The sequence below is a fragment of the Geodermatophilus africanus genome, from assembly GCF_900107105.1.
Lineage (GTDB): Bacteria > Actinomycetota > Actinomycetes > Mycobacteriales > Geodermatophilaceae > Geodermatophilus > Geodermatophilus africanus.
In genome coordinates, this window is record NZ_FNOT01000016.1 from 56,237 (window position 1) to 113,907 (window position 57,671).

The following is a 57,671-nucleotide window of genomic DNA, read 5'->3' on the forward strand; positions in this document are numbered from 1 at the left end:
CCTCCTCGACCGACCCGGTGATGGCCGCCGACGGGAGCAACGCCTCCATCACGTCAGGCGTCACCAGACCCTCGTCAAGGTCGTTGAGTCCGTCCATGTGGCGGCGATGGATCGCGAGGTGGCGCTGACGCTCCGGCACGGCGTCCAGCCGGTTGCGCCACTCCTGGCCGTGCGGAATGGCGTCGTACGGCTGGTGCCGTTCGTAGGACACGTGGTGGTAGAGCGCCGGCAACCAGCCCATGGTGTCGAGGACGCGCTGATCGCGCAGGCTCTCCCCGTCGCGTAGCGCGAGCGCGTAGGCGTGCACGGTGATCCACGGGAACGCGAGCTTCTGGTCATCGAGCGACTCGAACTGCGAGCACATGCCGTCGCCCCGCGCGGCGGCGACTGCCAGGCCCTTCGGCCCCTCGGCCGCGACGAGGATCGGCACCTCGATCGGCCGGGCGGCGACATAGCCCTCGCTGTGCAGCAGTTCGAGCAGATGCCCCTGCCACTCGACCTGGTCGCCCCGCAGCAGGGCTCGCAGAGCGGCGAGGTACTCGTCGACATCCTTCCACTTCATCGGGGTCGGATCGCCGAGAGCGTAGCGGGCCGAGAAGCCAGATCCAGCGGCGACCGCGACCCGCCCGGGGGCGAGGTGCTCGAGGTGGGCGATGGCACTGGCCGTCACGACCGGGTGCCGCAGGCTCGGGATGATCATGCTGCCGAGCCCGATCCGCTTCGTCCGCTCGGCAGCCACGCCGAGCGTCATCCAGATGTCGCCGTAGATCGCCGGCGAGTCGAAGAGCCAGACCCGGTGGAAGCCGAGCTCCTCTGCCAGCTCGATCAGCTCGGGCGTCGCCTGCGACGGCGCCAGCGCTACCGACACCGCCATGGGCTCGCTTGCGGTTCTCATTTCGACTCCTCTACCAATCAGACGTTTGGTAGAACGTATGGCAAGCGTCACACCGAGTCAATGCCAGCCATGATCGCGACCGGCTTTGACTCAACAGTCCGTCGGTAGACCGCCTAGGTCGCGAACGGAGCACACTTTGTGCAGCGTGCCGCCATCTCTCCATCGAGAGGCCGCACCCGCCATGCGTTCCGGCACTGCGACCGCCACCGCCACCGTGGACGACGTACGCCGCCTCACGGCGGAGTGGCGGCAACTGGCCACCGAGCTGGCCCGGGGCTTTCACCGGGCATGAGCGCATAGGCGTCTGCGGCTTCACGAAGGGTGCTCCTGACCTGCGAGGATCCGGTTTGTCTAGGACCTGATCAGCGCGAGAGCGGGAGCACCCTTCTGGTGAAGCAGCGTATCGGTCGGTACCCGTCCCTGGCAGTCGACGGGCAGGGGTCGAGTGTCGTGCCGAACGCCGGCGCGGTGCTGCTGTTGCGGACCGCGCAGACCGTCGGTCTGGCCGCGTCGCTGTCCGACGCGCTCGGGCCGTGGCGGCGGCCGACCGCGGTGCACGATCCGGGCAAGGTGCTGCTGGATCTCGCGGTCAGCCTGGCCGTCGGCGGGGACTGTCTGGCCGACCTGGCGCAGCTGCGTGCCCACCCCGGAGGTCTTCGGCCCGGTCGCCTTCGATCCCACGGTGTCTCGGCTGGTCGACCGCCTGGCCGCCGACGCCCCGGCCGCGCTGGCCGCGATCGCCTCGGCCCGGGCGACCGCGCGGGCGGCCGCGTGGTCACTGGCCGGCGAGCACGCCCCGACCACGACGCCGGCGCCGCGTCACCGTCGGCCATCGACGTGGACGCCACCCTGGTCACCGCGCACTCGGAGAAGGAGTCCGCGGCACCGACGTTCAAGCGCGGGTTCGGCTTCCATCCGCTGTGGGCCTTCGTCGACCACGGCGAGCAGGGCACCGGGGAGCCGCTGGCGTTCCTGCTGCGGCCGGGCAACGCCGGCTCGAACACCGTGGCCAACCACAAGACGGTCATCCGCGCCGCGCTGGCCCAGCTCCCCGGCGGACACGCCCGCGGCAAGAAGGTGCCCATCCGCATCGACGGCGCCGGCGGCACCCACGAGTTGCTGGCCTGGCTGACCCGGCGCCGGCTGTCCTACTCGGTCGGCTTCTCCCTGCCCGGCGACCTGGCCTCGATCCAGAAGAAGCTGGCCAGCATCCCGGCCGACGCCTGGACGCCGGCCTACGACGCCGACCGCCAGGCCCGCCCCGGCGCCTTCGTCGCCGAGGTCACCGACCTGTTCGAACTCTCGGGCTGGCCGGCGGGCATGCGGCTGATGGTGCGCAAGGAACGCCCGCACCCCGGTGCCCAACTGCGGATCACCGACGTCGAGGGCATGCGGATCACCGCCTTCGTCACCAACACCGCACGCGGGCAACTGGCCGAGCTCGAGCTGCGGCACCGCCGCCGCGCCCGCGCCGAGGACCGCATCCGCGCCGCCAAGGACACCGGCCTGACCAACCTGCCGCTGCACCACTTCGCCCAGAACCAGATCTGGTGTGCCATCGTCGCGCTCGCCGCCGACCTGCTCGCCTGGATGTAGACCCTCGCCCTCACCGAGCACGACGCCCGCCGGTGGGAGCCCAAGCGGCTACGCCTGCGGCTGCTCAGCATTCCGGCCCGCCACGCCCGCACCGGCCGCCGCCGGCTGCTGCACCTGGCCGCCACCGCGCCGTTCACCGCGCTCGCGCTGCAAGCCCTCGACGCCCTCGCGCAGCTGACCGGGCCACTGCTGGCCGACACGGGCTGAACCCGAGCCCGTCCCGTCCCGACGACCCCAGGAACGACCGGTGAGTAGAACCGGCGCCCACCCGAGCGACCTCGGCCGATCCGTCACACCCCGATGTGATCACGCGGGATCAGAACCCCGACAACCATCAAAATGATCATGACCATGAAAGATCCTGGCTGACTCGCCACGCCAGGAGGACGGCCTGCGCAACCGAGCCGGCCGTCCGGAGAGCAAAGGTCACGGTCGTCTCGTTGCAGTCTTCGTGATCCCGGTCTCTGTGTGGTGTTGACGCGCGTCACATCCGCAGCTACGTTATCAAACGATCGTTTGGCAGATTGGACTCCACGAAGGGATCACTCATGGCTGAGGCACTCAAGGCGCGTGACGTCGACGCGGTGGTCATCGGGGGTGGCTTCTCCGGGCTCTACGCGACGAAGCGCCTCGTCGACATCGGCCTGGAGGTCCGCTCCTTCGACGCGGCCGACGATGTGGGTGGTGTCTGGACCTGGAACCGTTATCCCGGCGCGCGGACCGACTCGCTGCACGAGGCCTACCAGTTCTCGTTCGACCGCGAGTTCGCGACCTCCTGGGCCTACAGCAACATCCATCCCACGCAGCCCGAGGTGCTGGCCTACCTGAACCGGTTCGCCGACCACTTTGGCCTCCGTAAGCACTACACCCTCAGCACCCGGGTCGAGTCCGCCGTCTTCGACGAGGCGTCCGCGCGGTGGGTCATCACGACCGACGGCGGCGAGACCGTGACGGCCAAGTACTTCGTCACCGGCATGGGCCTGGTGTCGGCGCCGATCCTGCCGAACGTCCCCGGGGTGGAGTCCTTTCGTGGCGAGGTGCACCACACGTCGCGGTGGCCACAGCACGAGGTCGACTTCAGCGGCAAGCGGGTGGCGGTCATCGGCACAGGCTCGAGCGGCGTGCAGATCATCTCCGCCATCGCCGGCGACGTATCCGAGCTGACCATCTTCCAGCGGACGCCGAACTGGGTCCCACCCACCGGCCACCGGCCAGTGACCGCCGAGGAGCGCACCGGGATCGTCGCGAATTACGACGAGATTTGGCGCCGCGTCCGGCAGCACCCGGCGGGATGGCCCTGGGAGGCCGCTGGCCGGCTGGCTTTGGAGACTGACCCGGCCGAGCGGGAGGCCATCTTCGAGGAGGCGTGGCGCCGCGGCGGCTTTTCGATGCTCTATGAGACGTTCGACGACCTGTTCACCGACAAGGCCGCCAACGACGTCATCTGCGAGTGGATGGCGAGCAAGATCGCCTCCATCGTGCACGACCCGGCCACCGCTGCGAAGCTCACGCCGTCGCACCCCTATGGGGCCAAGCGGCCGCCTGCCGCCGACGGCTACCTGGAGGCCTTCAACCAGGAGCACGTACGGCTGGTGGACATCCGCGAGACGCCGATCACCCACTTCACCGAGCGGGGGATCGCGACGTCCGACGGTGAGTACGAGGTCGACATCATCGTCATGGCGACCGGTTTCGACGCCATCACCGGCGCATTCACCCGCATGGACATCCGTGGCATCGGTGGAAAGAGCCTCAACGAGCACTGGCAAGACGGTCCCAAGACCTACCTGGGCGTCGCCGTGTCCGGGTTCCCCAACATGTTCATGGTGGCCGGCCCCCAGAGCCCCTTCGCCAACCTGCCGCCGGGCGCCCAAGAGCAGGGCAACTGGATCGCCGACCTCATCGTGCACATGCGGCAGCAGGGCATCGAGCTCGTCCAGACGACCGTCGAGTCCGAAGAGGAGTGGACCAAGCACCTGACCGAGGTCGCCGAGGCGCTGGTCACCCGATACGGGCTGGAGGCGAACTCGTGGTTCGCGGGGGCCAACATCGAGGGCAAGCCGCGGGCGTTCAATGTCTACTTCGGCGGCGCCAACGTGCACGCCGACCTCTGCGACGCCGAGGCCGCCGATGGCTACCCACACTTCGAGAAGGTGTCCTCCATGGCGACGATCTCCTAATCGCTCACGCGGCGTCGGGCGGTCCGCCGTAGGTCCTGCGGCGGTCCGCCCGTCCCGCAACTGACGGGTCGGTCGACAGAAGGGCGGCACTGCGGTGGCAATTAACAAGGTCGTGGAGTCGGCCGAGCAGGCGATTTCCGGCATCGACGACGGGGCCACTTTGATGGTCAGCGGCTTCGGCCCTCCCGGGCAGCCGGAGGCGGTGCTCGAGGCGGTGCTCGCGAAGGGCGTCACCGACCTCACGATCATCAACAACAACGCCGGCGCTGGCGGGGTGGCGATTTCACGACTGTTCGCGGCCAAGCGGGTACGCAAGGTCGTGTGCTCGTTCCCCAAAGCGATCGGGTCCACGATCTTCGACGAGCTGTACCTGGCGGGTGAGATCGAGCTGGAACTGGTGCCGCAGGGCACGCTGGCCGAGCGCATTCGCGCCGCCGGCGCCGGCATTACCGGCTTCTTCACGCCCACCGGCTACGGGACCGAGCTCGCCGAGGGCAAGGAGGTGCGCGTCATCGACGGCGTGCCGTCGGTGTTCGAGCGGCCGCTGTTCGCCGACTTCGCGCTCGTCCGCGGCCACCGGGGCGACCGATACGGCAACCTCGTCTTCCGCAAGACCGGCCGGAACTTCGGTCCCATCATGGCGGCAGCCGCCGAGGTGACCATCGCCGAGGTGGGCGGTGTCCTCCCGCAGTTGGATCCGGAGGTGATCGCCACCCCGGGGATCTATGTCGACCGGGTCGTGGTCGGGGCCGACACCGGCGCGGACACCCTGCCCGCCACCGGAACGGAGGCCTGACCGTGGGCTGGACCAGGAACCAGATCGCCGCCCGCGTGGCCCAGGACATCCCGGACGGCGCCTACGTCAACCTCGGCATCGGCATGCCCACCCTCGTCGCCGACCACGTGCCACCGGGCAAGGAGTTCGTGCTGCACACCGAGAACGGCATGCTCGGCATGGGACCGGCGGCGCTCGACGGCGAGATCGACGTCGACCTCATCAACGCCGGCAAGATCTACGTGACCGAGAACCCAGGCGCGTCGTACTTTCACCACGCCGACTCGTTTGCCATGATCCGCGGCCGGCACCTGAGCCACTGCGTCATCGGCGCCTACCAGGTCGCCCAGAACGGTGACCTGGCCAACTGGCGGACCACGTCGCCCACCACCATCCCCGGCGTGGGCGGCGCGATGGACCTCGCCGTGGGCGCGCAGCACGTCTTCGTAGCCATGGAGCTGTTCACCCGCTCCGGGGAGTGCAAGCTCGTCAAGGCCTGCACCTACCCGCTGACGGCGACCCAGTGCGTGGAGCGGGTCTACACCGACCTTGGTGTCTTTGAACCCGGTCCGGATGGCGTGGCGGTCGTCGAACTCCACGCGAGCGCCACCCTCGACGATCTGCGTCACCGCAGCGGCCTGGACCTGATCGACGCCCTCCCCAAGAGCTGAGAACCCGCGGGGACGCTGCACCGCCTCGCGCCACAACGAACTGATCGAGACGTCGGATGTCCCGTCGTCCCGCCGAGCCAAGGAGACAGAACATGACAGAGACCGGTGATCAGCAGGCGCAGCTGGACCGCGCCGTCCAGATGTTCGTGGAAGCCACCCCACCGGTCGGCGCCCCGATCGAGGAGTGGCGTGCCGGGTTCGAGGCCATGGCCGCGCAGTTCGAGATCGCGGCCGACGCCGACATCCAGGAGATCGACGCCGCCGGTGTCCCCGGTAAGACCGTGCGTGCTCCCGGGGCTCGGGAGGACCGGGTGATCCTCCACTTCCACAGCGGCGGGTACGTCCAAGGTTCGTCGCTGTCCTACCGCAACTTCGCCTACCGCCTGTCGGCCGCGACGGGGGCCACCGTCGTCGTGCCCGACTACCGCCTGGCGCCCGAGCACCCCTTCCCTGCGCCGGTCGAGGACGCCCAGACCGTCTACGCGTGGGCGCTTAAGACGTGGGAGCCGGCCCAGATCGTGATCAGCGGTGACTCCGCGGGTGGCGGGCTGGCGATGGCGACACTGCTGGCCCTGCGCGACTCGGGGCAGCCGATGCCCGCTGCCGCGTTCGCCATCTCCCCACTGCTGGACCTGGCCGGCGAGAGCCCGTCGATGCAGTCGAACGACGGCAAGGACCCGCTCATCGACCAGAACATGGTGGTCGAGATGGGCAAGGTGTACATCGGCGACATCGACCCCCACGAGCACCCGTACTGCTCGGCGCTCTGGGGCAAGCACCACGACCTGCCCCCGCTGCTGCTGCTGGCCAGCAACTCCGAGGTGCTCCGTGACGACTCCGTTCGCCTCGCGGAGAGCGTCAAGGCAGCGGGTGGCTCGGCCGAGCTCTCGCTCCCCGACGGCATGGTGCACATCTGGACCCTGTTCCCGTTCCTCGAGCAGGCGGCCGCCAGCCTCGAGGTCATCGGCGGCTTCGTGAAGCGTCACCTCGGCTGATGGCCGTTCCCGCCGGCCGCGCTTCCGGGCAGCGGTTCACCGGGCTCAGCATCCTGGTCACCGGCGCCGCGGGGGAGATCGGCTCCGCCGTCGCCGGTGCACTGGTTGCCGAGGGGGCCCGGGTGACGCTGGCCGATCTCGACGCGACGGTGCTCACCCAGCTGGCCGACGAGTTGGGGTCGGCCGCCCACGCAGTGCCCACCGACGTGACCGTCGAGGAGGACGTCGAGCGCGCGGTCGCCGAGGCGGTCGCCTTCGCCGGTGGGCTTCACGGCGTCTTCAACAACGCCGGCATCGAGGGCCCGGTCGGGCCGATCACGGAGCTGGACCTGGACCGCTTCGCCCAAGTGCTGCGCATCAACGTCCTGGGCGCCGCGGCGGTCCTCAAGCACAGCCTCCCGCGACTGGACGCGGGGGGAGCCGTCGTGCAGACCGGCAGCACGGCCTCCGTGGCCGGTTCGGCGCACATGGCCCCCTATGTGGCCTCGAAGCACGCGCTCCTCGGCCTGACCAGGGTCGCCTCCCGGGAGGTGGCGGCCCGTGGCGTACGCGTGACCGCGGTGCTCCCCGGTCCCGTGCACGGGCGGATGATGCAGCGCATCGAGAGCGGCCGCTCGGGCTCGGGAACGGCGACGGCGACCACGCCCACCGCGCTCGACGGAGGTCGCTACGCCACAGTGGCGGAGGTGGTGTCCGCGGTGCTGTTCCTGCTTAGCGGGGAGGCCGGTTTCGTGGCCGGGACGGGGCTCCTCATGGACGGCGGGAGGCTGGCATGACGAGGACGTCGGCGGCCGGCGGTGGCGGCTCGGCGTCCCTCGCGGGCGAGGTCGCGTTCGTCACCGGAGCGGGATCCGGCATCGGCCGTTCGTGCGCCGTGGCGCTCGCTGCCCGCGGGGCAACCGTGATGGTGACGGACATCTCCGAGGCTGCCGCCCGGGAGGTGGCGGCCGTGACCGGCCAGCCCGACAACTTCCGTCGGCTGGACGTCTCCGACCCGCGCGGTGTCGAGGCCGCCGTGGCCGACACCGTCGATCGGCTCGGCCCGTTGACGGTCGCCGTCAACAACGCAGGTGTCGGGGTGCCCACGCCCTACCGCACGGCCGAGGTGTCCGACGAGGAGTGGCGACGGGTGCTGTCGGTGAACCTCGACGGCGTCTTCCACTGCGTACGCGCCGAGGTGGAGGCGATGCTGCGCAACCCCGAGCGAGGGCGAAGGGGTCGCGGATCGATCGTCAACATGGGGTCGGTCGGCTCGCTGGTCGGGCTCGCCGGCGCGGTGACCTACACGTCGGCCAAGCACGCCGTGCTTGGGCTGACCAAGGCGACGGCCGCCGAGTACGCCCGCGACGGCATCCGCGTCAACCTGGTCACGCCAGGCTATGTCGACACGGCGATCTCGCCGCGCACCGACGAGGAGAAGGCAGCGCTCGGCGCCCGGCATCCCATGGGGCGGCTGGCCGCCCCGGAGGAGATCGCCGGAGCGGTGTGCTTCCTGGCATCTGCCGATGCCTCGTTCGTGACCGGCGCCCACTACTCGGTGGACGGCGGGTTCACTTCGGTATGACCGCCGGCGCGGTGGCGACCGCCGAGCGGGTCAGCGCGACCAGGGCTTCGCTGATCTCCAGGACCCCGAAGGCCTTCCCTGATCGACTCGGCCAGAACCGGACGTTGTTGACCGCGCCCAACAGAAACCGCGTGATCAGCCGCAGCTCGACGTCGGGTCGGATCTCCCCGTTCGCCTGCCCGGCGGCTACCAGCGCCTGGATGTGCCGCTCGAAGAACCGGCCCCACTCGTTGGACTCCGCAAGCCGGTCACCCGTGAGGTGCTGGCGGTCGGTGAAGAAGATGTTGGCGCGGTCGCGGTTCTCCAGATACCAGATGCTGGAGCGCCGCAGATATTCGAGTAATTCCTCCAGTGGCGACAGGCCCATTGTCGCGACTTCCTCGGCGATGCGAGACGTCTGCTTGTGGGATTCCTCGACGATCCGGAACAGCAACTCCTCCTTGGAGGAGAAGTAGTGGTACAGACTTCCCTTGAGCACTCCGACCCGGTCGGCGACATCCTGGATGGACGTAGCGCTGTAACCGCGGGCGGACATGACCTCGATGGCCGCAGCCATCACGGCGTCGTCCCGGTTGCGCCGCTCGGTCGGGGGGCGGGTGGCAGCTCGGGCGTCACGCGCCATGTCGTCCTCCTGGGTCGTGCCGACGATTCGCAGGAACAGCATCGGCAACCACGGGCCGAATGGGATCAAACAAATGGTCGTTTGACCTTAGCACCGCGACTGTCAAGCCGAGGCCGGCGGTGTGGGCGCGGTCACTCTCATGGGGGCGATGACCGCACGTCGAGCCGGCCGTCACTCCACTCGCCCCGATCGAAAGGACACGCAGTGAACAGCACCGACGCCGCCACCGACCCCGCCGTGTGGGCTGGGGGCATATGGGAGGGCGACACATCCTGGCCTGCCCGCACGAGTCGCGCCTACGACCTCGCCGTGCGTCTGGAACACGGGATGACGCATCACCCCGCCCATCCGCCGTACTCCTACACGCTCGTGAAGAAGCACGGGAAGCACAACTACCCGGGCGGCATCTCCTCGGCCATGGAGCTGATCACGATGCCGGGCCCGAGGGCGCCGGCGCCGGCTCGGTCCAGGAGTTTCCGCCCCTTGGTGTGGCCCGGACACCTGGTCGACGGCGAGGTGCTCTTCGGCCGGTACGTCCACGCCGCGATCAGTCCGCGCACGCCCGACCGGAAGGCGGCGTTGGCCGCACGTCACCTGGTCGGACGGCTGGCCGAGACAGCGGGGGTAGCCGTGGCGGTGGCCTTCCCAACCTTCCTGGCCTCGGCCGAGGCCTCGTTCGTGATCGGTGCGCAGTTGACCGTTGAGGGGGGACGCGGCCCTGTGAACCGACAGTTCTCAGTCGGTCGCGATGGCCGATCGGGTGAGCGCCACGAAGGCCTCGGCGATTTCCGTGTTCGTGAACTTCTTGCCCGAGCGACTCGGCCAGAGGCGCACGTTGTTGATCCCGCCGAGGATGTAGCGCGTCACTAGGCGGGGGTCCAGGTCGTCGCGGACGTGACCGTCGGTTTGCGCCGCCTCCACGAGGTCCTGCAGGTGGCGCTCGAAGTAGCGACCCCAGGCGTTGGCCTCCTGGAGCCGCTCGCCGGTGAGGTGGCGACGGTCGGTGAAGAAGATGTTCGCCCGGTCGCGGTTGTTCAGGAACCACACGGCTTCGCGCCGCAGGTACTCCAGCAGCTCCTCCAGCGAGCCGAGACCGAGGGCGCTGACGTCCTCGGCGATCTGGACGGTCTGGGTGTGGGACTCCTGGACGATGCGGTATAGGAGGTCCTCTTTGGAGGAGAAGTAGTGGTACAGGCTGCCCTTCAGCACCCCGACGCGATCCGCGACCTCCTGCACCGACGTGGCCGCGTAGCCGCGCTCGGACATCACCTCGACCGCCGCTGCCATGACGGCGTCGTCCCGGTTGCGGCGTTCCGTGGGGGGGCGCCGCGCGTGGCCGTTGGTTGTCGGAGTGGTGGTATTGCGCGCCACAGGTGCTCCTCGTCGTGGGGACCGGGCAGGTGTGGCCGCGGCCGATCGCCAGGTTACCGGCGGAGCTTGACTCGAGGTCGGCCAACCAAATGAATGGTTGACTCTATCACCCGCAGCCGGAATTTTTTGCGTCATGAAGCCCGTATCCGGCCATCTCCTAGGAGTGCTGTGATCATCAGGACCCAGCAGCAGGGCGATGTCGTCGTGCTGACGATCGACAACCCCCCGGTCAATGCCGGCAACGCCGAGCAGCGAGCCGGTCTGGCCGCCGCGATCACCGACGCATTGGCCGTCCCGGGGTTGAGCGGCATCGTGATCGCCAGTGCCGGACCCCACTTCTACGCCGGCTCGGACCTCGGCGAGTTCGACGGAGAGCTCGCCTCTCCAACGCTGCCGGAGGTCATCGCGCTGGTCGAGAGCGCCCCGGTCCCGTTCGTGGCCGCCGTCAAGGGGCTCGCCCTCGGCGGCGGACTCGAGCTGGCCCTGGCCTGTGACCGTCGCGTGGTCGACAGCAGCGCCCGGCTCGGCTTCCCGGAGGTGCGTTTCGGGATCCTCCCGGGTGCGGGCGGCACGGTGCGCGCCGCCAGGCTCGTCGGCCCGGCGGCAGCCGTCGAGATGGTGACCTCCGCTCGGCAGGTGGACGCCGAGGAGGCGAGGAAGGTCGGGCTGGTCGACCGGGTCGTCGACCCCGCGGACCTCATCACCGCGGCGGTGGAGACGGTTCGCGGGCTCGACGGCCGGGACCTGATCCGCGACCGGACCGCTCCCCGTGACGAGTCAGCCACGGTCGAGGCCGCTCTCGCCGCGATCCCGCGTCGAGCCCGTCCGAACGTACGACGGGCCGCGGACCTGGTGGTCCGAGGCGCGAGGCTGGACGCGGACACCGCGCTCGCCGAGGAGCGCGCCGCGTTCGACGAGCTCCGTCGTACGCCGGAGTCGCAGGACCTGCGCTACCTGTTCTTCGCCCAGCAGGACGCGGCCCGCTCGCTGCGCACCTCTGCCGCGCCCGCCCACGTAGGCAGGGTCGGCATCGTCGGGGCCGGGACCATGGGCAAAGGCCTCGCCGTCCTGTTCGCCGGTCGCGGGTACGACGTCACGGTCGTCGACGGTCAGCAGGAGGCACTCGACCGCGTCGCGGCCGCCGTGCCGTCCGCCGCCGTGTCGGACTCCCTGACGGCGCTCGGCGAGGTCGACCTCGTCGTCGACGCGGTGTTCGAGGACATGTCGGTCAAGCAGGACCTGTTGCGCGAGCTCGAGCCCATCGTCCCGCCGTCGGCCACGATCGCCAGCAACACCTCCTACCTGGACCTCGACGAGATAGCGACCGTCCTGGCCGACCCAAGCCGGTTCGCCGGGCTCCACTTCTTTAACCCGCCCGAGCGCAACGCGCTGGTGGAGGTGATCCCCGCGGCCCGCACGTCGGAGGCCCACACGGCCACGCTCGGCTCCGTCGTACGGCGGCTGGGCAAGATCGGCATCCGGGCCGGCGTCGGCGACGGCTTTGTCGGGAACCGGGTCTACGCCGACTACCGCGGGCAAGCCGAGTTCCTCTTGGAGGAGGGGGCGAACGTCGAGGACGTCGACGCAGCCATGGTCGACCTGGGGTTCGCCATCGGACCGTTCGCGGTCGCGGACATGTCCGGCCTCGACATCGCCTGGGCGCGACGCAAACGCCTGGCCCTCACCCGGGACCCCGGCCAGCGGTACGTACGCATCCCCGACCTCGTGTGCGAGGCCGGCCGGCTCGGGAGGAAGACCGGTGCCGGCTGGTACGACTACCCCGAGGGCGCCAAGCGGGGCGTCCCCTCGCCGGCCGTCCAGGAGCTGGTCGACCGGGCGCGCGCCGAGCAGCACATCATCCCTCGAGCCATCGGCGCAGACGAGATCAAGGACAGGGTGCTCGGGTCGATGCTCGCGGCCGCGGCGACCCTGGTGTCGGTCGGCGTCACCGCCCAGGCCTCCGACATCGACGTGGCGCTCACCGAGGGGTTCGCGTTTCCCAGGCACCTCGGCGGGCCGCTGCGCACCCTCTCGCGGCGTCCCGAGAGTGCGGTGGTGGCGATCCTCGCCCAGGTGCACGCCTCGGATCCCATCGGTTTCTCGATCCTGGAGCCGGCCACCGCCGGCGTCCTTCCCCTCCCGGTGCGCACCGTCCTGGACTCCGTGCGTCCGGCCACCACCACGCACGAAGGAGTAGACGCATGACCACCGCACCTGAGCAGAAGACGACCACGGCCTGGGGAGGCGCGGTCTGGACCGGCCCGGTGGCGTGGCCGGGGAACAACGGGGAGAGCCGTGCCTACGACCTCGCGGTTCGCCTCGAGCACGGAATGACCCACCACGCCGCGCACCCGCCCTACTCCTACACGCTGGTCAAGAAGCACGGCGAGCACAACTACCCGGGCGGGATCTCCTCGGCCATGGAGCTGATCACCATCCCGGGGCACGGCGGCACGCACGTCGACGCCCCCGGGCACATCTCCCTCGACGGTCGCACCAGCGGCGGCCGGGACGTGCTCGACCACCAGTCGTGGACCGAGGGCCTGGCCATCGGCTCGGTCGAGGAGCTCCCGCCGCTCGTCGGCCCCGGCCACCTCGTGGACGGCGAGAAACTGTTCGGCCGTCCCATGACCAACAGGGACGGCTTCGGCGCCGATGAGCTCGAGCAGTGGTTCGCTGACCGGCCCGCCCCCGAGTCGGGTTCCGTCGTCCTGTTCCGGACCGGACAGATGCGCCACTGGCACGACTCCGAACGCTACCTCGGCATCGGTATCGGGCTGCCCGGTGTCGCCCTGTCGGGCGCCCGGTGGCTCTCCGAGCGCGGCGTGCGCGCCCTCGGGTGCGACACCGCGAGCTTCGAGCACAAGCCCGAGTGGCTGGTGCCGGCGCTCGACGTACACGTGCACCTGCTGGTGGAGTGCGGCATCCCCATCATGGAGTCGGTCCAGCTCGAGCGCCTGGCCGCCGACGAGGTCCACGAGTTCTTCTTCGTCGCCACCGCCCTGCGGATCGGCGGCGGCACCGGCTCACCGCTGCGCCCGCTGGCGTTCGTGCCGGCGTGACCCCTTGCACAAGTGTGACCGTCGCCCTACTCTGTCAACCAACCGATCGTTTGATTAGAAGGGGTGGCCCATGGAGCTGTCGCCGGCCGACATCAAGCTGATTGTGTCGACCCTCCAGGAGTCGGACTACGACGAGGCCGAAGTCGTCGTCGGTGACGTCCGGATCACCGTCGCTCGCGGCGGTGCCCGCCTCGCGTCCTCGGCTCTGGTCGCCCCGGTCGAGATGGCCGCGCCCGCGCCGAGCCCTGTTCCCGCGCCGAGCCCCGTTCCCGCGCCTGCCCCCGCGGCGGCTCCTGCCCCCGCTCCCATGACCGCGGCCCCGAGCGCCGAGCCGGCGCCCGGTGACGTGCAGGTGACGTCGCCCACCGTCGGCGTCTTCTGGCGGGCTCCCGAGCCGGGCGCCGCGCCGTTCGTCCAGGTGGGCAGCACGGTGGCGGTCGGGGACACGATCGGGATCGTCGAGGTGATGAAGCTGATGAGCAACATCGCCGCGGAGGTCGCCGGCGTCGTGACCGCCATCTACGTCGACAACGCCCAGGGAGTCGAGTTCGGCACCCCGCTGGTGTCGATTCGCCCGGAGGGTTGAGATGGCGGAGATCCGACGGTTGCTCATTTCCAACCGCGGGGAGATCGCGGTCCGCATCATCCGCGCCTGCTTCGACGAGGGCATCGAGAGCGTGCTGGCCTGTTCGGCCGCCGACACCGATTCCCTGGCGGCGCGGCTCGCGGATCGGGTCGTGGTGATCGGCCCGGCGGCTGCGGGGGAGAGCTACCTGTCCGTGGAGCGGGTCGTCGCGGCGGCGCTCTACGCCGAGTGCGATGCGCTCCACCCGGGCTATGGCTTCCTCTCCGAGCGTCCGGAGCTGGTCGATGCCTGCCAGGAAAGCAAGATCACCTACGTCGGCCCGCCGGCGGACATCATGCGCCGGGCCGGGTCGAAGCTGGGCGCTCGCGAGGTCGCCGAGCAGGCCGGTATCCCGACCGGTAAGGGCACCCCGGGCCTGTCGAGCGCGGCAGAGGCCAGGCGGGCGGCCGAGGAGCTTGACTCGTTCCCCTTGCTGCTGAAGGCGTCGGCCGGCGGTGGTGGTCGAGGCATGACCATCGTGCGGTCGCTCGACGAGGTCGAGGCGGCGTACGGCCGGTCGTCGACCGAGGCCGAGCGCGCATTCGGCGACGGAACCGTCTACTTCGAGCCGTACGTCGAGAAGGCCCGACATGTCGAGGTTCAGATCCTGGCCGACACGCAGGGCAATGTCTGCCACCTCGGCGAGCGCGACTGCTCCACTCAGCGTCGCTACCAGAAGATAATCGAGGAGGCGCCGGCGGTCGGCCTGCCGTCATCGCTGATCGAGCAGATCCGCACGGCCGCCGTTGACCTGGCCCGTGCCCTCGAGTACGTCGGGGCGGGCACCGTCGAGTTCCTAGTCGACGCGAGCACGCACCGCTTCATCTTCCTCGAGGTGAACGCCCGGGTGCAGGTCGAACACCCCATCACCGAGGAGATCACCGGCGTCGACATCGTCCGGGAGCAGCTGCGCATTGCCCGCGGGCAGGCGCTGTCCTTCACCCAGGAGGACATCCGGCTGTCCGGCCACGCCATCGAGTGCCGGCTCAACGCGGAAAATGCGCGCGCCGGGTTCCTGCCGACTCCGGGGACGATCCTCCACTGGACGGTGCCGCAGGGTACGGGCGTCCGGATCGACACCTACGCCCACGACGGCGCCGTCGTCGCCCCCTGGTACGACTCGCTCGTCGCCAAGGTCATCGTCCACGCGTCTGACCGCGACGCGGCGGTGGCGCTCATGCGCCGCACGCTGAGCCGCATCGAGGTCGACGGCATATCGACGACCGCCGACATCCACGCCGCGATCCTGGCCCATCCGGACTTCGCCCGGGAGCCGGTGACGACGCGCTGGGTCGAAGAGGAGTTCCTCCCGACCTGGAGCCCCGCGGCTGTCTGACCACCAGCCGAACCCGAAAGAGGCACCGATGCATATCGACTTCGTCGACCAGTCCCTCCGCGACGGGCAGCAGAGCCTGTGGGGCATGCGCCTGCGCGCCTTCGAGGCGGCCGGCGCACTGCCCTACCTGAAGGACGCGGGCTACCGCACGATTGACCTCACCGGCGCCGGGATGTTCACCGTGCTCCTGCGTGAGTACGCCGACGACCCCTGGGGGACGCTCGACTTCCTCGTCGCGGGCCTCGGCGGCAACGAGCTGCGCTCCGGTCTGCGGACCATCAGCTGCGTCGGCTTCGCCCCGACGCCGCAGGCCATCCTCGACTTGTGGATCGAGACGCTGATCAAGCACGGCTCGACCAGCTTCTGGCTCTACGACTGCCTCTTCGACATGGACGTCATGCGCCACATGGTCGACGTGGTCGCCAGGGCCGGAGGTCAGCCCGTCCCCGCGGTCATGTACGGGCTCACCGACGTCCACGGCGACGAGTTCTTCGCCACCCGCGCGGCCCAGATGGCCTCGTGGCCGGGGGTGGAGTCGGTCTACGTCGAGGACGCCGCCGGCGTGCTTACCCCGGACCGGGCGGCCACGCTGCTCCCGGCGATGCGTCGGGCGACTGGCGACATCCCACTGGAGATGCACTGCCACAACACCACCGGCCTGGCTCAGCACAACTACATCGAGGCCGTGAAGGCCGGGTTCACCCGCCTGCACACCGCATCTCGCCCGATGGCCAACGGCCCGTCGCTGCCCTCGACCGAGAGCATGGTCCCGATCATCGAGCACATGGGCCACACGCACGGCCTGGACACCTCGACGTTCGCGCCGGTGGCCGCCCACTTCGAGGAGGTGGCCCGCCTGGCGGGTCGCCAAACGGGACAGATGGCCGAGTACGACCCACGGATGTACGACCACCAGCTGCCCGGTGGCATGACCGGCACGCTGATCAACCAGCTCGGGCGGCACGGCATGGGCGACCGCTTTCCCGAGGTCCTCGAGGCGATCCCGCAGGTACGCCGCGATCTCGGCTCGCCGATCATGGCCACGCCGTTCTCGCAGTTCGTGGGCATCCAGGCAGTCCTCAACATCATCACCGGGCAGCCCTACTCCATGGTCCCGGATGAGGTCGTGCACTACGCGCTCGGTCACTACGGCCCACTTCCTGCGCCCATCGCGCCCGACGTCCTGGACAAGATCCTCTCCAGCCCTCGTGCGGCGAAGCTGAAGGACTGGGAGCGCCCTGACCCGAGCCTGGCGGAGATCCGCAGGCGCTTCGCGCCGGGCATCTCCGACGAGGAGCTCCTGCTGCGCTTCATGTTCTCCGACGAGGAGGTCGACGGCATGCTCGCGGCCGGTCCCGTCCGGACCGATCCGCGGCGCAGCGCCAACAACATCGTGAACGCGATTACCGACCTGCTCGCCGACCCGGGCGGGAGCCGGTCGTTCTCGGTGTCGACGCCGGCCTTCTCGCTCACCGCCCGCAAGGGAAACGCATGAGCGACGCCCTCCTGGTCGTCGACCGTGACGGCCCCGTCACCTACCTGACCCTCAACCGCCCCGAGCGGCTCAATGCCCTCAGCGACGAGCTCCTGGAGCGACTGGGGGAGGCCCTCGACGAGAGCGCCCGTACCGATGCCGGTGTCGTCGTGATCCGAGGTGCCGGGCGGTCATTCTGCGCCGGGTACGACGTCGCGCCGGACTCGGCCGAGGTCGGGTACGCCGCCGAACGCACCCCGGTCCAGGACCGAGACCGGCTGCTGGGCAACATCGAGCTGTTCACCCGTGTGTGGCGCCACCCGCAGCCGGTCATCACTCAGGTGCACGGGCACTGCGTGGCCGGCGGTGCCCAGCTGGCCTCGATGTGCGACATCACCATCGTGGCCGAGGACGCCACGATCATGACCTCGCCCGCGCTCCCGCTCGGTGGGGGCTACCTCTCGCCGCTGTGGGCACACCGCGTCGGCGCCCAGCGCGCCAAGCTGATGTCGTTCGACGCGGGGCGCAGAATCTCGGGGGCGACCGCGGTTGCGTGGGGCTGGGCGGCCGAGGCGGTCCCGGCCGAGTGTCTGGCCGACCACGTGCGGCATTTGGCCCACTCCATCGCGCGCACCCCGGCCCCGCTGCTCCGGCTGAAGAAGGAGGCGGTCAACCGCACCGAGGAGCTGCAGGGGCTGCTGACCTACGCCCGGACCGGCGCCGAGACCGACGCGCTGCTCCACCTCACCCCCGAGGTCAAGGCGGTGCAGGAACGGATCAAGCAGGTGGGGCTGAAGCAGGCCATCGCCGACTTCAACGCGCCGTTCGTCGAACAGTTCGGCGTGCACCCCGTGCAGGGGCGAACCCGGTGACCGCCCGGCCCGCCTTCGACGACCTGCCCGAGCTCGACGGGACCGGCGTGCGCCACGGCTGGGGCGTCGTGCCGTACGACATCGGGTCGATCGCCAACGTCACCCCCGACATGGTCCGCGAGGCGGCCCACCAGGTCCGCACGGGGGAGACGATCCCGCTCAACCTCGCGGTGGACGCGTTCGACCCGCCGCTGTTCGGGCGACGGCAGGTGGAGCACACCGTCGTGGAAGCGGGGCGCAACGAACTCGAGGACGTCCTGTCCGAGCTCAACCCGCAGGCCTCCTCGCAGCTCGACGGCCTGGCCCACGTCCGCGCCCGTGAGCACGGCTTCCTCGGCGGTGCCACCTCGCCCGACGAGGCGCGGGAACGCTCCGGCATGCACCACTGGGCCCGTCGAGGCATCGCGGCCCGCGGCGTGCTGCTCGACGTCGAGCGGAGCCGGACCGCCACGGGGACGGCCCGGGACCCCTTCCTCGGCGACCCGGTCCACCCCGACGAGCTGCTCGCAGTGGCCAAGGAGCAGCGCGTCGAGCTGCGTCCCGGCGACGCGCTCCTGGTGCGCACCGGCTGGGCGGCCGCCTACCTGGCGGCGGACGATGGGGCGCGAGCCCGCGGTGCGGCCAGCTGGAACGGCCTCCACGCCGGTGAGGACACCGCCAGGTTCCTGTGGAACGCCCAGGTCGCACTGCTCGGCTGCGACAACCCCGCGGTCGAGAACGGGCCGGGTGACCGGGCCGCGGGGTCGCTGCATCGGCGGGTGCTGCCCGCGTTCGGCCTGGCGCTCATGGAGCTGCTCGACCTCGAACGTCTGGCGGCCCGGTGCGCCGAGCTCGAGCGCTGGGAGTTCCTGCTCGTCTCGGTGCCCGTGCACGTCGTCGGAGGCGTGAGCTCTCCGGCCAACGTCATGGCCGTCCTGTGAGTCCTTCCCCAGCACCAGTCCCCGTCCACCTGTGCCACACCATCGTTTGGTGAGAGGGAGAACATGACCGCATCAGTCGTACGCGTGCCGGACTTGGACCTCGAGTCCTTCGCCGCACGCGCCGAGAAGTGGCTGACCGAGTCCGTGCCGGCTCGCTGGCGTGAGAGCCGCGGCCGGCTGTCCAACGAGGAGTCCGACGAGCTGCGCCGGGACTGGGACCGGAAGCTGTGGCAGGGCGGCTACTCCGGCCTCTCCATCCCGGCCGAGTACGGCGGCTGTGCCCTCGGCCTGGCTGAAGAGGTCGTATTCCACGTCCTCGCCGGAAAAGCTCAGGCGCCGGACGGCTTCACCCGGGTCGGCAAGACCCTGGTCGCGCCGATGCTCATCAAGAGCGGAACAGCCGAGCAGAAGGCGAAGTACCTCCCGCCCCTGATGCGCGGCGACGAGGTCTGGTGTCAGGGCTTCTCCGAGCCGGAGGCGGGATCGGACCTCGCCAACATCCAGACCCGGGCGCGCCGGGTCGAGGGCGGCTACCTGCTGTCGGGGCGCAAGACCTGGACGTCGTTCGCCCAGCACGCCGACTGGTGCTTCGTCCTGGCCCAGACCCAGCCCGACGCCCCCCGCTACCGCAACCTGTCGATGTTCCTCGTCGGGATGCACCAGCCCGGGATCACGCTGAGCGACATCAAGCAGATCTCCGGGGCGGTGCACTTCGCCGAGACCCGATTCGAGGACGTCTTCGTCGCAGACTCCGACCGGGTCGGCGAGGACGGCGAGGGCTGGAAGGTCGCGATGCGGGTGCTGGGGGACGAGCGCGGCGGGGTGGAGACGGCGTCGCGGTACGTCGAGATCCGCTCCGACGTCGACCTGCTCATCCGCACCGTCGGTGACCGGCCCGCGCTCACCGCCCGGCTCCGCGAGCTCGACGTCCGCGCGGAGCTGCTGCGCTGGCAACTCGCCAAGGTCGTGGACCGCGAGGTGGGGGACCCGGAGCGGCTGCTGCGCTCGGCCTCGGTGCTCAAGGTGATGTGGAGCGAGCTGTGGCAGGACGTCACCCGCTTCGGTCTGGAGGTCTCGCCGGCGGCCGACCGTGACCACTGGCAGTACCAGTACCTCGAGGCCCGGGCCGCGAGCATCTATTCCGGCACCAACGAGATCCAGCGAAACATCCTCTCCGAACGAGTGCTGGGGCTGCCCCGATGAACGAGACCGTCCACACCATGTCCACCCAGCCCTCCGAGCTCGGCGATGCCGCTGCCGAGGGGGTCGGCGAGCTGCTGCGCCGCGGCACCAAGGGCGCGCCGATCGCGACGTACGCCGAGGGCGAACCGCCGATCTCGTGGCAGACCATCTCCGACGGCGGCTGGGACGTCTTCGGCGTCCTGGACGACGGCGAGGGGGCAAGCCTGCGCGACCTGGTCGAGCTGGCCCGGGCATGGGGCCACGGCTGCGTTCAGCAGCCGCTGGTCACCACTCTGCTGGCCAAGCGGCACTCCGCGGCCGCCGCGGCGCACGCCGGCCCGGTGACCATCGCCCTCCCCCTTCCCGGGGGTGCGGCGCCGTACGTGCCGTTCGGCCAGGTGCCGGGGGTCGTGCTGGCGACCGGGCTCGGGCGCGGTAGCGACGAGCTCGTCCCGGTCCCGGAGGGCACGCCGGAGACCCTGGCGATCTCCAGCCGCGGGATCCAGGCCGACGTGCACACCGAGCTGGCCGCCGTCGTGGCGCGTGAGATCGCGGTGACGCTGGCCGCGGCCGCGACCGGCATGGCCGAGCGGCTGCTGGCTGACACGCTCGCTTTCGTCAAGGAGCGTGAGCAGTTCGGCAAGCCCATCGGCTCCTTCCAGGCGGTCAAGCACCAGCTCGCCGATGCGGCCATCGACGCCGAGCTCGCCGAGACGGCGGTCATCTGGGGCGCAGAGCGGCCCGACGAGGCGTTCCGGGGCGCGCTGTTCGCCGTGGACCGCTGCATCGACATCGCGGAGACGGCGATCCAGGCGCAGGGCGGCCTCGGCTTCACCTGGGAGGTGGGGCTGCACTTCCCGCTGCGGCAGATGATCCTCACCCGCGACGTCGTGAACGCCCTCGAGGTCGAGCATGCCTGAGCCCGGCAACACCGTCGTCGTCGCCGCGGCCAGGACGCCGATCGGCCGTGCGTACAAGGGTTCGCTCGTCGATGTGCACCCTGAGGACCTCCTGCTCACCGCGGTGCGCGCGGTTCTCGCCGACACGCCGGGGCTCGACCCGGCCGAGCTCGACGAGGTCCTTCTGGGCTGCAGCCTGGCCGCCGGTGAGCAAGGCGGGAATCTTGCCCGGGTCCTCGCAGTCGAGCTCGGCCTCGACGGCGTGCCGGGCACGACGCTCAACCGCTACTGCGCCTCGAGCATGCAGACCACCCGGATGGCTGACCACGCCATCCGGGTCGGCGACGGTGAGCTCTACCTGTCGCTGGGGCTGGAGTCCGTCTCGCGCGTCCGGCAGCCGGGGCCCGACCCGTTACCGGACGAGCGACCGCGGGCGTTCCAGGGCCTTGCGCCGGTGCAGCCGTGGCAGGACCCCCGTGAGCGCGGCGCGCTACCCGACGTCTTCCTCGGCATGGGGGAGACCGCCGAGAACGTCGCCGACCTCACCGGAACCACCCGGCAGCAGATGGACGAGTACGCGGCCCGCAGCCAGGAGCTCGCCGCCGCGGCCACCGCCTCAGGGTTCTGGAAGTCCGAGATCGCTCCGGTCACGCGACCGGACGGGACGGTGGTCGACACCGACGACAGTCCGCGTCCGGGCACGACCGTTGAGGGGCTCGCCGGTCTCCAGCCAGTGTTCCGCCCTGACGGGCGGGTCACCGCGGGCAACTCCTGCCCGCTCAACGACGGAGCCGCAGCGATGCTGCTCGCCAGCGAGCGGGCGGCACAGCGGCTGGGGCTCACCCCGCTCGCCCGCATCGTGAGCACCTCCGTGTTCGCGCTCTCGCCCGAGATCATGGGTCTCGGCACCGTCGGCGCGTCGCGCAAGGCGCTCGCGGCCGCCGGGCTCACCGTGGACGACCTCGACCTGGTCGAGATCAACGAGGCGTTCGCGGCGATGGTCGTCCCGTCGTTCGGTCAGCTCGGCGTCCCGCTGGACAAGGTCAACGTCAACGGCGGGGCGATCGCCCTCGGCCACCCGTTCGGCATGTCGGGGGCGCGTATCACCTGCACCCTGCTCAACGGCCTGCGGACCAGCGGTGGCCGGTACGGCCTGCAGACCATGTGCGTGGCCGGTGGTCAGGGGATGGCGATGGTCGTGGAGAACCTCGCGTGAGCGCAGCGTTCATCTACGCCGCGACACGCACCCCGTTCGGACGTTTCGGGGGTGTGCTCGCGGACCAGCGGCCCGACGACCTGGCAGCGCACGCGCTGAGTGCGGTGCTGGCCAAGGCGCCGTCCCTGGACCCGTCGTCCATCGACGACGTGGTGTGGGGGTGCGCCAACCAGGCGGGCGAGGACAACCGCAACGTGGGCCGCATGGCGGTGCTGCTGGCCGGGTTGCCCACGTCGGTCCCGGCGACCACCGTCAACCGGCTCTGCGGCTCCTCGCTGGACGCGGCCCTCATCGCTTCGCGCACCGTCGAGACGGGAGACGCCGACGTGGTGGTCGTCGGTGGGGTCGAGTCCATGACCCGGGCGCCGTGGGTGCTGCCCAAGCCGTCGCGGGCCTTCTCGGCCGGCGACGTCACCGCCGTGTCGACCACTCTGGGCTGGCGCCTGGTCAACGCGCGCATGCCGGCCGAGTGGACGGTCAGCCTCGGCGAGTGCAACGAGCAGCTGGCCGACGCGTACCGGATCGGGCGGGACCGCCAAGACGAGTTCGCCACCCGGTCCCACCGGCTCGCGCACCAGGCGTGGGAGGCGGGCCGGTACGACGACCTCGTCGTACCGGTCGGCGAGGTCATGCGCGATGAGAGCATTCGGAGCGACGCGACGCCGGAGACTCTGGCGCGGCTGAAGCCTTCCTTCCGTCCCGACGGGACCATCACCGCTGGCAACGCTTCCCCCCTCAATGACGGCGCCGCGGCGCTCCTGCTCGCGAGCGAGCGTGCCGGTCTTGGGCTCGACCCACTCGCCCGCGTCGCCGGCCGCGGTGTGGCCGCTCTGGAGCCGCAGCGGTTCGGCATCGCCCCGGTCGAGGCAGCCGCGCGCGCCCTGAAGGCCGCCGGTATCGGTTGGTCCGACGTGGGCGCGGTCGAATTGAACGAGGCATTCGCCGTGCAGGCGCTGGCCTGCATGGACGCCTGGCCGGTCGACCCCGAGGTCGTCAACGCCTGGGGCGGTGCGATCGCCATCGGGCATCCGCTCGGGGCCTCCGGCGCCCGCGTCGTCGGAACGCTCGCGCACCGCCTCGCCGTGTCGGGCGAGCGCTGGGGGGTGGCCGCGATCTGCATCGGAGTGGGCCAGGGCCTGGCAATTGCTCTCGAGAATCCCGCCGCGTCGCGGTGAGCGAATTGGTGCAGCGGCTGCTCGGGGCCGCCAAGCAGCGCCCGGACGCGCCGGCCGTGGTCGACCCCGACGGCCGGGTCACGACGTACGCGGACCTCTTCGCAGCGGCGTCCCACCTCGGCCATGCGCTGCACGCCCGTGGAATCCGCCGTGGCGATCGGGTGGCGATGTGGACCGACGACAGCCGCCCGGCCATCGAGGCCTACGTCGGATGCGCGCTCGCAGGCTTGGTCGTCGTACCCCTCAACGCGCGGTACACCGCGTCCGAGGTGCACGGCATCCTGGCCGACACCGAACCGGCTGTGCTGGTATGGACGTCCAGCCAGGACGGCTCCGTCGAGGAGCTGAGGGACGACGGTGCGCTGGACGGCTGCACGCTGGTCCGGATCGGTCCTGGTGCCTCGCCCGCCGGCACGCTCGCCTGGGCCGAGGTCGTGTCGACCGGCGACGTCCGGCCACCGGCGGTGGAGCTGGACGGGAACGCCCTGCTCGCGATCGGGCACACCAGTGGCACCACCGGCGTGCCGAAGGGCGCGATGATCACCCACGCCTCGGCCGCCGCCGTGGCGCGCCAGCACGAGCGCGCCTACCGGCTGGTGCCGCGCAGCACCGTCGCCCTGACCGGGTCGCTGTCGTTCGTGTCGGTCATGCCCGCGCACGTGCTGTCCCACCTGGTCATCGGGGGCCGGGTGCTCCTCCTGGGCCGCTGGGACGTCGACTCGCTGCTGGATCGGGTGGCGAGGGACCAGGCGACCTTCACCTACCTTCCGAGCCCGGTGCTCAGCGACTTCGCCGACGCGGCCGAGCGCAGGCCCGAGGCCCTGGACTCCCTCCGGTCGATCCTGCATTCGGCGTCGAAGGCACACCCCGACCACTTGGCCCGCCTGGTCGCGGCGACCGGGACCCGCCTGGTCGAGGGGTGGGGCATGACCGAGAACTCCGGCGGCCTCATGACGGCGACCACGGTGGCCGACCTCGAGGACGCCCGTGACGACCCCGGCGTCCTGGCCACGGTCGGCCGCCCGCTGCCCGGCTACGAGGTCCGCGCCGAGGACGGCGAGCTGCTGGTCAAGGGGCCAGGGATCGTGCCCGGCTACTGGCGACGCCCCGATCAGAACGCCCAGACGTTCGTGCACGGCTGGTTCCGCACTGGCGACGCTGGACACGTCGACGATCGCGGTCGCGTGGTCGTGCTCGAGCGCCGGACGGACCTCATCGTGTCCGGCGGAATGAACGTCTATCCCGCCGAGGTGGAGCAGGTCATCGACGCGCTCCCCGATGTCGTCGAATGTGCCGTGGTCGGCGCTGCGCACGAGCGGTGGGGACAGACCGTAGTCGCGGTCGTCGTACGTCCACCGGGCAGCGACCTGACCGAGGAGGACGTCGTCGCGGCTTGCCGTCGACGACTCGCCGGCTACAAGAAGCCGACCCGGGTCGTCTTTGTCGACCAGCTGCCCAGGACCGTTGGGCTCAAGGTGTCGCGCGCGGCCGTGCGCAGCCAGGTCGCGCCCCCCGTCGGTCACGACACGTAGCCCAGGTAGGAGGTGTACCGCTCTGGGCCCAGTGAATTCCAACCAGATGCCCGACTCCGGTGGCGTGCAGCGGGATGCTGTAGCGCTGCTCCAGCGCATTGGTGGTGCTCCGGCATCGGTCGCCGAGGCGGGTCAGTTCGACGTGGGCTCGCGGGGTGAGCTTCTCGAGCGTGGCGATGCCCGCCGCCGGCGTGATGAACCTCGAGTGGCGCACCCGCGGATCGTTGCGCCGGGGATCCGCGGGTGCCCCGGCGAGCCGACTCGCTCAGGTCGACGCACCCCGTCGCCAGGGTCCGGCGAGGTGACCGGTCAACGCCCTGATCCGCGAGTCGTCCGCCGCCGGACCAGCGCGACGCTCACGGCCAGGGCGGTGCCGACGGTTCCGTAACGGTCCAGAGATCACGGAGTGGGGATGTTCATCGCGACCCTCGAGTGCGGGGTCGTGCTCGCGTACGAGGCCCGCAATTTCCTGCCGGCCAGTGGCGAGCGCGTTCCCTGTCGCCTGCACGGCTACTGCGCAGTCGACGAGGTGGGCTCGTGTCCTGCAGTTGTCACGGGGCGCGCGTTGCCGCGTGCGCCACGGAGAACGCAGCGGGAGCTCGTGGAGTGGCTTCGAGAGCGGCCGGTGACGACCGTCCATGCGCTCAGGCGAGAGCGCTTCACCCTCCGGATGCTCACCGCCGCCGCGCGCGAGGGGCTGGTAACAGTTGACCTGGAAGCCGGCCGGGTGTCGATGCACTGACGCTGTGGGCGATGGTCCGGACGCCCATGGGCACGTTGGCGTTCGGCCATCGCAGTCAAGACGTGAGCTCGGCGCGGGGTCCGGAGCGTTGCCGCGGGGGTTGACAAATGTGTGACCCAGGCTACGTTCGTCCATCAACCAGACGTTTGGTCAACTTATTTGGCCCGGTATGTCTACAGGAAGATTGCGGTGACGGAGAAGGCACCTGCTTCCGGCTACTCGATCGGTGTGGACATCAGTGGCACCCACACCGAACGTCGGCGTCGATCGACGCCGACCGGGGCTGAGCGACGACCGTCGTATGCCCGACTGCGCAGCTGCGTGTGCCGGTGGTGTCGGTGACCTTGATCGACGGCGCGGCCTGCGGGTCGCCGGTCGGGCGCGCGAGGAGCTGTACCTCGCCCTGGCAGACCAGCTCGAGGAGGCCATCGCCACGTCGCCAGGCCGCCCGGACGACGTCGACAGCCGACGAGCGGCCGTGTTCATCGCCGGCGCGGTCGTCGCATCGGTGTGCGACTGGCTGGCGAGGCCCGAGAACTGTTCCGCTCGGGACCTGGCCGACGCCCTCATCGCCCTCATGCCAGGCTGGTTCGCCATGGAACGAGTCGTAGGCCGCTCGGCGCCTCCTGCTCGCGGGACAGGCCCTACCAGGTGGCCGCCGAGACGGGCCGATGACGGTGAATCGACCCCGGTACCCTTTCTCCCGCATCCGATGAGGGAGCTCCTGGTCACCAGGCCTGGCATGACTGATTGCCCCTGTCGTTGATGATCCGGGGGGTGTTGTCACCAGGCCTGGCGGCACTGGTGGACCGCTGATAGGGACATGACCGCCTGCGGGCTGGTCTCTTCGTAACGTGGCTGCCGGCACCCAGTGCTCGACCGACCAGGACAAGAACTGGAGATGCGGGGAGCGCATGGATGAATGAGAGCGGCTACGCGGTCTTCTGCGGGCTGGATGTCGGCAAGGTCGCCCACCACGCGGTGGCGCTGGACCCGGCCGGGGCCCCGGCTGCACGACGCTCCGCTGCCCCAAGACGAGCAGCGGCTCCGCCAGCTGTTTCCCGACCTGCAGGTCCACGGGCCGGTCCTAGTCGTAGTGGATTAGCCGGCGACCATCGGGGCGCTGCCGGTCGCGGTCGCCCGCGAGGTCGGCTGCAGGTGGCCTACCTGCCCGGGCTGGCCATGCGCCGGATCGCCGACCTGCATCCCGGCTCGGCCAAGACCGACGCCCGCGACGCCTACGTCATCGCCGAGGCCGCCCGCACCATGCCGCACACGCTGCGTCGGGTCGACATCGGCGAGGAGGTACTCGCCGAGCTGGGCGTGCTGATCGGCTTCGACGACGACCAGGCCGCCGAGGCCACCCGGATCAGCAACCGCATCCGCGGCCTGCTCACCCAGATCCACCCGGCGTTGGAGCGCGTGCTCGGCCCGAAGGTGGCCACCGCCGTCGTGCTGGAGATGCTCACCCGGTTCGGCCGGCCGGCCGGGCTGCGCGCCGCCGGCCGCGGTCGGCTGCTCACCGTCGCCGGCGAGGACGCCCCCCGGGTCGGTGAGCAGCTGGTCACCGACCTGCTGGCCGCCCTGGATGAGCAGACGGTGGTGGTGCCCGGCAGCGCTGCGGCGGAGAAGGTGCTGCCCCGGTTGGCCGGCTCGCTGGCCCAGGTACTGGCCCAACGGCGACAGATCGCCGCCGAGGTGGCAAGGATCCTCGATGCCCACCCTCTTGCCAAAGTCCTGACCTCGATGCCCGGCGTGGGGGTCAGGACCGTAGCCCGCATCCTGCTCGAGGTCGGGGACGGAAGCGCCTTCCCGACGTCTGGGCACCTGGCCGCCTACGCCGGCCTGGCGCCGGTCACCCGCAAGTCCGGCATCTCCATCCGCGGCGAACGCCCGCCCCGTGGCGGCAACAAGCACCTCAAGAGAGCGCTGTTCCTCTCCGCGTTCGCCGCCCTGGCCGACCCGACCTCGCGGGCCTACTACGACCGCAAGCGCGCCGCCGGCAAACGTCACAACGCCGCCCTCATCTGCCTCGCCCGCCGCCGGGTCGACGTCCTGTTCGCCATGCTCCGCGACAGCACCGTCTACCCGTCCCAACCCGCGCAGGCGGCTTGACCAAACCCATAGGGACCACCCCCCGCATCCTCCCGGTCAACCTGGCCGCCGACGCTGAGCACGTCACCGACAAGACCGTCCGCGCATGGACGAGGAGAGAGCGCCCTGGCCCTGGCGCCGCCGCGTATCCAGGCGCTGGTTCCGGCCGGCCGGCTATCCCCACTTCGAACGCGTCGAGGTCCTGGCTCCGGCTCGCGGATCGACGTTCACCTCAGCGCGCCCGCCGGACAGGAGTCCTGCGTCCGGCGGGCGTTGTGCCGCCCAGGTGACTGGCGGGCTAGGTAGCCGCCGTCGACCTCGTAGTTGGAGCCGGTGACGAACGACGCGGCGTCGGAGGCGAGGAAGGCGACGAGCTCAGCCACCGCGGAGCTCTCGGCCAGGCGGTCGAGGGGGCGGAGTGCTGCGAGTCGTGCCTTCTGCTGGGCGTGCGCGGCGAGATGGCGGTGTCGACGTAGCCGGGCGTGACCATGCTGACCCAGACGCCGCGGTCGGCGTACTCGATCGCAGCGGTGCGGGTGAGGCCGAGGACGGCGTGCTTGCTGGCGACGTACGCGCACGCCCCCGCTGTCCCGGCCGACGAGCCGACGGAGCCCATGTTGACCACCGACCCGGCGCCCACGTCCCCCATGCCCCGCAGCCATCGCCACGAAGACTCCGTCGAGGTTGACCGAGGTGATATGGCGCCACTTGTCGTACGTCGTGCCGCCCACGTCGTGAGGGACCGGTACACCCACGCCGGCGTTGTTGACCGCGACGTCGAGTCGACCCCATGACTCGACGATGTCGCGCACGACGGCCGCGACGGCGACATGGTCGCGGACGTCGAACGGGATGCCGACGGACCCGTTGCCGAGGCTGGAGGGCCACAGCCTCGGCACCAGCTGCATCGATGTCGGCCACCGTGACGGTGGCGCCACGGGCGGCGAGGAGGTGGCGCACGCGGCGCCGATGCCAGCGGCGCCTCCTGTCACGAGGGCGGTCCGCCCGGTGAGCGAGGACCGATCGGGAGTGTCGCTGCAAGGGGTCATGGGATTTGATGCTCGCATTTCGTTGTCAAACAGTCGTTTGGTCGATATGTTCCCGCCACATGACGTGGGCCACACCGGTGGCGCCAGTGATCGAGAGGATCCAGCGATGCGTGCCTGGCAGTTCACCGGAGCGGGTGACCCGCTCCGTCTGGTCGAGCTCCCCGCGCCGACACCAGGCCTCGGGCAGGTGGTCGTCGACGTGCGTGCCGCGGGTCTCTGCCACAGTGACGTCGGCTTCGTCGACGGCCACATCACGTGGATGCTGGAGCAGATGCCCATCGTCCTGGGTCACGAGGTCGCCGGAGTGATCGCCGCGGTGGGCCAGGACGTCGACGGGTTCGCGGTCGGCGACCGCGTCGGCATCGCCGGCGACGGTCTCGACGCGCCGGGCATCGTGCTCGACGGGGGTTTCGCCGACCAGTGCATCGGCAAAGTCGAACAGCTCGTCCCCATCCCCGACAACGTCACCTTCGTCCAGGCGGCCTCGGGCACCGATGCCGGGATGACGTCGTACCACGCCGTGATGGTCGTCGGAGGCGTCACCGCCGGCACCAGGGTCGGGATCATCGGCCTCGGCGGGCTCGGTCTCACCGGCGCGCGCATCGCCGTCATCGCAGGCGCCGAGGTCTATGCAGCTGAGGTCGACAACGCCAAGCACGAGACCGGTCTGGCGGCCGGGGTGACGGCCGTGGTCAGCGACGCCAAGGAGCTGGCGGACTTCGGTCTCGATGTCATCGTCGACTTCGCCGGTTTCGGGACGACGACCGCTGCGGCCGTCGAGGCGATCAACGCCGGCGGCCGGATCGTCCAGGTCGGGATGGGCGCGCCCGACATGACCATCTCGACTCAGACGCTTGTCTCCAAGCAGATCGAGCTCGTCGGTTCGCTCGGTGGCAAGAAGGCGGACACGGCGAGCGTGTACGAGCTGATGGCGGCCGGTGACCTCGAGATCGTCACCTCTACCCTCCCGTTCTCCCAGATCGACCAAGGCATCGAGCGTCTGCGCCAGGGCGGTGTCCAAGGGCGTCTCGTCGCGGTGCCCGACCCCTCCTGATATCCCGCCGGGCCGGTACGGCCGCGTCGAGGAGGTCCCGGATGCCGTGGGCTGCTGGTTTCCGACGAGGCGAGCTTCGTCAACGGCACCGCCCTCGTGATCGACGGAGGACGTCTGGCCTGACGGCAGGACGGAGCTCCAGTCGGCAGAGGTGCTGTGCCGACGCACGTCTTAGTCACCTGCCAAACGGATGGCTAGATTCCCACACTCGCGAGGACACCATGGCTGTAGCCCCCCCACCGCTCGAGAAGTCCACGGTCCCCAATGCCGGCGTGGCGGTGTCGGTCCGCAGCGTCTCGAAGACCTTTGCCGGAACCCGTGCCCTCGCCGCCCGGGCAGTGTCCCGCGAGGCTGTGGCGACGGTCATCGCCTTCCTGGCGGGACCGGACGCTGCCCCGATCAGCGGCGCCCGCGTACCGGTGTACGGCCAGGCCTGACGCTGTAGGGACGGCCGTCCGGCGGACGCGGCGCCTCGAAGCCGAGGCGCTTCGTCGGCGGTGACCTGCTCGTGCAAGGCCGTCCTCCCGGAGCCAGCTGCCGAACTGCCCTGCCCAGCTCCATCCCACGCACAGCCGCCCCTGGCGGTCCGACGAGGTCGAGAAACGGAGACACACGCATGACGACCCAACTGCACCGCACGGAATCCGATCCGATCAAACCCCTCACGGACGTCACCGGGCTCCTCGTCGGCGTCGTGGGCGGCACAGGTCCGCAGGGCCGCGGCCTGGCGGTGCGGCTGGCCGGTGCGGGGCAGCGAGTACTCCTCGGCTCCCGGGACGCCGAGCGGGCGGCCGCGGTGGCGAAGGAGGTGGCCGAGCGGGCAGCCGGGGTCGCCGCCGAGGGCATCGACGTGTCGGTGGGCGGCTGCTCCAACCTGGAGGCGGCCGGTGAGGCGGACGTGGTGATCATCGCCGTGCCGTTCGCCGCGCACGCCGACACGCTGGCCGAGGTGGCCGGGGCGCTGGCCGGCAAGGTCGTCATCGACTGCGCTGTCCCGATGGCCTTCGACAAGCAGGGCGCGTACGCCCTCGACGTGCCGGAGGGGTCGGTAGCTCAGCAGGCGGCGGCGCTGCTGCCCGACTCGGTGGTGGTCGGTGCCTTCCACCACCTGTCCGCGGTCCTGCTGGAGGACCTCGCGCACTCCCTGGAGGGTGACGTCCTGGTCGTGGGCGACGACCGGGCGGCGACCGACACGGTGCAGGCGCTGGCCGGGCGGTTGCCCGGCATGCGAGGCGTCTACGCCGGCCGGCTGCGCAACGCCCGCCAGGTGGAGGCGCTCACGATCAATCTGGTCTCGATCAACCGCCGGTACAAGGTCCACGCCGGCGTGCGCATCACCGATGTCTGATCAGCGTGGCACGACCGCGGTGGGGGAGCGGGCCGCCCCACCGGTGACGGTTGCCGGCGGCCGGCGGGATCTCGGCGACGTGTTGCTGTCGCGGCGAGACCGTGAGCGGCTGAGTCGGTCGGCGGCGGCTCGCCGGATCGGCGTGGCGCACACCACCCTCCGTGGCTGGGAGGTGGGCAGGGTCCGTCCGCAGCCGTTGCAGTTGGCGCTGGTCGCCGGGGTGCTGGACCTGAGCAGCGGCGAGGTCCGGGCGCTGGCGGGGCCGGACCGGGTCCGCACGGCACGCACGTCCGGAGGGACGGAGGCCGCACCCCTGTGCCGGGCCCGGCTGGCGGCGGGGCTGACGATGACCCAGCTGGCCCGCAAGGTCGGCGTGGGCCCGGCCACGATCTCCCGCTGGGAGAACGGGCTGCGCATGCCGTCGCCGGACGCGCGAGCCCGGCTGGCCACCGCCCTCGAGGTGACGAACGAGGACCTGGCCGGGATGCTCGCTCACTGCAAGTCGCACCGCTCCGACGGCGTGCTCCTGCCCGGCCTCGGCCGGCTGCGTGCCGATCGAGGGTTCACCCAACGGGCCTTCCGCACCGCCGTCGGCATCGGTGCCTCAGCGGCGAGCGCCTGGGAGCACGGCCGGGTGCGCGTCCCGACCGACCGGCTGGCCACCGTCGCCGCCGTCCTCGGCCTGGCCCCGGACACCCTCGTGGTGCTGGCGTGCCGCCCACCCCGCGACAGCACGGAGGAGCGGCCCCTGGCCGCGCTGCGCCGCGCCGCGGGCGTGACTCAGCGGGAGCTGGCTCACCACGTCGGCGTGAGCAGGCGCTCGGTGGTGCACTGGGAGAACGGCACCCGGCCGCTTCCTCTGGCGGCGGTCCGGCCGATGGCGCGCTGCCTGCGCCGCCCCGTGCCGACCGTCCTCGCCGCCGCCGGCCTCCAGCTACCCACGGTGCCGCATCCCCGTACCTGGACGCCGGCCGACCTGCCGCGGGTGCTGCACGCGCTGCGCTCCTCATCCGGTTGGGCGGCAGCCGCACTCGGCCGTCGCATCGGCGTGCCGGGCCGCACGGTCCGGGCGTGGGAGACCGGGGTGTCCCTGCCGTCGTTGTCGGCCTGCCAGCGGTTGGAGCTGGTCCACGGGCTCCCGCGGGGCGTGCTCTCGCGCCTGGCAGCCGACCGGCCCGGCGCGGGGCGGACCGCCGCGCTGCCGCACCGCCGGGAAACCCCCTCACCGGGTCGTCGGCCGTTCGAGTCGCCGGCGGCCACCAGCGGAGAGGTCGCCAGCGGGTGATGAGCGGACAGCGGGCCTCGCTCTGCCGATCCTTCCCCGCGGGCCGGACCCGCGTCCGTCCAGCAGTGGACCGGCCGCACCAGGCCACCACCGATCGCAGCGCAGCACGCAGTTGGGAGATCCGATGATCAGCTTCGACGAGGCCGCCGAATACGCGCGGATCGAGCACGAGGGGCGGACCGCGTGATCGTCGGGGTCGTCAAGGAGGGGCGGCCGGGCGAGGCCCGGGTGGCGGCGACGCCGGCCACGGTCGGGCAGTTGCGCAAGCTCGGCTACGACGTCGTCGTCGAGCCCGGTGCCGGGGCGGCTGCCACGTTCCCCGACGAGGCCTATCTGCAGGCGGGCGCCGACGTCGGGGACGCGGTGAAGGCCGACGTCGTCCTGGGGGTCAACGCGCTGACTGCAGAGCAGCGGGCGCTGGTGCGCCCCGGGGCGACGGTCGTGGGGATCCTGGGCCCGGCCACCGATGCCACGCTGCTGGCGGAGCTGGCCCGGCTCGGGGTGACCGCGCTGGCGATGGACGCCGTCCCACGGATCTCGCGGGCGCAGTCGCTGGACGTCCTCAGCTCGATGGCGAACATCGCCGGCTACCGGGCGGTGATCGAGGCGGCCAACGTGTTCGGCCGGTTCTTCACCGGCCAGGTCACCGCGGCCGGCAAGGTCCCGCCGGCCACGGTCCTGGTCGCCGGGGTCGGGGTGGCCGGGCTGGCCGCGATCGGGGCGGCGGGCAGCCTGGGCGCGATCGTGCGCGCCACCGACCCGCGGCCGGAGGTGGCCGACCAGGTGCGGTCGCTGGGCGGGGAGTACCTGGCGGTGCCCTCGGCCGAGGCCGAGGTGAGCGCCACCGGCTACGCCAAGGAGATGTCCGACGACTACAACGCGCGGGCGGCCCGGCTCTACGCCGAGCAGCTGCGCGATGTCGACATCGTCATCACGACGGCGCTGATCCCCGGTCGCCCCGCGCCGCGGCTGATCACCGCCGAGATGGTGGCCGGCATGAAGCCCGGCAGCGTGGTCGTCGACCTCGCGGCGGCCAACGGCGGCAACGTGGAGGGGACGGTCGCGGGGGAGGCGGTCGTCACCGGCAACGGCGTCACGATCCTCGGCTACACGGACCTGGCCGGCCGGCTGCCCGCCCAGGCGTCGCAGCTGTACGGCACCAACGTGGTCAACCTGCTGAAGCTCCTGACGCCGCAGGCCGACGGGGAGCTGGTGCTCGACCTCGAGGACCCGGTGCAGCGCTCGATCACCGTCGTCCGCGGCGGGGAGATCACCTGGCCCCCGCCGCCGGTGAGCGTCTCGGCGGCCCCGGCCGCGACCACCGCCGACCAACCGCGGGCGCCGGTCCAGGCACCGGAGCCGCGGCAGCGACCGGTCGCCGTCCGGGTGACTGCGCTCGCATCCGCGGCCGCGGCGGTCTTCCTGCTCGTCGCCGCCTCACCGGCGGCGTTGCGGGGCCACCTGACGGTGTTCGCCCTGGCGATCGTAATCGGCTACTACGTCATCGGGCACGTGCACCACGCGCTGCACACCCCGCTCATGTCGGTGACCAACGCGATCTCCGGGATCATCGTGGTCGGCGCGATCCTGCAGCTGGGCTCGCCCAGCCTGCTGGTCACCTCCCTGGCCGCGGTCGCCGTGCTGGTCGCCGCCATCAACGTCTTCGGCGGCTTCGCCGTCACCCGCCGGATGCTCGGCATGTTCCGCAGGGGCCCGGCGTGAGCGCGGCCATCTCGATCCCGGAGGACCAACGATGACCCTCGAGGGCTCCGCGCAGGCGGCCTACGTCGTCGCCGCGCTGTTCTTCGTCCTGGCCCTGGCCTCGCTGTCCCGGCACGAGACCGCGCGGGCAGGCAACAACGCCGGCATCGCCGGGATGGCGATCGCGCTCACGGCCACCGTGGTGCTCGCCGCCGAGCAAGGGCTGAAGGCCGGCGCGCTCGCGCTCCTGCTGGGGGCCACCGTGGTCGGCGCCGGCATCGGGCTGCAGCGCGCCCGGGCCGTGGAGATGACCGGGATGCCGGAGCTGATCGCGCTGCTGCACAGCTTCGTGGGGCTCGCCGCGGTCCTGGTCGGGTGGAACGGCTACCTGGGCGTGGAGCACGACCCGGACGGCGCCGAGGCACAGCTGCTGCGCGACCAGGGCACCGCAGGGATCCACTCCGCGGAGGTGGTCATCGGCGTCTTCATCGGCGCGGTCACCCTGACCGGGTCGATCGTGGCGTTCCTCAAGCTCTCGGCCCGGATCTCCTCCCGCCCCCTGGTGCTGCCGGGCAAGAACGCCCTCAACGGGGGCGCCCTGGTCGCCTTCGTCGCGCTCACTGTCTGGTTCGTCCTCGAGCCGGCGGCCTGGCTGCTGGCCGTAGTCACCGCGCTCGCCCTCGCCCTGGGGTGGCACCTGGTGGCCTCGATCGGCGGCGGCGACATGCCGGTGGTCGTCTCCATGCTCAACAGCTACAGCGGGTGGGCGGCCGCGGCGTCGGGGTTCCTGCTGGAGAACGACCTGCTGATCGTCACCGGCGCCCTGGTCGGCTCCTCCGGCGCCTACCTCTCCTACGTGATGTGCAAGGCGATGAACCGCTCGTTCCTCTCGGTCATCGCCGGGGGCTTCGGCATCGAGGCCTCCGCCGGCGGCGACGCCCAGCCGGCCGGCGAGCACCGGGAGGCCAGCGCGGCCGAGGTCGCCGAGCTGCTGGCCGACGCCGACTCCGTCGTCATCACCCCCGGTTACGGGATGGCCGTCGCCCAGGCCCAGCACGGAGTCGCCGAGCTGACCCGCCGGCTGCGCGCGCGGGGGGTCGAGGTCCGGTTCGGCGTCCACCCTGTCGCCGGACGGCTACCTGGACACATGAACGTGCTGCTCGCCGAGGCGAAGGTGCCCTACGACATCGTCCTGGAGATGGACGAGATCAACGACGACCTGTCGGGCACGTCCGTCGTGCTGGTCATCGGCGCCAACGACACCGTCAACCCCGCGGCGACCGAGGACCCGACCAGCCCGATCGCCGGCATGCCGGTGCTGCGCGTGTGGGAGGCCGACCACGTGGTCGTCTTCAAGCGGTCGATGGCCTCCGGATACGCCGGAGTGCAGAACCCCCTGTTCTTCCGCGAGAACACCGCGATGCTCTTCGGCGACGCCAAGGACCGAGTCGAAGACATCCTCCAATCCCTTCCGCAGCGCGCAGTCAGCGTCGTCTAGGGCACCGCTGGTCCCCGCGGGCTCGCACCGGCCGGAGTCCCCGCCCGCTGCGAACCTTCCACCGACACGGCCGAGACCGGCCAAGGGGGTCTGACGATGAACATCGTCGTTCTGGTCAAGCAGGTCCCCGATTCCGGGAGCGAGCGCACCCTGGACCCACAGGAATTCACCGTCGCGCGGGCCGGTGCGGACAACGTGCTCAACGAGATCGACGAGTACGCCCTGGAGGAGGCACTGCAGCTCAAGGAGGCCCAGGGTGGCCAGGTCACCATCCTCACCGTGGGGCCGGACTCGGCCGCCGACGCCATCCGCAAGGGGCTGTCGATGGGCGCGGACCGGGCGGTGCACGTGACCGACGAGGCGATCCACGGCTCGTGCGCGGTGCAGACCTCCGCGGTGCTGGCCGCGGCGCTGTCGCAGCTGGAGTACGACCTGGTGCTGTGCGGGGCGGAGGCGACGGACTCGCAGATGTCGGTGATGCCGGCGCTGCTGGCCGAGCGGCTGGGCCTGCCGCAGCTGTCCGGCGCGCGCAGGCTCACCGTGGACGGCGGCGTGGGCCGATCGCCCTGACGCCGGCTGTCAGCGGTCGTGTGCGACGCCCCCGGCGGCCAGACGCGCGCGCACGCCCGCGGCCCGTCCCGTTGCGCCGTCGGCGAGGTCGCGCTCCGTGGCAGCACGTCGCCTCAATTGGTCAGCCTGGGCGGAGTCGGCCACGGTGAGCGCAGCGTCATCCAACTCGGCGGCGATCGTCTGGTGGAAGGCGGCGGCGTGCTCGTGCAGCGCGATCGCGTCTCGCTCCCGGTCTACGGCCCGCTCGAGCCGCTGCGCGGCCCGCTGCCGCGCGCGCCGGCGATGCTCCGCGTGATCCACGGCCTCGGCCACCACGCCAGTGCGCGCCCGTGAGGCGAGTCCGGGCCAGCGCTGATGGCGCCGTAGTCCAGCGCGTCGTGATGGATAGGCGTCGCGCTACCGGCACCTATTCCGTCGACACCGGCTGGGTCCCTCGAGTGCCCCGCGCTTCGCCCCCACGGTGCCGGCCGTCGGCGATGAGGGCCGACGTGGTCACGGTGCCGCGCCACCCCTCTACCGCAGCCCCCGGCCCCTACGCCGCGGCACGGCCCGCTTGCTGCACCAGACGAGCGGGCCGGATCCCCGGGGGACGGCCTGCAGGTCGGGCAGGATGGGCGGCGTGTGCGCCCGCCCCGCCGACCCTGGCCGGCTGGCCGCCGTGCACGCCACGCAGCTGCTCGACGCCGCGGCCGAGGAGTCCTTCGACCGGCTCACCCGCATCGCGCAGCGGCTGACCGGCGCGCCGCTGGCGTTTATGACCGTCGTCGATGAGGCCCGTTCCTTCTGGCTGAGCGGCCAGGGGCTGCCCGAGGGCAGCCCGCGGCAGAACACCGTGGAGGAGTCGTTCTGCCAGTACGTGCTCGGCGGCGACCCGCTGGTGCTGGCCGACGTCACCGTCGACGAGCGCACCGCCGCCAACCCGTCCATCAAAGGCATGGGCGTGCGCGCCTGGGCGGGGTTCCCGGTCCGCACGCCGGACGGGCAGGTGCTGGGCAGCTTCTGCGTCGTCGACACCACGGTGCACCCGTGGAGCGCTGAGGACGTGCAGCTGCTGGAGGAGCTGGCCGCGATCGCCTCCCGCGAGGTGGCGCTGCGCATGGCCACGCTGGAGGCCGAGTCCGCCCGTGTCCTAGCCCGGGTCGAGGCCGACCGGGCGAGGTTGCTGGCTCGCATCAGCGACCTGCTCACCGCCGACCTCGGGCCGGGCGACGTGTGGCAGGCGCTGGTCGCCCTCGCCGTGCCCGATCTCGGCGACTTCGCCTACGTGACCACCGTCGAGCCCGACGGCGGCCTGGCCCCAGCCGCCGCCGAACACCGCGACCCTGCACAGTTGCCGGTCCTGCGGGCATGGATCGAGCGCGCCGGTCGCCGCACCGGTGAGGCGGCCGGCCCCGGGCACGTCGCCGTCACCGGGCGGGTCGAGCTCATCGACCTGCCCGAGGAACCCGGCCTGACCGCCGCCCAGCACGAGGCCGTTAACCTGCTCCGGGTGCGCAGCGCCCTGGTCGCTCCGGTGCTCAACCGCGGCGAGGTGGTCGCCGTGCTCACCATCGCCCGAGTGCGGGGCTCGGCGCCCTACACCGAGCGCGACCGCGAGCTGGTCGGCGCGCTGATGACCCGCGCCGGCCTGGTGGTCGAGGCCGCGCGGGCGTCCTTCCTCGACCGGACGGTGTCGGAGACGATGCAGCGGGCGCTGCTGCCCACGCTGCTGCCGCAGCCCGACCACCTGCAGCTGGCCTCCCGCTACCAGCCGGCCGAGAACACCCAGCTGGTCGGCGGGGACTGGTACGACGCCTACCTCGACGCCACCGGCACCACCAGCCTGGTCGTCGGCGACGTGGCCGGCCACGACATCGCGGCAGCCGTCACGATGGGGCAGCTGCGCACCGAGCTGCGCATGGCCGGCCTCAACGGAACCGCCGGCCCGGCGGCAGTGCTCAGCACCGTCGACGTCGCCTGCGACACCTTCGGCCAGCACGTGTTCGCCACCGCCCTGGTCGCCCGCGTCGAACGCTTTCCCCTGCACGAGCCCGCGCGGGACCGTGCCCTGACCTGGAGCTCGGCCGGGCACCCCCCACCGGTGCTGCTGCACGCCGACGGCACCGTCGTCGTCCTCACCGACCGAGTGGGGCTCCCGCTCGGCGTCGATCCCTCTCGGCCCCGTCCCGAGCACCGCCACGTGCTGCCGGTGGACTCCACCCTGCTGCTCTACACCGACGGGCTACTCGAGCAGCTCGACGTCCCGGCCGCCACCACCGGGCGGTCCGGCGGCTCCGGCACGCGCGACCTCGACACGGGCCTTGCGCGCCTGAACGACCTGCTCGCCGACAGCGCCGGCCTCGGCCTCGAGGACCTCTGCGACCGGATCATGACCACGCTGCTCCCACAGGCAGGAGCCGCCGACGACGTCGCCCTGCTCGCTATCCGCCCGTACGCCGAGGACCAGCCGCGCCCGCCGCAGGCCGGCCCCAACGTCGTGCCCTGACTACGACACGTCCCCCCGGCTACGGCGACAGGTGGGCGTGATGCTGTGTGCCACCGTGTGTGCCACCGCGGGGCGTTCACAGTTGTCCGCAACCATGCGCGGTCGACCGCATCATCCGTCTGACCTGGCTGTTCGTACGACGACGGACGTTCACGAACCTCGCACCAGGGAACTGTCAGTTGCATGGTTTGAGTCGGCTCCCCAGTAGGCCAACCGATCATGAACGGCCCCCCGACATGGCGATGGTCGATGGCGATCAGGCCGCAACGCGTGGTGCCACGATGGTGGCCTAAGGTCGGCGTTCAGGGTCATTCTTGACGGTTCGCTGAGAACCGCACATGCCGCTGAACTGCGAGAACGGACTCTGACGAACCTGCGCCGACCCCTATCAGCCGCCCTGGCAGTGTAGGGGTCAGGGTTCGAGTCCCCTCAGCTCCACCCGGGGTGCTCCTGCGCTCGGTGGGGGAGCCCGCACCGTGCGCTAGGTCGCGGAGGCTCGCTAGCCGAAGCCGCGGACCGCAACCGGAACCGCAACGCGACTTGGACTCTTACGGACGGTCGCGTATGTCACCGGACGCCGCACCCCTTGCCACCTGGGTAGATGGCACGCAGGCGAACGTCCATGGACGGGAAGAAGTTGTCTGGGGGACACGGGGCGCTGGCGAGCGTGTCGCCCTCCTGACCGTCCTCTCCTGACTAATTGCCGAGGATCGCTGACTGCTCGATCGTTTCGGTGTGCGCCGGGCGGAGCCGACGGCCTTGCCCGCGGGCCGTGACCCCGGCCACCATCGTGGAGCGCACCGATGGCGGAGGGAGCCCTGATGCGCCTGTGGCGCCGTGCCTCCACTCTGCTTGTTCCCCTCGGCGCCGCGGCGCTCGGGCCGCAGGCCGCGCCGGGTGGTGCGCACGGCGGCGGCTACGGACCCGGTGACGGTCCGGTCCGCCGACCGTGCACGCCGAGCGACACGGTGGAGGTTCCGGGCGCGGAGGCCGCCGTCACCGCGTGCTTGCCGGACCTCACGACCGCCGGGCTGCTGCAGGCACCTCCAGGTGAGTTCACCGACCGAACGGACTGGATCTCGCTGCACGCGCCCGGCACGAGCAACCCCAGCGGGGTGCCGGGGCTGCAGGTCGACGGTTACTTCCCAGACACCTCGACGCTCAACACCACGCACGGCTGGAACCACGACAGCCAGTTCGTGCTGCTCCTTCCGGACGCCTGGAACGGCGGCCTGGTGGTGACCGGCGCGCCGGGCGTCCGCAAGCAGTACGCCTGCGACTTCCTCATCTCCGACTTCGTGCTGGCGCGGGGCTTCGCGTACGCCTGCACGGACAAGGGCAACAACGGCCCGGACTTCTTCCGGGACGGCGACCGGCCCGGCGACGCGGTGGCCGAGTGGCACGAACGGGTCACCCAGCTCACGATCGCCGCGCAGGGCGCGTTGCAGGAGCGCTTCGGCTCCGCGCCGCAGCGCACCTACCTGGCCGGGATCAGCAACGGCGGCTACCTGGTGCGCTGGCAGCTGGAGAACCACCCGGAGCTCTACGACGGCGGCGTGGACTGGGAGGGGACCCTGTTCACGCCCGACGGGCCCAACCTGTTCACCTACCTGCCCACGGCGGTGCGCTACAGCCTGGGCCAGGCGACCGCCGCGGACATGTACGCCGCCGGCTTCGCCCGCGGCTCGGAGCCGTTGTGGCCGTACCACCAGACCTTCTACTGGGGGGTGACGCAGAAGACCTACCGGGCCGAGTTCGACCCGGCGTACGACCCGGCCTGCCCGGGAGCGACGGCGGGCACCACCCTGCCCGAGATCCTGGCACCGTGCGCGAGTGACGCGGCCTACGACGCCTGGTTCACCGACCCGCGCTCCCGGCCGGTGCACGAGGCGCTGGCCCGGATCAGCCTGACCGGCAGGATCGGCAAGCCGCTGCTCACCCTGCACGGCACGCTGGACACCCTGTTGCCGATCAGCCTGCACAGCGACGTCTACACCCGGATGACCGCCGACGCGCAGCGGGACCGGCTGCACCGCTACTACCGCATCGAGGGCGGCAACCACGTCGACAGCCTGATGCACCTGGACCCGGAGCACCTGCGCCCGATGCTGCCCTGCTTCCGGACCGCCTTCGACGCGCTGACCGCGTGGGTGGAGGACGGCCAGGAGCCGCCGCCGAGTGGGACCGTCCCGCGCCCGGCCGGCAACGGCGCCACCGACCCGGCGCTGCTCGACACCTGTTCGCTGCGCTCCGCGAGTTGACCCCGGGGCTGTCTGCCAGGCCGGGAGAGCCCAGACCTCTCACGTAGGCGCGCGTCTTCATACACCGGACAGCTGCCGCATCCAGAGGACGCGGTGCGGGCGAAGACCAGGCTGCAGCGGCGGTCACGCCGGCGGGCCTCGCCGCCGGGAGAACCGCCGGAGAGGAGCGTTGTCGTGACCGCGGCTGACCTGCCCGCCGAGACCAGCGTGGGCGACCCCTTCTATGACCTGCTGGCCCTGTCGACCCGGGCCGCAGAGGACGGCGCGGTCACCGTGACGGCGGCCGGGGAGGTGGACACTTTCACCGCTCCGCTGTTGCGTTCAGTGCTGGACACCCAACTGCAACGGCAGCCGACGGAACTGGTGATCGACCTGTCCGAGGTCCAGTTCCTGGGCTCGGCCGGCCTGGCTGTGCTGGTGGAGACCTACAAGTCGGCGCGCGACCGCGACGTCGGGCTCCGGCTGATCATCACCACCGGCGCGGTGGCCCGCGCCCTGACGGTCACCGGCCTGATCGACCTGTTCACCGTCACCGACGACGCGCACCGCTAGCCGATCCGACGCGGACGACGCGTCGCCTTTGCACATGGCTCGTCAGCCTTCGTGGATCGCCAGTCAGCTCGCGCAGCATGCGCTGTGCCAGCTACAGGAACTCGTCCGGTCAGACCGGTTGGTCGCGATCCGTTCCCGATCAGCTCACGTCGCGCGCCTCGCGCGGATTGGGGATGGCCGTCCACGACCGAGAAGTGCCGGATCACCGCCCAAAGGCGGCACGATCGGCCTGTGCGGCACACACAAGGTCGTGCATCTCTTACTCATCCAATACTCTCAGAAGTAGCCCGCCTGAAGCATCAAGAGTCAACGCTACGTGGACAGCTCCACCTGGGGTTTCATCGCGAACCAGTAGTACCAGTATTGTCAGGATCAAATCGCAGGGGTATTGGTTCGAGTCCAATCGGGGGAGCAAGCAACGGCCCCTGACCAGCATGTTTGCCGGTCAGGGGCCTTCGTCTTCGGTGAGGCGGGGCCCTCAATCCGACACTGATCCGACAGATCGGGCCTGGCTACTGCCCAGGACGAGGAGGCCGGCTGCCCACACCTGTCCGGAGGGGAGCCGGCCGCTGAGGCGCCCTGGCCGGCGTGGGTGTCCTCGGACGAGGCCCTGACGCAGGTCTGCTCCTCGTTGCGGCGGGCTGCATGACGCGACGGTCGACCCGCAGGTCGCTCGGCTGGGCGGCAGCTGGAGACCCGGATGGGGGTGTTCCGGCGTTAGGCTCGCCGCCCGGGCTCGGCGGCACCGTGAGGGGAGCCTGCATGGAGGCCAGCGCCGATACGCTGCAGAAGGCGTTGCAGATCAATCTGGACCCGCGCTGGTACGGCACGATCGCGGAGATCGGTGCCGGGCAGGAGGTCGCACGCTGGTTCTTCCGGGCCGGGGGCGCGGCGGGCACCGTGGCCAAGTCGATGTCGGCCTATGACATGGCGGTGAGCGACGCGGTCTACGGCAAGGCCGACCGCTACGTCTCCAAGGGCCGGCTGCAGGCGATGCTCGATCGTGAGTTCGAGCTGAATCTCGAGCGACTCGGTGACGAGCGGGGCGATGAGACCGCGTTCTTCGCCTTCGCCGACACCGTGGTGGCCCGGAGCTACCGCGGGGGAAACGAATGCCACGGCTGGATGGGCGTGAAGTTCCAGTCGCATCCGCGTGATGAGCCGAGCCAGATCGTGCTGCACGTCCGGATGCTCGACGCCGAGGCGGCGCCGCAGCAGGAGGCGCTCGGCGTGGTCGGGGTGAACCTCCTGCACGCCGCCTTCTTCCAGCACCACGAGCCCGACCGCCTGGTGGAGAGCCTGCTGGACAAGCTCACCACCGGACGCATCGAGATCGACCTGATTGAGATGAAAGGGATCGAGTTCCGGGCGGTCGACAACCGGCTCATGGCGCTCAAGCTGGTGCAGGTCGGCCTGAGCGGCGCGGCGATGTTCGGGCCGGATCGCGAGGTGCTGCAACCCAGCGAGGTGCTGCGCAAGAAGGCGATCCTGGTCGAGCGGGGCAGCTTCCGTCCGCCCACGGTCGTCAACATCGACATGCTGGAAGCGGCCCGGGCCAAGTTTGAGACCGACGCGGCGGTCGCGCAGCGCGAGGTCCTCCTGCTGACCGAGCTGACGATGGCGAATCTGCGGGCCGGCGGCGACGTGGTCGACCGGCGCGACTTTCTGGCCCGTGCCGACCTGCTGGCGGCGTGCGGGATGACCGTGCTCATCTCCGACTTCCTGGCCTACCACAGGCTCGCGGCCTACCTCGCGTGGCGCACCGACGGGCGCATCGGGATGGTCATGGGCGTGCCCAGCTTGATCGACCTGTTCGACGAGGCCACCCACGCCGAACTACCCGGCGGCATCCTGGAGGGTTTCGGCCGCCTGCTGAAGAACAACCTGCGGCTGTTCGTCTACCCGATGCTGCGCGACGACCGCGTGGTCACCGTCGACACCGTCGCGGTCGCGGAGGAACTGCAGCCCTTGTACGACTACCTAGCTCGGCGCGGCAGCTTCGTGGGGCTGGACAACTACAAGCCCGACTACTTGTCGATCCTCAGCCGGGACATACTGAAGCGGATCCCCACTGACGACGTGACGTGGGAGTCGATGGTGCCTTCCGAGGTCTGCGAGCTCATCAAGAAGCGCGGCTTCTTCGGCTACCACCGGGGCCGCTGACTCCGACGGAATCTCGGTGACCGCATCCTGCAGGATGGCCACGTCCTCTCACGTGTGTCTCGACAGCCTGGCGCGCCGGCGACGGGCGCGACGTGCCGCGGCTGGCCCCGAAATGGACAGCCTGCAGGGACTACGGGCGCCTGGTGCGCTCCGCGCCAACCCCCGGCTCAGGAGGACGCTGCGCGGAAGGTGACTGGCGGCGGGCGCCGGAGCGCAGGCGGCGAAGCCCACCTACACCGGATCCGACCCGGCCGCTGTGCGCGCGTGGGCGGCCGGGCAGGGCATCGAGGTCAGCGCCCGCGGGCGCATCAAGGCAGATGTCGTGAAGCAGTTTCTGGCCGCCGGCAATTGAGCCCACTGCGGCCGACAGTCACGTGGCCGCACGGGCAGGTCGGGGCCGGCGACGGGCCTCCGCCGTCTTCAGCTGCTCCCCGCCGGCCCCGGGGTCGGCGGTCATCGGGTGGTCAACTCGAGCAGGACGTCGGCGCGGCAGGGCTGGTCGAGGGGCCCCCGGCGTCCTCATCATGGCCACGGAGGATCCGGCGGGCCTCGGCGGCGTCGTCGCCGGCGGCTCATCGACGGAACCACCACCGCGGCGGCGGTGTCCGGGCAGCGGACGACGCCAACGCCGTCGTCGTAGGAGCCCGGCTCGGGCCCACCGCGCTGATCCCCGAGCCAGAGCCGCCGATGTTCACCCCGCAGCGGCTCCAGGCACCGGTGGGCGCCTGAGAGCACGGAACGACACGAGGCCCCCGCACGGCGTACCCATCACGCGGAGCCTGGTGTCGTTGCGGACCCGCGCGCGCCGGAACCCGCCCGGGTCCCCGGGGCGCGGGTGCAGGCTGTGGCCCTCTGCGCGTCGTACTTCGGGGAGGAGCAGCCATGCCACCCTTGATCGACCTGAACGGCGCGGCCACGTCCGCACCGCGGATGCGCGCGTCGGACGCCGACCGGCTGGCCACCGTCGAGCAACTGCAGGACGCGGTGGCCCGCGGCCTGCTCACGCCGGACGAGGGCAGCGAGCGGATGGCCGATGCCTTCGCCGCCGTCCACCTGACCGACCTGGACCCGCTGACCGAGGACCTCCCGCCGGCGCCGCCCGAGCACACGGCGCCGGGCTGGCGGTCGCTCGGGACGCTCGCGGTCGAGCAGGTACGGGCCTCCCTGGCCACCGCCGCCACCGGCCGGTTGAGGGCGGCGCGGGTGACGGTCGTGCTCCTCATCGCTTCCCTCTTCCTCGTTCTCGTCGGCGCCCTGGGTGGGGTGGCGCTGTCCGACAGCGGTGGCGGCGGTGGCGGGGGCGGTGGCGACGGCGGCGGACACCAGCACTGGGACCATGACTGGGACCACGACTGGGACGATGACTGACCCGCTCGGCGATCCGCTCGGGAGCCGTCGTGGGCGGGAACCGGCACCGATCTGCTGACCGACCGCTGCCGTCCGGCGCCGTCGTCGGGCTGTGGTGGGAGGCGCGGCGGGCGCGACGGTGGCCCGTACTCACGCCCCTTGTTTCCGCAGCCTGGAGAAGAGGTCATGCAGGTAGACGTCACGGTCGACATCAGCGCGCCACCCGAGGTCGTGTGGGCGGTCCTTCGGGACGTGGAGTCCTGGCCGACGTGGACGGCGTCGATCACCTCGATACGCCCGGCAAGCCCGGACCCGCTGCAGGTCGGCTCGCGTGTCCGCATCAGGCAGCCGCGGCTGCCCGCCACGGTGTGGACCGTCTCGGATCTCGTCGAGGGAGAGCGGTTCACCTGGACCTCCACCCGCCCCGGGGTGACCACCCGCGCGTCTCACCGCGTCGTCGGGACCGCCGAAGGGTCACGGGCGACCCTGTCCATCGACCAGGCGGGTGTCCTCGGGTGGTTGGTGGGACGTCTCTACGGCGGCCTCATGCGTCGCTACGTGGAGATGGAGGCCGCCGGCCTGAAGCAGCGGTCCGAGGAGTCCGCACCGCAGACGCGGCTGTGAGCAGTGGCGGAACGCCCCGGTCCCTCCCGTTCCGCATCCTGCCTCGCCCAGCCAGCACGTGCGGAGCAAGCTGGGCGTAGCCGGCCCAGCTGACCGGGTCCTCCGGGTCGCCGGGACTGGCGGCGGCCACAACTGCTACGACCTGATGGGCGCTGGCCTGTTGCCGGTCGAGCGGTAGCCGGTGACGGATGACCGCCTGCACCAGCCGGTGCAGCTTGAAGGCGTCGGGGTGGCGGCGGGCCAGCGAGTAACCGACCAGCGCGCCGACGGTGTCGGCCAGGGCGTCGGGGTCGGCGGCGGTGGTGCGCAGCGGCTCGTCGAGCAGCTCCGGGTGGCCGGTGAACAAGGTCAGTGGGACCGGTTCGGGGGCGAGGAAGGCGGCCAGCTCCAGCAGCTGCACCGCCGCCGGATCCTCCCCGCGCAGCCGCTCCAGCGACAGCGCCCAGGCGGTGTCGACCCGCCCGGCATAGCCGACCACCTCACCGCGGGCGAGCAGGGTCTCTCGGTGTTCACGAAAGCGGCGCAGGTAGTCGGCGGGCGGCAGGTCGGTCTGCTCCAGATAGCCGGCCGCCTGCGCGGCGGCCAGCGGCAGGTCGCCCAGCTCGGCGGCGAGCTTGTCGGCCAGCTCCTCGCTCAGCGTCGGGATTCGGGCCCGCAGCAGCGCGATCGTCTCCGCCCGGGCCAGCACGTCGACCTCCAGCCGCCCACCCAGCGCTCCCCAGCCGGGGTAGCGGGAGGTGACCAACATGTGCCCGGGCCCGCCGGGTCGGTAGTCGGCGATGTCGCGAGGCCGCTCGGCGTTGTCGAAGATCAGCAGCCACCGGGTCTGGCCGCGCAGCTCGGCCAGCAACCGGTCCACCGTGGCGGTCACCGTCGCTCCGGGGGCGAGGTCCAGCCGGGTGGCGAGGGCGGCGAGCTGGTCGCCGATGAGCGCCGGCTGTTCGGCGTCGAGCCACCAGATTAGGTCGTAGTCGGCGGCGAACCGGTGCGCGTACTCGATCACTAGCTGGGTCTTGCCCACCCCGCCCAGCCCGTACAGGGCCTGCACCACCATCGTGCCCTTGCTGGCGTGCAGCCGCCCGCGCAGTTCGGCGAGCATGCCGTCGCGGCCGGTGAAGTGGGGATTGCGCGGCGGGACCTTCCAGACCGCGGGCGGGCGGCCGGCGAAGCCCGGCCGCCCACCCGACGTCGCCGGTCGTTGGGGGAACGGCGGTGGGGCGGTGGGGCGCCCCGGGGTCAGGCGATCCAGCAGCCGGGCCGTCGCCGCGGCCTCGTCCAGACCGGTCAGGTCCAGGCGGATCAGCGGTGCGTACAGCGGCGGCAGGGTGACCGGTTCGACGATCACCGGCACGATCCGCCCCTGCATCGCCGTGGACTGCGCAAACGCCGCGCGCAGCTCCGCGCCGCCGAACGCGGAGGAAAAATAGGCCTCGGTGCACACCGCCAGCAGCCGGTCCGCCCGCTCCAGCGCCGCCTCCATGCGGGCCACGAAGTCCTCACCCGGAGCCCAGTCCCACACATCCAGCTGGACGGAGTAGCCGGCCTGCTGCAGCTGCCAGGCCAGCCACTCGGCCCAGGCGGTGTCCCGGCCGGCGTGACTGAGGAAGAAATCAGTCCTCCGACCGCTCACGAAACAGTGCTACACCCATCACCCGGCGTACGCGAGACTCAGCGATGTCGGTCCTCGCACCGGTCGGTGGGGACTGCCCCCAGTTCAGTTGCCTCCGTGCCTGGGGGATTGCGGCCTGCGCTGCCAGAGCGAGATCCGCGCGGGAACGATCGAGTTTTGGCGGGGGCGGGTGGCCCAGGTCTAGACGCGTCCTGACCGTCACTTTGACCTGTCGGCAGATCCTCCAGTACTGCCACCTCCAGTACTTCTCCAGCGCTCCTGCCGGTGACGTAGCAGGCGCCCTAACTGCGGCTATGCGCGGATCCGGGTGACGGGAGGGGCGCGAACCCCAGCGCCGACTTCGTCGTTCAGCGAAGCGGCGATATCGGATCTCCCCGCGTGTTCAGCTCGACCAGTCCGAACAGGGAGCCGCCAGCTCCGGGTCGTTCGCGTGACCGGCTTACGTCCGCCGCCGGTCCGCCTCGCTCGCCCGACCGGCAGCGGCTCCTTTGCCGGAGTCCAGCTCGCTCACGCCGCGGCGCACCGTGGTCGGGCTGACCCCGGCGGCGGCCGCCACCGCGGCCATGCCCCGTGTCCCAGCAGCCGGGCCTCGCAGGCCAGCGCCATCCGCTGCTGCCGCTCGTTCAGATGCGGCGGCAGCCCCTCGAACCTCGTGGCGAGCCGGCCGCGGACCTCGTCGTCGACGCGCATGGCAAATCGTCGACCCCAGATCCGGGAAACAACCACTTGATTCCGGACAGGCCTCTGTGGCCGGTCAGTCGTGCTGGAGGCTCGCTGGTCCCCGCCCGCGTCGCTACAGAGCGCTGGCGGTCGCGAGCGACCGCGGCGGGGAGTCGAGGTCCGCCTCGACCTCCCGCCAGAAGGCGTCGACGCAGGCGTTCCACCGGTCTGGTACCTCCTGGAAGGGTTGGTGCGACTCGCCCGCCATCACCTCGAACCGCGCGCCGGGGATGGCATCGGCGACGGCCCGGCCCAGCTCGGGGCGCGCGGTGGGGTCGCTGCCGCCGGCGAGCACCAACGTCGGTGCGCTGATCTGCGGCAGGCGGTCGGTCGTGTCGTGGTCGAGGAAGGCGTCGAGGTACCGCTGCAGGTCCCCGGCCGACTGCTTGTACGGAAAGGCGAGTACCCCGTCGATGAAGGCGGCAACGGTGCGGTCGTTGTGGGCTCGGGCGGTGTAGATGTCGAGAAAGAAGCCCTCCAGGAAAGCGCGCTCGGTGGGAGCGACCTCGACGAGCCAGCGGACGAAGAGCAGCCACGAGCGCAGATAGGGGTCCATCACCGGCCAAGTGCTTTGCAGGACGAGGCTGCGGACCAGGTCGGGACGGCGCAGCGCCAGTTCCTGGGCGATGATGCTGCCGCCAGAGAAGCCGGCGACGTGGGCCGACGGGATGCCAAGAGCGTCCAGGACGGCGGCCGCGTCGTCGGCCATCATCTCCGCGGTCACCGGGCCGTCGGGCATCGTCGTCCGCCCGGCCCCGCGGTTGTCGAAGGCGGTCATGCGGTAGCGGTCGGCCAGGCCGTCGAGCTGGAACTGCCAGGACTCGACGGTGTCGCCGCCGCCGCCGATCAGCAGGACGTCGGGTCCGTGACCGACCTGTTCGGTCCAGATGTCCAGTGTCCCGGCGCGAATGTGCTCACCCATCTCGATCTCCCCTCCTGAATGCCTGTGCCGGTGCTCGGCGCGTGTTCTCGAGTGCGTGCCGGGCTGCGCAAGCCGGCATCGGTGGCGGCGGCGCCGCCGGGTGGACCAAGGGTCGGCGGAGGGCCTGACGGGTCGGTGACATTCCGCTGACCGAGGCCGCGTGCCACGATCAAGGGGTCGTCAGGCCGTCCGGAGGCGCCATGCAGTTCCGGGTCCTGGGTCCGATCGAGGTGGACACCGGCGACGGCGCCGTGCGGACCCCCGGCGGCGCGCAGGGCCGGGCCCTTCTCACCGCCCTGGTGCTGCAGGGCGGTGCCCTGGTGCCCACGCACCGGCTGGCCGAGGCGATGTGGGGTGAGCAGCCGCCGGCCGACGTGGACAACGCCGTGCACGTCGCCGTGCGCCGGCTGCGCCTCGGCCTCGGCCCGGCCGGCACCCGGCTGGTCACAGGGCCGCGGGGCTACCGGCTCGACCTGCGCGGGGAGCCGACCGACGCGGACCTGTTCGAGGAGGACTGCCGCGCGGCCCGAGCCGGTACGGCCTTGAATCCGGCCGACGCGGTGGCCCTGTTCGACCGGGCGCTGGCCCGGTGGCGCGGCCCCGCCTTCGGGGAATGCGCGGAGTCCTTTGCGCGGCCTGCCGCGGTGCACCTGGAGGAGGCGCGCCGAGTCGCCACCGAGGATCGGGCGGAGGCGCTGCTGCGCGCCGGGCGCATCGAGGAGGCCGTCGCGGCCGCCGGCGACCTGGTGGCCGCCCATCCGCTGACCGACCGGCCCGTCCTCCTCCTCATGCAGAGCCTGGCCACCGCCGGTCGGGTCGCCGACGCGCTCGCGGCGTACCGGCGTCATCGGGAGCTGGTGCACGAGGAACTCGGCCTGGAACCCGCTTCCCAACTGCGGGACCTGCAGGCCCGCATCCTGCGCGAGGACGTCGGATCGCCGGTTCTCCGAACGGTCCCGCCCGGGCCGGCCCGGTTGCCCCGACGGCCGTCGGCGCTTATTGGGCGCGAGGACGAGGTGGCGGCGCTGGCCGCGGCCCTGGGCGACCCGGGGCTGCTGACGCTGATCGGCCCCGGCGGGGTGGGCAAGACCCGCCTGGCCCTGGAGCTGGCCCATGGCTGGGCGGCGGCCGCGCGGCCGGTGTGGTGGGTCGACCTGGTGCCGGTGCTTCCGGCGCGGGTGGTCGACGCGATCGCCGCGGCCACCGGCGTCGAGGTCCCTTCCGGGCCGGATCCGGCGGGTGGACTGTGCGCGGCCCTGGCCACAGCCCGCGGCGTGCTGGTGCTCGACAACGCCGAGCACCTGCTCGATCCGGTCGCCGCCCTCGTCGAGCGGCTGCTCGACTGCGCTCCCGGTCTGACGGTGCTGGTCACCAGCCGGGAACGGCTGGATCTGCCCGGCGAAGGCGTACGAATGCTGCCGCCGCTGCCATTGCCCCAGGGGGCAGATCGCGGCAACCCGGCGGTGCGGCTGTTCCTCGCCCGCGCGCCCACGCTGGGACCGGCGCCGGACGATCGCGACCTGGCCATGGTCGCGCAGCTCTGCCACCGCTTGGACGGGCTGCCGCTGGCGATCGAGCTGGGCGCCGCGCGGGCCGAAGGGCTCGGGCTCGCTGTGCTCGCCGACCGGCTCACCGACCGCCTGGACCTGCTCGGTGTGGGCCGGCGCACCGCCGACCGGCGGCACCGCACGATGCACGCCGTCGTCGAGTGGTCACACGACTTGTTGGCGCCCGACGAGGCCATTCTCTTCCGCCGGTTGGGCGCGTTCCCGGCCACGTTCACCCTCGACCAGGTCGAGGCGGTATGCACCGACGACGCCGTGCCCGTCCAGGCGATCCCCGTGCTACTGGCACGGCTGGTCCAGCGATCCCTGGTGCAGCTGGCCCGCCCCGACCGCTTCCGGCTGCTCGAGACCCTGCGTTCCTTCGCGACGGAGCAACTTGAGGCGGCCGGTGACCGCACACGGATGCGCGATCGGCACGCCCGGGACACCGCGGCCCGTCTCACCACGACCTATCCGCAGTTGTGGAGCGAGCAGGAGCCCGAGGCGGTCGGGGCCCTCACCGCGCTCACCCCCGACCTGCACGCGGCGTGGGAGTACGGCGCCGAGCACGACCGAGCGCTCGCGCTGCGCCTCGCCGGAGAGATCTACGACTTCGCCTACTTCCGCCAGCGCCTCGACCTGCTGCGCTGGGGGCTGCCTGCGGCCGGATGGGCTGTCGAGGAACCCGAGCTGGCCGCCGCGCTGGGCACCGCCGCCGCCGCGACCTGGTCCGCGGGGCGGATGACCGAGGCCGCGGCCATCGCCGAGCGGGGCATCGCCGTCGCTGGCGGCCCGGACGCGCTGGCGGCCGCCCTGCCGATGGAGGTCTCCGCCGACATCGCCATGTTCCTCGGCCGCACCGACGAAGCTGTCGCCCGCTACCGTCGGCACGCCGCCCTTCGGCGCGCCCGCGGTGAGCCCGGTCCGGCTCTGTGCGCCGAGCTGGCCGTCGCCCACGCGCTGATCAACGGGCAGCGGGCCACCGAGGCGGCGGGCATCGTCGCAGAGGCGCTGCCGCGCGCGGTCCGCTCGGCGAACCCGACGGCACTGGCCTGGGCGCACTACCTCGCCGCCGAGGTCGCCGCCGACACCGACCCCGACCGGGCCGCGGCCGGCTACCGGACCGCCATCGACTGCGCCGCGCGCGCCGACTCGCGGCTGTTCGGAACCATGGCCGCCAGTTCCGCCGCCGCCCTGCAGTCCCGTGCAGGGTCCGTGCGGGCGGCGCTGGAGGCATTCCCCGCCGTGCTCGACCAGTGGGTCAAGCTCGGCAACGACGCCGCGCTGGCGTGGACCTTGATGCACGTCGTCGTGCTGCTTGCACGGGCCAAGGCCGATGAGGACGCCGCAGTCCTCGCCGGGGCCATGCTGGCCCGCGCCGACGCCCAACCCGCCTTCGCCGTCGACATGGAGCGGATCGACGCAACGCTCCAGGGGATTCGCACGCGGATCGAGGAGCCGGCGAGCACGGCAGCTCTCGACGCCGGCTCCTCCCTCACCTGGACCGCCACGCTGCAGCACGCCCGACGAGCGCTGACCGACGCAGCCGCGGCCCGGCACGAACCCGCGGTCCGGGCACCGTCCCCATGACCACCGGCCGGCAGGGTCGGGGACGGCGGCCCCGTGGGGCTCCGCTCAGGCCTCCAGGCGACCATGTCTGGGGCCGCCCAGGAGTGGCCTGCGGCCCGGTGCTTATCCCACCGCCGGCCGCGAGAGGCTGGGGTCGCGGTTCCGCTGGCTGACCGCGCCGCGTACCACCGTCGTCCAGCCCGGCCCGGTGCACACCGGGCTCACCGAGGACCCGGACGCCGTGGCCGACCGGCTGCTCGTCCTCCCGATCGAGGGCTGAGGCCGTCCGGCCCCACCCGGCTCAGGTCGGCAGCGGGCCGACGAAGCCGACGATCCGGCGCAGCGTGCCCTCGCCGTCGACCTCGCCGAAGTCGGTCCCCTCGACGGCGACCGAGCCGTCGGCTGCCGGCATTCGCCAGGCGAACCGCAGGTAGCCGTCGTGCTCGTCGACGCCGCTGACGACGTCGATGCGCGCGCTCGGGTTCTCCTGGAACGACCCGATCAGCGACGACAACCCGTCGCGGCCCTCGACGCGGGTCAGCGGGTCGCAGTAGACGCCGTCCTCGGCCCAGCACGTGTCCAGCAGCGTCCGGCGCGCGGCGGCATCGGTCTCGCGCCACACCGCGGCGTACCGCTCGACGGCGGCGCTCCCGACGGTCAGCGTCCCGCGGGCCCGCTACGCAGGACGACCGGCCGCAGGCAGGGGCGAACGACCCGGCACGGAGCCGCTCAGCCGGGGAGGAGCGCGTCGATCCGGCGGGCGCGTTCGAGGTCGTACTCGGTCACCCCGCCAGGCGAGGACGCAACTTGGCCGCGATCGCGTTCCATACGGCTGGCCCCGTCACCTGAGGCGGGCCGCCGGGACCCTGCAACTTTGGTAGGGGTGTCCGCGAGAAGCACGGTGCGTACGCACACGGCTCGGGGGGATGTCGGCCGGCTGAGGTACGGCCGTCGACGGTGGCGGCCGTTGACCCCCGGCTGCGGACGGGGAAGCGTGGGCATCCCGCTTGGCGAGGAGCTCCGATGACCGCGACATCCACTCGGGCCAGCGCCGTCTTCCACCCGCTGGCGCGGCTGACCGCAGAGGAGATCGAGAAGGTCCGGGACCTCGTCGCGGACGCCGGCATGCTCACCGACACCACCCGCTTCGTCTTCGTCGGGCTTGAGGAGCCGGACAAGGGCGACGTGCTCGGTTGGCGGCCCGGTGCGGAGGTCGACAGGCGGGTGCGCGTCCTGTTGCTCGACCGCGCCACTGGGGTCGCCCGCGACCTGTCGGTCTCTGTGACGGGGAGCGCCATCGCCCGTGACATCGAGGTCGACGCGGCCACCGAGGGTCAGTTGCCCCTCCTCGTGGAGGAGTTCACGGAGCTCGACGGGATCGTGGCCGGCGACAAGCGATGGGCCGAGGCACTGGCCCGGCGGGGTCTGGCCGTCGCGGAGGTCCGTTGCGCGCCGATGTCCGCGGGCGCGTACGGCCTCTCCGAGGAGGTCGGCCGGCGGCTCATCCGCGTGCTTCCCTTCCACCAGCCTGATCCGCAGGAGAATCCCTTGGCTCATCCGGTGGACGGCTTGGTCGGCGTCATCGACCTCACCGCCGGGGTGGTGACCGCGGTTCATGACCTGCTCGATCTTCCGGTTCCGTCCGAACGCGGCCGCTGGGATGCCCCGCCGCACGCCGTGGAACCGAGGACCGACATCAAGCCGATCGAGATCACCCAGCCCGAGGGCCCGAGCTTCCTCGTCGTCGATGACGAGGTCAGCTGGGCCGGGTGGCGGTTCCGGATCGGCTTCGACGCCCGCGAGGGACTCTCCCTCCACCAGCTCACGCATGACGGCCGGTCGGTGGTCTATCGGGCATCGATCGCCGAGATGGTCGTGCCCTACGCCGACCCCTCACCGGCTCGCTACTGGCAGAACTACTTCGATGGCAGCGAGTACCTCTTCGGCCGGTTCGCCAACAGCCTCGAGCTGGGCTGCGACTGCCTCGGCGAGATCCACTACCTCGACGCGACGCTGGCCGACGAGATGGGCCACCCGCAGCTGATCCGCAACGCGATCTGCCTGCACGAGGAGGACTTCGGGCTGCTCTGGAAGCACAGCGACGTGTGGTTCGACATGGCCGAGACGCGGCGGCAGCGCCGGCTGGTGGTCAGCTTCGTGACCACGGTCGGGAACTACGACTACGGCTTCTACTGGTACCTCTACCTGGACGGACGAATTCAGGTGGAGGTGAAGGCGACCGGCATTCTCTGGACCAGCTCCTACCGGGGGGCCAACCACCCGTACGCGACCGAGGTCGCCCCCGGGCTGGGCGCCCCGTTCCATCAGCACCTGTTCTCCGCGCGGCTGGACATGGCCGTCGACGGCACGGCCAACTCGGTCTACGAGGTGGACGCTGTCCCCGAGGCGGTGGGTGACGGCAACCCCTACGGCAACGGGTTCCGCCGCCGGATGACGCCGCTGGCCCGTGAGTCGGAGGCACAACGGATGGCCGATCCGTCGGTCGACCGGGTGTGGCAGGTGGTCAATCCGTCGGTGACCAACCGGCTCGGGCAGCCGGTCGGCTACGTCCTGGTCCCGGAGGGCAAGCCGGTCCTGCTGGCCGACGAATCGTCGTCGATCCACCAGCGGGCCAGGTTCGCCACGAAGCACCTGTGGGTCACGCAGTACGACCCTGCCCAGCGGCACCCCGCCGGGGACCTGGTCAACCAGCACCCCGGAGCCGGTGGGCTGCCGGTGTTCGTCGCCGGCGACCGGCAGCTCGAGGACCAGGACCTCGTCCTGTGGCACACCTTCGGGATGGTGCATTTCCCGCGGCCGGAGGAGTGGCCCGTGATGCCGGTCGACTCGTGCGGGTTCACGCTCGCGCCTTTCGGCTTCTTCGACCGCAACCCCGCCCTCGACATCCCCATGTCGGCCGCGGCCCACTGCGAGCACTCCAGCCACGGGTCGAGCTAGGCCCTGTTTGAGAAGTCAGTTGCGCCCCGTGGCCGGTGGGGACTGCCCCCGCTTGAGTTGACTCCTTGCGTGTGAGGCTGCGGCCTCGCTTGAAGGAACAGCATCGTGCCCAAGCCGTTCCCGCCAGAGTTCCGTCGTGACGTGCTCACCGTGGCCCGTGAGGGTGAGGCATCAGTGGCGCAGGTCGTCCGGGACTTCACGATCTTGGAATTCTGGCTGGCCGCTCGCTGAAGGGGGCGGCGCGAGAGGGCGGCCTGCCCCTATCGACCCGCGGCGACTGCGGCGGCGGGTGCACCGTGTGGCTGGGGCACCCGCAGGCCGCCTTCCTCAGTGCAGTAGCCGAGCGCGCCGTCATCTGTTAGACGTGTGCTAATCACGACTTTGACCTGTCGGCGGATCCTCCAGTGATGCTCACCTCGAGTACTTCTCCAGTGTTCCTGCCGATGACCTAGCAGGCGCCCGAACTGCGGCTAGCGCGGATTGGGGTGACGGGAGGGCGCACACCCCAGCGGCAGGTCGCCACGCGCGGAGGCCCCGGCTGGTGCGGTGTCCCTGAACGGCTCACTCAGAGACACCTGGCCTCGTCTTGCTGGCTAGCGCGCCGTGACCATCGGCCGCCGCGTCATGTCCACCGGTTCTCCGTCGCCGCCGGCCGGGTCTCCACGGAGGAGGTGAGCGACCGTGCGGGCGGCGGTCAGGCCGGACTCGATCGCGCCGTCCAGGAAACCGTTCCAGCCGTTGGCCAGGTCAGCGCCGGCGAAGACGACTCGCCCGTGGGGAGCCTGCAGCGCACCCAGCGCGCCGGTGAGCTGACCGGGGCGGAACACCGACCACGTCCCGCGCGCGAACTCGTCGGCGCACCAGTCGTGGCCGGTCACCTCCACGACCCGGGACGTGGACGGCAGCACGTCCGCGACCGCCCGGCGGACCGCATCCTCGTTCGCGGGCGGCAGGCGGCGGGCGTCCGGGCCGAACGCGACGAGCAGTTGGCCGCCGTCGTCGAACATCTGCTCGGTCGCGACGAAGGTGATCGGCTCGCTGTCCGGAGCCATGACGAACACCGGCTCAGGCGCGTCGTCCACGCGGGCCCACAGCTTGACGCCGTGGCTGGCCTGGCCCTGGCGGGCCGCGGCTTGCTTGGCCGGGTCCAGCGGCGGGGAGAAGTCCACCGTCTCGAGGGTGTTCAGCGGCACCGCGACCACCGCGGCCGACCCGGTGAACTCCTCGCCGCCGCGGATGCGGACCCGCACCCGATCGTCGTGCTGCTCGACCGCCTGCACCGGGGTGGACGTCCGTACGACCGGCTCGCCGTCCGCCAGGAGCGCGTGCACCAGGTCCGCGGTACGCAACGGATACACGCCGACCGCGTCCAGCATCAGGCCGAAACTCCAGCCGGACAGCGCGTACCAACGCATCATCGCGGTGAGCCCCGCCTCCGAGCACCGGGCCGAGCAACTCGTGCTGAGCACGGCGTTGGCCAGGTCTCGTTCCTCGGGCGTGAGATCGCTGGTGTCGAGGCGTTCCTGCATGGAGAGGTGGTCGACCGCGGCCACCGCCTCCTCGACGGTCAACGGCCGGTGCGGCAGCGGCATGATCGCCCGCGTGTCGGCGAACAGCCGGCCGAACAGCTCCTCCATCCGCGGCATCAGCTCGGCGAGGGTGCTGTCGTGCCTGCGCCCCTGGCTGATGTAGGACCACCGGGTCGGCTCCGGCGGCACCCGGAAGGACAGGCCGTAGCGGGTCAGCTCGGCGAAGACGTGCGGCTGAAACCAGTGCACGAACGCACCCCCCAGCTCCACCTCGCTCTCGCCGAGGTGGCTGGTGTAGGCCCGGCCGCCCAACCGGTCACGGGCCTCGAGAAGCAGCACCCGACGGCCGGCATGGCCCAGCTCGCGGGCGGCGGTGAGCCCGGCCAGTCCGGCTCCGATGACGATGGCGTCCTGCTCGTCGGGCATGGCCGTCCTCCTGTGGGTCGCGACGCCCCCCGTGCGGCCGAGGCTCCTCGCCAACAAGACCTCGGCACAGGGCTCTTCGTCCGTAAGGGCTGAACGCCGGCCGGTCTCAGCGATCGCCGAGTCTTGCCCTCTGCGTCCGGCCCATGCACCGGAGAACGACGAGCCGCGGCGCTGCAACAACCGCCCGCAGCACCTCATGCCGAGCCCGAATGTCCCTGCGGCCGCCGTCTGTCCCATAGCGGCTTAGCTCGCCTTTTAACCCCGGGCGCCGGGCAGTTGCACCGGTGTGATTCGGGGTCTGGCATGCGGGCGGCCACCGCTGGATCCTTCGAAGTTGCGAGGCTTCGAAGCAACGGCGGTGGCCGCGATGGACGGTGTGTGCCCGACCGGTGGGGTTGACCAGAGCCTGGCCGCGGCGAGGCTTCGAGCCTCCATCAGATCCGGGGCGAGACACCTCGAACCAGGAGATGTCTAACCGGGAGCGCAATCCCGCCGGGTCGGCCGTCACGGCCGAGGGCGGACAGCGCTCAGCGCAGGGACCAGCGAGCCTAGGCGGTCACGGTTACCGTCGTCGACCCAGGCGCGAGGGGCACCGCCTCGCCGCCGGCCGCGCTGTCGCCGGCGTACGGGATCGGCCC

At 71.4% G+C, this 57,671-nt stretch carries 47 protein-coding genes and 3 pseudogenes (2 of these 50 running past the window's edge); 39 read left to right on the plus strand and 11 right to left on the minus strand.

Annotated features, from left to right (window positions below; translation table 11 throughout):
* On the minus strand, positions 1–895 hold the 5' portion of the coding sequence (locus BLW63_RS21655; RefSeq protein WP_091160878.1) for an LLM class flavin-dependent oxidoreductase. Its footprint begins 200 nt before the window's first position; only the first 895 of its 1,095 coding nucleotides appear in the window; the start codon lies at positions 893–895; the stop codon falls past the left edge of the window.
* Positions 896–1,285: 390 nt separating this feature from the next.
* Here BLW63_RS21655 and BLW63_RS21660 point away from each other — a divergent pair.
* The 7 genes and pseudogenes from BLW63_RS21660 to BLW63_RS21690 all read left to right on the plus strand — a co-directional run bounded on the left by BLW63_RS21660 (position 1,286) and on the right by BLW63_RS21690 (position 8,676).
* Positions 1,286–2,698: pseudogene (locus BLW63_RS21660) on the plus strand (IS1380 family transposase).
* A gap of 341 nt (positions 2,699–3,039) precedes the next feature.
* A complete protein-coding gene (locus tag BLW63_RS21665; RefSeq protein ID WP_091160881.1) occupies positions 3,040–4,671 on the plus strand; it encodes a flavin-containing monooxygenase in 1,632 nt (543 codons plus the stop codon).
* A 112-nt stretch (positions 4,672–4,783) separates the two neighbouring features.
* A complete protein-coding gene (locus tag BLW63_RS21670; RefSeq protein ID WP_244522720.1) occupies positions 4,784–5,467 on the plus strand; it encodes a 3-oxoacid CoA-transferase subunit A in 684 nt (227 codons plus the stop codon).
* Positions 5,468–5,469: 2 nt separating this feature from the next.
* Positions 5,470–6,117 carry a 3-oxoacid CoA-transferase subunit B gene (locus tag BLW63_RS21675; RefSeq protein ID WP_211517223.1) on the plus strand — a complete coding sequence of 216 codons (648 nt, stop codon included), beginning with the start codon at positions 5,470–5,472 and terminating at the stop codon, positions 6,115–6,117.
* 92 nt (positions 6,118–6,209) lie between these two features.
* Complete coding sequence (locus BLW63_RS21680; protein ID WP_170856903.1) at positions 6,210–7,112, plus strand: alpha/beta hydrolase; 903 nt, start codon at positions 6,210–6,212, stop codon at positions 7,110–7,112.
* Complete coding sequence (locus BLW63_RS21685) at positions 7,112–7,888, plus strand: SDR family NAD(P)-dependent oxidoreductase (RefSeq protein WP_091160891.1); 777 nt, start codon at positions 7,112–7,114, stop codon at positions 7,886–7,888. The genes BLW63_RS21680 and BLW63_RS21685 overlap by 1 nt, the downstream gene beginning before the upstream one ends.
* Entirely contained in the window at positions 7,885–8,676 is a 792-nt protein-coding gene (locus tag BLW63_RS21690) for an SDR family NAD(P)-dependent oxidoreductase (RefSeq protein ID WP_091160893.1), read from the plus strand. The genes BLW63_RS21685 and BLW63_RS21690 overlap by 4 nt, the downstream gene beginning before the upstream one ends.
* Here BLW63_RS21690 and BLW63_RS21695 read toward each other — a convergent pair.
* Positions 8,663–9,340 (minus strand): TetR/AcrR family transcriptional regulator, encoded by a 678-nt coding sequence (locus BLW63_RS21695; protein ID WP_091160895.1) that lies wholly within the window; start codon positions 9,338–9,340, stop codon positions 8,663–8,665. The two genes, BLW63_RS21690 and BLW63_RS21695, sit on opposite strands and share 14 nt — an antisense overlap.
* Positions 9,341–10,033: 693 nt before the next feature.
* Positions 10,034–10,585, minus strand: a complete 552-nt coding sequence (locus BLW63_RS21700; protein WP_211517224.1) for a TetR/AcrR family transcriptional regulator — start codon at positions 10,583–10,585, stop codon at positions 10,034–10,036.
* Positions 10,586–10,837: 252 nt separating this feature from the next.
* Here BLW63_RS21700 and BLW63_RS21705 point away from each other — a divergent pair, with 252 nt between their 5' ends.
* The 14 genes from BLW63_RS21705 to BLW63_RS21770 all read left to right on the plus strand — a co-directional run bounded on the left by BLW63_RS21705 (position 10,838) and on the right by BLW63_RS21770 (position 27,819).
* The gene (locus tag BLW63_RS21705) at positions 10,838–12,874 is read left to right on the plus strand and encodes a 3-hydroxyacyl-CoA dehydrogenase NAD-binding domain-containing protein (RefSeq protein ID WP_170856905.1); all 2,037 of its coding nucleotides are present in this window, start codon (positions 10,838–10,840) and stop codon (positions 12,872–12,874) included.
* Positions 12,871–13,731, plus strand: coding sequence for a cyclase family protein (locus tag BLW63_RS21710; RefSeq protein WP_091160900.1), 861 nt, complete (start codon positions 12,871–12,873; stop codon positions 13,729–13,731). Before BLW63_RS21705 ends, BLW63_RS21710 begins: the two co-directional genes overlap by 4 nt.
* 70 nt (positions 13,732–13,801) lie before the next feature.
* Complete coding sequence (accB, locus tag BLW63_RS21715; RefSeq protein ID WP_091160902.1) at positions 13,802–14,317, plus strand: acetyl-CoA carboxylase biotin carboxyl carrier protein; 516 nt, start codon at positions 13,802–13,804, stop codon at positions 14,315–14,317.
* A gap of 1 nt (position 14,318) precedes the next feature.
* Positions 14,319–15,692, plus strand: a complete 1,374-nt coding sequence (locus BLW63_RS21720; protein ID WP_170856906.1) for an acetyl-CoA carboxylase biotin carboxylase subunit — start codon at positions 14,319–14,321, stop codon at positions 15,690–15,692.
* A gap of 28 nt (positions 15,693–15,720) precedes the next feature.
* Positions 15,721–17,187 carry a carboxyltransferase gene (locus BLW63_RS21725; protein WP_091160905.1) on the plus strand — a complete coding sequence of 489 codons (1,467 nt, stop codon included), beginning with the start codon at positions 15,721–15,723 and terminating at the stop codon, positions 17,185–17,187.
* Positions 17,184–18,038: an enoyl-CoA hydratase-related protein gene (locus tag BLW63_RS21730; protein WP_091160908.1), complete on the plus strand. Its 855-nt coding sequence runs from the start codon at positions 17,184–17,186 to the stop codon at positions 18,036–18,038. The genes BLW63_RS21725 and BLW63_RS21730 overlap by 4 nt, the downstream gene beginning before the upstream one ends.
* Positions 18,035–18,958 carry a cyclase family protein gene (locus tag BLW63_RS21735; RefSeq protein ID WP_091160912.1) on the plus strand — a complete coding sequence of 308 codons (924 nt, stop codon included), beginning with the start codon at positions 18,035–18,037 and terminating at the stop codon, positions 18,956–18,958. Before BLW63_RS21730 ends, BLW63_RS21735 begins: the two co-directional genes overlap by 4 nt.
* 63 nt (positions 18,959–19,021) lie before the next feature.
* A complete protein-coding gene (locus BLW63_RS21740) occupies positions 19,022–20,161 on the plus strand; it encodes an acyl-CoA dehydrogenase family protein (RefSeq protein WP_091160914.1) in 1,140 nt (379 codons plus the stop codon).
* A 17-nt stretch (positions 20,162–20,178) separates the two neighbouring features.
* Positions 20,179–21,060 (plus strand): acyl-CoA dehydrogenase family protein, encoded by an 882-nt coding sequence (locus BLW63_RS21745; protein ID WP_170856907.1) that lies wholly within the window; start codon positions 20,179–20,181, stop codon positions 21,058–21,060.
* Positions 21,053–22,255: an acetyl-CoA C-acetyltransferase gene (locus BLW63_RS21750; protein WP_091160918.1), complete on the plus strand. Its 1,203-nt coding sequence runs from the start codon at positions 21,053–21,055 to the stop codon at positions 22,253–22,255. Before BLW63_RS21745 ends, BLW63_RS21750 begins: the two co-directional genes overlap by 8 nt.
* Positions 22,252–23,430: a thiolase family protein gene (locus BLW63_RS21755; RefSeq protein WP_091160921.1), complete on the plus strand. Its 1,179-nt coding sequence runs from the start codon at positions 22,252–22,254 to the stop codon at positions 23,428–23,430. The genes BLW63_RS21750 and BLW63_RS21755 overlap by 4 nt, the downstream gene beginning before the upstream one ends.
* Complete coding sequence (locus BLW63_RS21760; RefSeq protein WP_170856908.1) at positions 23,427–24,962, plus strand: class I adenylate-forming enzyme family protein; 1,536 nt, start codon at positions 23,427–23,429, stop codon at positions 24,960–24,962. Before BLW63_RS21755 ends, BLW63_RS21760 begins: the two co-directional genes overlap by 4 nt.
* Before the next feature lie 412 nt (positions 24,963–25,374).
* On the plus strand, positions 25,375–25,704 hold the full coding sequence (locus tag BLW63_RS21765) for a hypothetical protein (RefSeq protein ID WP_091160926.1): 330 nt from the start codon (positions 25,375–25,377) through the stop codon (positions 25,702–25,704).
* Positions 25,705–26,622: 918 nt separating this feature from the next.
* Complete coding sequence (locus BLW63_RS21770; RefSeq protein WP_244522721.1) at positions 26,623–27,819, plus strand: IS110 family RNA-guided transposase; 1,197 nt, start codon at positions 26,623–26,625, stop codon at positions 27,817–27,819.
* Positions 27,820–28,025: 206 nt separating this feature from the next.
* Here the strand turns inward: BLW63_RS21770 and BLW63_RS28800 are convergent.
* A pseudogene (locus BLW63_RS28800) lies at positions 28,026–28,865 on the minus strand (SDR family NAD(P)-dependent oxidoreductase).
* 88 nt (positions 28,866–28,953) lie between these two features.
* On the opposite strand from BLW63_RS28800, the gene BLW63_RS21780 reads away from it, so the two are divergent.
* From BLW63_RS21780 to BLW63_RS21810, 7 genes are all read left to right on the plus strand, one after another.
* On the plus strand, positions 28,954–29,901 hold the full coding sequence (locus BLW63_RS21780; protein ID WP_091160932.1) for a zinc-binding dehydrogenase: 948 nt from the start codon (positions 28,954–28,956) through the stop codon (positions 29,899–29,901).
* 221 nt (positions 29,902–30,122) lie between these two features.
* Positions 30,123–30,338, plus strand: a complete 216-nt coding sequence (locus tag BLW63_RS27515; protein WP_091160935.1) for a hypothetical protein — start codon at positions 30,123–30,125, stop codon at positions 30,336–30,338.
* A 179-nt stretch (positions 30,339–30,517) separates the two neighbouring features.
* Positions 30,518–31,249 carry an NADPH-dependent F420 reductase gene (gene npdG, locus BLW63_RS21790; protein WP_091160938.1) on the plus strand — a complete coding sequence of 244 codons (732 nt, stop codon included), beginning with the start codon at positions 30,518–30,520 and terminating at the stop codon, positions 31,247–31,249.
* On the plus strand, positions 31,242–32,534 hold the full coding sequence (locus BLW63_RS21795; RefSeq protein WP_091160940.1) for a helix-turn-helix domain-containing protein: 1,293 nt from the start codon (positions 31,242–31,244) through the stop codon (positions 32,532–32,534). Before npdG ends, BLW63_RS21795 begins: the two co-directional genes overlap by 8 nt.
* A 183-nt stretch (positions 32,535–32,717) precedes the next feature.
* Positions 32,718–34,256, plus strand: a complete 1,539-nt coding sequence (locus BLW63_RS21800; RefSeq protein ID WP_091160943.1) for a Re/Si-specific NAD(P)(+) transhydrogenase subunit alpha — start codon at positions 32,718–32,720, stop codon at positions 34,254–34,256.
* Between the two features lie 31 nt (positions 34,257–34,287).
* A complete protein-coding gene (pntB, locus tag BLW63_RS21805; protein ID WP_091160945.1) occupies positions 34,288–35,733 on the plus strand; it encodes a Re/Si-specific NAD(P)(+) transhydrogenase subunit beta in 1,446 nt (481 codons plus the stop codon).
* 96 nt (positions 35,734–35,829) lie between these two features.
* A complete protein-coding gene (locus BLW63_RS21810) occupies positions 35,830–36,303 on the plus strand; it encodes an electron transfer flavoprotein subunit beta/FixA family protein (protein WP_244522722.1) in 474 nt (157 codons plus the stop codon).
* Between the two features lie 9 nt (positions 36,304–36,312).
* Here BLW63_RS21810 and BLW63_RS21815 read toward each other — a convergent pair whose 3' ends face one another.
* Positions 36,313–36,615 (minus strand): hypothetical protein, encoded by a 303-nt coding sequence (locus BLW63_RS21815; RefSeq protein WP_139263715.1) that lies wholly within the window; start codon positions 36,613–36,615, stop codon positions 36,313–36,315.
* A gap of 307 nt (positions 36,616–36,922) precedes the next feature.
* Here BLW63_RS21815 and BLW63_RS21820 point away from each other — a divergent pair, with 307 nt between their 5' ends.
* From BLW63_RS21820 to BLW63_RS21850, 7 genes are all read left to right on the plus strand, one after another.
* The gene (locus tag BLW63_RS21820; protein WP_170856909.1) at positions 36,923–38,788 is read left to right on the plus strand and encodes a GAF domain-containing SpoIIE family protein phosphatase; all 1,866 of its coding nucleotides are present in this window, start codon (positions 36,923–36,925) and stop codon (positions 38,786–38,788) included.
* 968 nt (positions 38,789–39,756) lie between these two features.
* The gene (locus tag BLW63_RS21825) at positions 39,757–41,049 is read left to right on the plus strand and encodes a 3-hydroxybutyrate oligomer hydrolase family protein (RefSeq protein WP_211517227.1); all 1,293 of its coding nucleotides are present in this window, start codon (positions 39,757–39,759) and stop codon (positions 41,047–41,049) included.
* Positions 41,050–41,223: 174 nt separating this feature from the next.
* Positions 41,224–41,601, plus strand: coding sequence for an STAS domain-containing protein (locus BLW63_RS21830; RefSeq protein ID WP_244522723.1), 378 nt, complete (start codon positions 41,224–41,226; stop codon positions 41,599–41,601).
* 762 nt (positions 41,602–42,363) lie between these two features.
* Positions 42,364–43,764 (plus strand): nicotinate-nucleotide adenylyltransferase, encoded by a 1,401-nt coding sequence (locus BLW63_RS21835; RefSeq protein WP_091160953.1) that lies wholly within the window; start codon positions 42,364–42,366, stop codon positions 43,762–43,764.
* A gap of 256 nt (positions 43,765–44,020) precedes the next feature.
* The gene (locus tag BLW63_RS28180; protein WP_244522724.1) at positions 44,021–44,116 is read left to right on the plus strand and encodes an Lsr2 family DNA-binding protein; all 96 of its coding nucleotides are present in this window, start codon (positions 44,021–44,023) and stop codon (positions 44,114–44,116) included.
* A 530-nt stretch (positions 44,117–44,646) separates the two neighbouring features.
* A complete protein-coding gene (locus BLW63_RS21845; protein ID WP_091160955.1) occupies positions 44,647–45,132 on the plus strand; it encodes a DUF1707 SHOCT-like domain-containing protein in 486 nt (161 codons plus the stop codon).
* 165 nt (positions 45,133–45,297) lie between these two features.
* Positions 45,298–45,735: an SRPBCC family protein gene (locus BLW63_RS21850; protein WP_091160958.1), complete on the plus strand. Its 438-nt coding sequence runs from the start codon at positions 45,298–45,300 to the stop codon at positions 45,733–45,735.
* Here BLW63_RS21850 and fxsT read toward each other — a convergent pair.
* The 3 genes and pseudogenes from fxsT to BLW63_RS21865 all read right to left on the minus strand — a co-directional run bounded on the left by fxsT (position 45,656) and on the right by BLW63_RS21865 (position 49,007).
* Positions 45,656–47,365 carry an FxSxx-COOH system tetratricopeptide repeat protein gene (fxsT, locus tag BLW63_RS21855; RefSeq protein ID WP_244522725.1) on the minus strand — a complete coding sequence of 570 codons (1,710 nt, stop codon included), beginning with the start codon at positions 47,363–47,365 and terminating at the stop codon, positions 45,656–45,658. The genes BLW63_RS21850 and fxsT overlap by 80 nt on opposite strands.
* 350 nt (positions 47,366–47,715) lie before the next feature.
* A pseudogene (locus tag BLW63_RS28185) lies at positions 47,716–48,055 on the minus strand (ISAzo13 family transposase); the annotation flags it as partial.
* 103 nt (positions 48,056–48,158) lie between these two features.
* Positions 48,159–49,007, minus strand: a complete 849-nt coding sequence (locus BLW63_RS21865) for an alpha/beta fold hydrolase (protein WP_091160961.1) — start codon at positions 49,005–49,007, stop codon at positions 48,159–48,161.
* Between the two features lie 200 nt (positions 49,008–49,207).
* Here BLW63_RS21865 and BLW63_RS21870 point away from each other — a divergent pair, with 200 nt between their 5' ends.
* Together BLW63_RS21870 and BLW63_RS28670 are read left to right on the plus strand one after the other, a co-directional pair.
* Positions 49,208–52,141, plus strand: coding sequence for an ATP-binding protein (locus tag BLW63_RS21870; protein WP_091160963.1), 2,934 nt, complete (start codon positions 49,208–49,210; stop codon positions 52,139–52,141).
* Between the two features lie 88 nt (positions 52,142–52,229).
* Positions 52,230–52,400, plus strand: coding sequence for a DUF3037 domain-containing protein (locus tag BLW63_RS28670; RefSeq protein WP_280140558.1), 171 nt, complete (start codon positions 52,230–52,232; stop codon positions 52,398–52,400).
* Positions 52,401–52,421: 21 nt separating this feature from the next.
* Here BLW63_RS28670 and BLW63_RS21880 read toward each other — a convergent pair whose 3' ends face one another.
* Positions 52,422–52,781: a nuclear transport factor 2 family protein gene (locus BLW63_RS21880; RefSeq protein WP_091160964.1), complete on the minus strand. Its 360-nt coding sequence runs from the start codon at positions 52,779–52,781 to the stop codon at positions 52,422–52,424.
* Between the two features lie 362 nt (positions 52,782–53,143).
* Between BLW63_RS21880 and BLW63_RS21885 the strand changes: the two genes are divergently transcribed.
* Together BLW63_RS21885 and BLW63_RS28675 are read left to right on the plus strand one after the other, a co-directional pair.
* Positions 53,144–55,078, plus strand: coding sequence for a primary-amine oxidase (locus BLW63_RS21885; protein WP_091160965.1), 1,935 nt, complete (start codon positions 53,144–53,146; stop codon positions 55,076–55,078).
* Positions 55,079–55,183: 105 nt separating this feature from the next.
* Positions 55,184–55,309 (plus strand): hypothetical protein, encoded by a 126-nt coding sequence (locus BLW63_RS28675; protein WP_280140559.1) that lies wholly within the window; start codon positions 55,184–55,186, stop codon positions 55,307–55,309.
* A gap of 362 nt (positions 55,310–55,671) precedes the next feature.
* Here BLW63_RS28675 and BLW63_RS21890 read toward each other — a convergent pair whose 3' ends face one another.
* Together BLW63_RS21890 and BLW63_RS21895 are read right to left on the minus strand one after the other, a co-directional pair.
* Positions 55,672–57,033, minus strand: coding sequence for a flavin monoamine oxidase family protein (locus tag BLW63_RS21890; RefSeq protein ID WP_170856910.1), 1,362 nt, complete (start codon positions 57,031–57,033; stop codon positions 55,672–55,674).
* 548 nt (positions 57,034–57,581) lie between these two features.
* Positions 57,582–57,671, minus strand: part of the annotated coding region (locus BLW63_RS21895) for an SIMPL domain-containing protein (RefSeq protein ID WP_211517228.1) (this coding region is incomplete at its 5' end). 605 nt of the annotated region lie beyond the right edge of the window; 90 of its 695 annotated nt are in view.

Coding starts and splice junctions, on each gene's coding strand:
- BLW63_RS21665 (WP_091160881.1), top strand. CDS start 3,040: ATGGCTGAGGCACTCAAGGCGCGTGACGTCGACGCGGTGGTCATCGGG.
- BLW63_RS21680 (WP_170856903.1), top strand. CDS start 6,210: ATGACAGAGACCGGTGATCAGCAGGCGCAGCTGGACCGCGCCGTCCAG.
- BLW63_RS21685 (WP_091160891.1), top strand. CDS start 7,112: ATGGCCGTTCCCGCCGGCCGCGCTTCCGGGCAGCGGTTCACCGGGCTC.
- BLW63_RS21690 (WP_091160893.1), top strand. CDS start 7,885: ATGACGAGGACGTCGGCGGCCGGCGGTGGCGGCTCGGCGTCCCTCGCG.
- BLW63_RS21695 (WP_091160895.1), bottom strand. CDS start 9,340: ATGCTGTTCCTGCGAATCGTCGGCACGACCCAGGAGGACGACATGGCG.
- BLW63_RS21700 (WP_211517224.1), bottom strand. CDS start 10,585: ATGGCAGCGGCGGTCGAGGTGATGTCCGAGCGCGGCTACGCGGCCACG.
- BLW63_RS21710 (WP_091160900.1), top strand. CDS start 12,871: ATGACCACCGCACCTGAGCAGAAGACGACCACGGCCTGGGGAGGCGCG.
- accB (WP_091160902.1), top strand. CDS start 13,802: ATGGAGCTGTCGCCGGCCGACATCAAGCTGATTGTGTCGACCCTCCAG.
- BLW63_RS21720 (WP_170856906.1), top strand. CDS start 14,319: ATGGCGGAGATCCGACGGTTGCTCATTTCCAACCGCGGGGAGATCGCG.
- BLW63_RS21725 (WP_091160905.1), top strand. CDS start 15,721: ATGCATATCGACTTCGTCGACCAGTCCCTCCGCGACGGGCAGCAGAGC.
- BLW63_RS21730 (WP_091160908.1), top strand. CDS start 17,184: ATGAGCGACGCCCTCCTGGTCGTCGACCGTGACGGCCCCGTCACCTAC.
- BLW63_RS21740 (WP_091160914.1), top strand. CDS start 19,022: ATGACCGCATCAGTCGTACGCGTGCCGGACTTGGACCTCGAGTCCTTC.
- BLW63_RS21745 (WP_170856907.1), top strand. CDS start 20,179: ATGTCCACCCAGCCCTCCGAGCTCGGCGATGCCGCTGCCGAGGGGGTC.
- BLW63_RS21750 (WP_091160918.1), top strand. CDS start 21,053: ATGCCTGAGCCCGGCAACACCGTCGTCGTCGCCGCGGCCAGGACGCCG.
- BLW63_RS21765 (WP_091160926.1), top strand. CDS start 25,375: ATGTTCATCGCGACCCTCGAGTGCGGGGTCGTGCTCGCGTACGAGGCC.
- BLW63_RS21770 (WP_244522721.1), top strand. CDS start 26,623: ATGAATGAGAGCGGCTACGCGGTCTTCTGCGGGCTGGATGTCGGCAAG.
- BLW63_RS21780 (WP_091160932.1), top strand. CDS start 28,954: ATGCGTGCCTGGCAGTTCACCGGAGCGGGTGACCCGCTCCGTCTGGTC.
- BLW63_RS27515 (WP_091160935.1), top strand. CDS start 30,123: ATGGCTGTAGCCCCCCCACCGCTCGAGAAGTCCACGGTCCCCAATGCC.
- npdG (WP_091160938.1), top strand. CDS start 30,518: ATGACGACCCAACTGCACCGCACGGAATCCGATCCGATCAAACCCCTC.
- BLW63_RS21795 (WP_091160940.1), top strand. CDS start 31,242: ATGTCTGATCAGCGTGGCACGACCGCGGTGGGGGAGCGGGCCGCCCCA.
- pntB (WP_091160945.1), top strand. CDS start 34,288: ATGACCCTCGAGGGCTCCGCGCAGGCGGCCTACGTCGTCGCCGCGCTG.
- BLW63_RS21810 (WP_244522722.1), top strand. CDS start 35,830: ATGAACATCGTCGTTCTGGTCAAGCAGGTCCCCGATTCCGGGAGCGAG.
- BLW63_RS21835 (WP_091160953.1), top strand. CDS start 42,364: ATGGAGGCCAGCGCCGATACGCTGCAGAAGGCGTTGCAGATCAATCTG.
- BLW63_RS21845 (WP_091160955.1), top strand. CDS start 44,647: ATGCCACCCTTGATCGACCTGAACGGCGCGGCCACGTCCGCACCGCGG.
- BLW63_RS21850 (WP_091160958.1), top strand. CDS start 45,298: ATGCAGGTAGACGTCACGGTCGACATCAGCGCGCCACCCGAGGTCGTG.
- BLW63_RS21865 (WP_091160961.1), bottom strand. CDS start 49,007: ATGGGTGAGCACATTCGCGCCGGGACACTGGACATCTGGACCGAACAG.
- BLW63_RS21870 (WP_091160963.1), top strand. CDS start 49,208: ATGCAGTTCCGGGTCCTGGGTCCGATCGAGGTGGACACCGGCGACGGC.
- BLW63_RS21885 (WP_091160965.1), top strand. CDS start 53,144: ATGACCGCGACATCCACTCGGGCCAGCGCCGTCTTCCACCCGCTGGCG.
- BLW63_RS21890 (WP_170856910.1), bottom strand. CDS start 57,033: ATGCCCGACGAGCAGGACGCCATCGTCATCGGAGCCGGACTGGCCGGG.